Source organism: Kibdelosporangium aridum, assembly GCF_900176515.1.
Lineage (GTDB): Bacteria > Actinomycetota > Actinomycetes > Mycobacteriales > Pseudonocardiaceae > Kibdelosporangium > Kibdelosporangium aridum.
The window spans coordinates 346,030-402,507 of record NZ_FWXV01000011.1 but is presented as its reverse complement, the minus strand read 5'-3'; the positions used below and the strand labels follow the sequence as shown (position 1 = coordinate 402,507).

Genomic DNA, 56,478 nt, shown 5'->3' with positions numbered 1-56,478 from the left:
GGGCCTGCTCACCGGCCGGATCCGCAAGGGACAGGACAACAGGACCCATCGCTCGGGCCTGATGCCGGTGCATTTCGACCATGACGGCAAGCTCGAAGTGGTCGAACAGCTCATCCCCTTGGCCGAGAAGGCGGGCATGCCGCTGACGCACCTCGCGATGGCGTTCGTCATCGCGCATCCCGGGGTCACCTCGGCGATCATCGGGCCGCGCACCATGGCGCAACTCGACGACCTGCTCGCTGGTGCCGATGTCACGTTGGACGACGAGATCCTCGACCGTATTGACGAAATAGCGCCACCTGGCACCGAAGCCGGCCCGAACAACGTGGCCTACACGCCACCGGCCATCGCGAACGTGGGTCTGCGCCGTCGGCCCGTCGTCGAACGTTCCGCCGCGTAGCCGCGCGGAGCGAGTGCGAGGGTGAACCTGGCTTCGGCGTTCGATCATCAGGGCAGGGCGGCGCCCACGCGATCTCGCATGCGTACTGCGTCTTGACTGGGCGGTGCGCCGAACAGGCGCCGGTATTCCCGGCTGAACTGGGATGGGCTGTCGTATCCGACGCTGTAGCTCACGCCGGTGATGTCGTTGGGGTTGTTGGCCAGTAGCAACCTGGCTGACTGGAGCCGGATGTGCTTCTGGAACTGGATCGGGCTCATCGCGGTGACCGCGTGGAACTGCCGGTGGAAGGCGGACACGCTCATCCCGGACAGCCGTGCCACGTCTTCGACCCGGAACGGCCGGGTGTAGTTCTCCCGGATCCACCGCACGGCCCGGGAGATGTGGCTCAGGCTGGAGTCGGTGAGGCCGAGTTGCCGCACAGCATCGCCCTGCTCCCCGGTCAGCAGCCGCCACAGGATCTCCCGCTTGAACACTGGCACAAGTGCCTTGCGATCCCGTGGCCGGTCCAGTAGGCGCAGCAGCCGGACGACGGCATCGAGCAAGTCCTCCGGGGCTTGGCTGACCGCGATGCCCGGGCGGACAGTGCCGGCGGGGCGTGGCAGATCCTCGGCCTCGACCTGCAGCAGGAGTTCCGCGATGGCAGCCGGTTCCAGTGACATCCCGAAACCCAGCGTGGGTTTGTCCACAGTGGCGTCCAGGACGTGGCCCGTCACGGGGAGATCGACCGAGGCGATGAGGTATTGGCCGACGCCGTAGTCGTACACCTGATCGCCCAGCGCCAACCGTTTGCTGCCCTGGGCAACGATGGCCAGTGACGTACCGGACATCGAGGACTCCGGCGAAGAGGTGTGCTCGAAGCGGCAGATCCGCACGCCGTCGATGGCGGTGGTCAGATCGGGTCGTGCATGCCGTTGCAGCAAGTCGCGTAGCTCGTCCAAGGACATACCTGCGATTGCAGCACAAGTCCGCGGTATTTGCCGCATCGGTGTGGAATGAGGATCCTGCTTTGTTGATTCTCATTCCACACCGAGGTACCAGAGCGTGACTTGCGGGTAATCAGGCGCCCACTGTGCTCTGCGCCCATCGGGCGACGACGTTGTGGTATTCGGGAGCGTTCGGTGCGAAGTTGAACGAGTGTCCATATCCGCGCACCACAAAGGTCTGCAGTTGTGCTGCCGGTGAGTAGAACAGCTGCTCGGACCGTCGCAGGGCCTCGGACGAGCTGCAGTCGGTGGCCAGCAAGCCGCAGAACGTCGGATCGTTCGACGCCATGACCGAAAGCACTGGCACGTCGACGAGACGGGTGAACGGGGTGACGGTGCCCAGCAGTGCGGCGTCGACCAGTTCAGTGGGCGCCGCGACGTCCTTTGTGGACTCCTCGAACGTGGCGACCGCCGCGTTGAACGGTCCCGGCTTGTGCAGTGAGTCGAACCGGGTGCCTGGCATGGTGGTCAGATAGCCGAGGTCGAGTGTTTTGGCGCTGAACTTCGGGTCGAGCGCGGCCGGGACGAAGGTGGCGAAGATCGGGATGATGCCGGTGGCGTTCAAGCGGTGTGCCATTCCGGTCACGAGCACGCCGTCCACGTCGCGGTAGGTGGCCGCCTCGATGACCGCGATCGCCGAGCCGAGCGAGTGGCCTCCCAGGATCACCTTGTCGAACCGCGGCCCTTCGCTGCCCGAGCGCAGCGCCTGCACGACTTGGTGCACCGCACCGGCCTGGGCTATTGCCGTCAGCAGGACGCTCGGTGGTGTGGAACTTCGGCCGGTGCCGAGCCGGTCGATGGTCAGTGTGGCGTATCCGGCGTTGTTCATCGCACGGCGGAAGGACCTGATCTGCGGTTCGACTGAGATGTCCCAGTATGAGCGGTTGTAGAACCCGCCAGGAATCAAAACCTGAACGGTGCCCCCACTCGTGGCTGGTGTGCACAGTGTTCCGGCCATGGTGTACGGCAGCCCGGCGACAGACACCGGGAACTGCATTTCCTGACATGCCGTACTGGATGCTTGCACGTGCGGCGTGGTCACCGCTCCGGCCGCGATCACGGTGAGCATGATCGCGCATATGCGGCGGAGACGGGCACGTTTTTGTCCATTGTGGAACCAGCGCACGACAGGATGACCTTCCAGGAGAGAGTGGACGGGTTTTTCAGTCTCGGGGTACTGCTGTCATCGACAGTCTGATCGGGTAAGCCGTCGAGGTGTATTTCACTTTGACAGGCTTGTCCGGCAGCGGTTTGAGTCGCCAACGGGCGGCGATCGTGGCCAGTGTGATCGCCATTTCGGTCTGGGCGAAGGTGTAACCGATGCATTTGCGGTTGCCGGCGCTGAACGGGATGAACGCCCCGTCGGGAATGTCCTTGGCCCGTTCTGGTGACCACCGGCCGGGGTCGAAACGGTGCGGGTCGGGGAACGACCGCGGATCGAAGTGCAGCGCGTGCGGGCTGATGGTGACCTCGGTGTCCGCAGGCAGTTGGGTGCCGTCCAACTCGACAGGCAGGGTGGTGCGGCGCATCAGGATCCAGATCGGGTACATCCGCAGCACCTCGTTGATGACCTGCTGCGTGTAGGTCAGCCGGGGGAGGTCCTCGATGCCGACCGGCCGTCCAGCCAGTACCTCGTCGACTTCGTCGTGCAGCCGCTGCTCGACCTCGGGATGCCTGCCGATCTCGTGAAACAGCCACGCCAGTGCCAGGGCGCTGGTCTCGATCCCGGCGCTGAGCAGCGTGACCACCTCGTCGTAGACCTCTTGGTCGGTCATGCCCTTGCCGCTGTCGTCACGGGCCATCAGCAGCATCGACAGCAAGTCACCCTGGTCGGTGCCGGTGGCTCGCCAGTCCGCGATGACGTCGTTGACAACCGTGCGCATGTCACTGACGGCCCGATCGAACCTCCGATTGCCGCGCAGGAACAGTTTTCCCAGGAACGCGGGTGCCAGCGCGCGTTTCATGCCGTGGCTGACCACGATGGGCAGCGACTCGCGGGCCTGGTCGATCGCGGAGCGGCCCAGTTCCGTGGCGAACAGCGCCCGCCCGACGATGGTCATCGCGAGCTGCTGCATGTCGTCGTTCACTTCCCGGACCTGGCCCGGCTGCCATGATCCGGTGAACTCGTCCACCGTCTTCTGCATCGTCTGTGCGTAGTCCGCGATGCGGTCGCGATGGAACGCCGGTTGGATCAATCGTCGTTGCCGCAGATGGAAGGCGCCATTCGAGGTGACCAGGCCGTTGCCGACAAAAGGTCGGAACTTGTCGAACATCGCCCCTTTCCGGAAACTCGCTGAGTCCGTCGTGAGGATCTGGCGGGTCAGCTTCGGGCTGGTCACGAAATACGCGGGAATGGGTCCGAGGTAAATCTTCACGAGGTCGCCGTAGTCGCGCAGTGTGGAGGTGAACTCGTATCGCCGCCGTAACAATGCGGGTGTGTGACCTAGGAGCGGCAAACGGCCGGGCGCAACAGGGACCGGCATTCCTCTCTCCTCGTCGAGCGGAACGGACGGTCCACAGTAGGGGCTATTCGGTCGATCTGGACAGCACCCGATCGGGTGGCTCTGCTCACCAGACTGGGCCTATTCGATCAGCCTGCCCGAATCGGTATGCTCTCCTGTCTGTCTAGCTCGTGAAATGGATGTGCCATGACAACTCGGTCGGAATGGATCCCCCCGAACGTCGACGAGACCCAGCCGAGCGGAGCGCGCACATACGACTTCCTGCTCGGCGGTGCGCACAACTTCGAAGTCGACCGCGTGATGGCCGAGAAGGTGAAACAGGCCGTACCGGGGATCCAGGAGGCCGCGAGGATCAACCGGGCGTTCCTCGGGCGTGCCGTGCGGTTCATGATCTCTCAGGGAGTGCGCCAGTTCCTGGACGTCGGGTCGGGCATCCCGACCGTCGGCAACGTGCACGAGGTAGCGCAGCACGCCGACCCGGAGTGCCGCGTGGTGTACGTCGACCGCGAGCGGGTCGCGGTCGCCCACAGCGAGTTGATGCTCGCGGCCAACGACCGAGCCGACATCGTGCACGCCGACTTCCGTGATCCGGACAGCATTCTCAACAGTTCGCAGGTGCGGCGGCTGTTGAACTTCGACGAGCCGATCGGCTTGTTGTTCTTGCTTGTGCTGCATTGGGTTCCGGACGACTCGATCGGCCTGTTGGCCCGCTACCGTGACGCGGCGCCATCCGGTAGCTACCTGGCGATCACGCACATGACGGCCGACGCCCAGCAAGACAAGATCAGCGACGTCGCCGGGATCGTCAACCGCAGCCGGGCCGACGGCAACGTTTTCCCGCGCGCTTACGAAGAAATCGCCGCCATGTTCGGCGATTTCGAGCTCATCGAGCCCGGCCTGGTCGCCACCGGGAACTGGCGCCCCGCCGGCCCTGGCGACCTGGCCAAGGACGCTGAGATGAACCAGTTGTCCTACGCGGGCATCGCCCGAAAGCCATAGACCCCACGTCATGCACGGACCGTGCTGAGGTTCAGCCGGTCCGTGAACCGATGGTCAGCTCAATTTGCTTGCGAGTCTCGCCCTGGACAACGGTTGCGGGCGCTTTGCCGCCAGGCTTTGTCTGGCGCAGCGCGGACAGTAGATCCTCGACTGTGCGGATCTCTTGACCGGCGAACTGCACGATCACATCGCCGATGCGTAGTCCGCTGGTGGCGGCTGGGCCTGTCTGGTCGACGTTCATCACCAGTGCGCCGTGGTCGGTGCGGACGCCGAGTCGTTGCTGGATGTCCGGTGTCAGGCGCCCAAGTGACACGCCGAGGTATGGGTGTGTCGCGGTGCCGTCGGCCAACAACTGCTCAGCGACGTTCAGAACCGTCGCCGAGGGAATCGCGAAACCAAGGGACACAGCACCCGCGGTGGGTGGGATGTACGCCTCGTTGATGCCCACAACGCGGCCGAGCGAGTCGAGCAACGCTCCGCCTGAGTTGCCGGGGGAGATCGCCGCGTCGGTCTGGATGAGATCCACCAGTGACTGGGTCCGGCTGCCCGAGCCGGGGATCTCGCGGTGCAGACCGGAGATGATCCCCGCGGTCACCGAGTTCTGGAAACCGAGCGGGCTTCCGATCGCCACAGCGGGTTCGCCGGGCCGGGGGAGTGTTGTCCGGAATTCGGCAACCGGCAGGTTCTTGCGTTCGGTGCGGACCACGGCCAGGTCGGTGACCGTGTCGGTTGCCAGCACTGTGCCTGGTGAGCGCCCGCCGTCGGCGTATGCGATGAGCACTTCGCGCTGTTGACCGACAACGTGCTGGTTGGTCACCACCACATCGGGCCGCATCACCACGCCACTGCCGCCACCCTCACCGACCTGAACGGTCACCACACTCGGCGCGATCCGGTCCACCACATCTGCCAGGCCGGCGTCCGGCGCAGGCGGTGCCGGAGCGGTGGCCACTGGTTCACGCGGCGGCTGCACGGCGTCCTGTCCGGTTGTGCACGCCGACGTCGCTATGACCGCCGCCAACAGCGCAGCACTGATCCAACGTGTCTCGGTCATATCCTCCAAATACCCAGAAAACCGGCGCGCAGAGCTGATGCTGCTTCGATCCACTGTTGATGTTCAAGGTGGCGTGCTCCCCGAATGGGCGTGGAGGTCCGCCGTAACCGAGCCGGCCGTTTACGACAGCCGACGCACCGGGCCGACACGGATATCGGGCTCGGCCCACACGTCGAGGCGGATGTCCGGGGCCTGCTGAACACGTCGGACCCGAACCTCGATGCGGGTTTCGCGTGTGGTGTGTTTGGCGTCGTAGGCCGCGCGGCGTTGTGGATCGCGCAGCAGGGCGTAGGCGGCCAGGACGTCGGCCAGCCGTGCGGGTTCGGCAGTCTCGGGCCGTGTGTCGGGGTGTAGCGCGAGTACTTTGGCCCGGTAGCTAGCGGTGATCTGCGCGGCGGTGGCGTCCGGAGCTACGCCCAGTACTCGGTACGGGTCCATCTCTCTGTCCAAAAGTGACGGTCAGGCGTTGGCCTTTTCCACGTTTCTTGGCCGCCAGGGCTCGCTACCGCAGGGCGCGGTAGCGAGCGGGACGGACTCAACCATTGTCGAACACGTGTCAGCACTGGGTCGTCACTGCCGGGAGGTGCTGAGGGGAGTCGCCGGTTTCGCGTCACGAGACGCCGTGCTGGCGTTGAGGAATACTGCCCAGCCTACGTTTCACAGTCATGGGCGACTGCCATGCGGCACCGTACCCGGTGTGTCATCACCTCCTGACGTTGTCCACTGTCCTTTGTGGCTGACCAGTCGGAGGCGCGCGTTCCCGCGCACTGACGCGCGGAGGTGTCGCGCCGTCCTCGCCGGCCGAGGCGGGTGGGCAGGCCTCTGTGGGGAGGCCGCCGCTCCCGGCACGAGGGTTTCGCGGTGGTCGATGTGGTCGGCGGGTGCGCTGCACCGGGAAGCCGAAGCCGCCGGACACGATCGCGTCGAACTCCGCGTCCAGCCAGTCGCGTTCCGCGAAAACCAGTTCCGCGAACGCGGTCTGCTCGGTCTGCGTCAGCATCACGATCACTCCCAGGGCGTCCTCACCGGGGTCATCGACCGATACTTTTCTTATAGTGCGCACTGTAGATTGTGTCAAGGGGGCGCTGTAGTTATTCTCTGGGTGCGGGCCGTCAGCATGGGGAGTCAGCCGTCGTGACCTTGGACAAGCTCGATGACGCCGACCATCCGACGTACACGATCGGTCAGGCGGCCGACCTGCTCGGCGTGCGGCAAGCGTTCTTGCGAAGCCTGGACACCGCCAGCCTGCTGAGCCCACAACGGTCAGACGGCGGGCACCGGCGTTACAGCCGTCGGCAGCTGGAACGTGCGATTCGTATTCGCGTGCTGTTCGATGAAGGGCACACCTTGGCTGCCACTGCGCGGATCGTGGAGCTGGAGGACGCGCTTGCCGCGGCGCGAGCACAGATCGTCGCCCTGGAGGAGCAAATTCGGGTCCGCGACGACGAACCCGCTCACTGAGGGGATGTGCTCTGGGCAGTCGGGCGCAAGACAGTGCTCCTGACCCAATCCCTTCCGGAGCGCGGTCGATACTCACTACGCTTGGCCGCTCCAACGTTGCCTTGGGAGGTGGCGGCGATGGCTGATGCGCTTGACGTGCCTGAGGATCTTGGCAGACCTGATCCGGCCGGGGTGAACACCTCAGCGGAGTTCGTCGAAGTGATGCGCCGTCTCAAGCGGTGGACAGGCTTGGGGTACCGGCAGCTGGAGAAGCGTGCTGCCGCAGAAGGACAAGTGCTGCCACGCAGCACTTTGACCGCCGCCTTGGCACGAAGCGCGCTGCCACGTGAGGATCTGGTCGTGGCTTTCGCCCGCGCGTGCGGTTGCGACGAAGATCAAACCGCCCAATGGGTTGCTGTCCGCCGGCGCATCGCTGCGGGCGGAACGCCCGTCGAACAAGAACCAGTTGGCACGGTGTTGGCGCCGCTCCCGCTGAAGCGGCGTGCCAAATGGCCAGTGCGTATCGCGATTGTCGTGCTAGCCCTCGCCGTGGTGGCCGTGATCGGCACACGGCTCTTCGACTCCAGCGGCCCGAGCGTGGCTCAGCAGCGTCCGGACCAAGCGGTACCGGCGGGGCCTGGTTCGAGCCAGCCCCCGCCGTCCTCCTCCCCACCTCCATCCGGCATCGTTTCCGGTGCGCCGCAAGTCATCCCGCCCGATCAGGCCGAGCGAACGCCGCCGTCGACCGCTCCGGCTGCCACGGCCAAGACCACGACCGCTTCGCCTCCGGCGCCCACCACCGTGTCATCACCGCCGGTATCGCAGCCGACAACACCGCCGGAAACACCGCCTCCCCCGGCCGAGCCCGGCAGGAGAACGATCGAGCTGCCCGGCCAGCCGGTGATCCACTGTCCAATGCCGTACCTCGGCACCGGCTACGGGCCGCTCGCTCAGTGCACGCAGCCTTCGGACAGCCAGGCCCGGTCGGGCTTCTACAGCCCGATCACCGGTGAGTTCAATCCCACGACCAACTGGTCGGGCATCGTCGAGACCAAGTGGTACGACGGCTCGGTGCTGGCCACCGACGGAGTCGAAGCGTGGGCCCGCGGATACGGCTCCACGGAAACCAACTACGGCCCATGGGTGTTCGCCACCCAGTATCGGGTCGGGGAGGCCCGCTGGGGCACGATCAACCTCGTGTCAGGACGATTCCATCCTGGACCCGACGGATGGCACCCACTAGGGCCATGAAGGAAATGAAGGAGGTGTGGCGGGCCGGTACCCGCCACACCATGTGCGTCACGCGTTCGGGATGACCACCGCTGCTCCCCACCTGTATCCAGTGGGGTTGGGGCCCAATCCGACACCTGCCCGCATGTAGAGCCGTCCGGTGACCGTGCGGGGCAGGTCACCCGGGCAGCTCTGGCCCGCACCCTCGTGGCAGGACTGGAAGCCGACGATAACCCCGTTGGCCCGCTGGAAGATCACGGCGACAGCCCGGTTGTCGCTTGCGCGGTCACGAATGACGTAGTGGTTGTTGGCATTGTTGTACGTAGCGCTGGAGGCCCTGCCTGGTCCCCAGGCGGTGTAGGTGGCTAACACGTCGGCGTTCTCCTGTGCTGCCGCGCCCGACGCCGCCCCTGCGAACAGCGCAGCCGTGATGCCGCACAAGGTCAGCAGTTTCCGCATGGTTCCGCTCCATTCGGTTGGTGTGATCCGACACCGCGAGCGTCCCCGAGTGCGATTTCCCATCGCTTTCCAAGTTCGGCGTTTTACGGAACGGACGCGAGCACCGCGGCGTGCGCGCGGCGTAGCAGCGGTCCCGGTTCCAGTCCCAGCTCCTCGACCAAGGTCTGCCGGACGCGCTGGTAGACCGCCAGTGCCTCGGTCTGCCGCCCGCTGCGGTGCAACGCAGTCATCAGCAACGCGTGCACTCGCTCCCGGAACGGATGCACGCGGGCCATCTCGGTCAACTCCGAGACGACGGCGGCGTGCGCGCCCTGGTTGATCTCGGCCGCGCACAGGTCCTCCAGCCCGGCCAAATGCCGCTCGGTCAACCGGTGGATCTCGCTGTGCAGCGCCTGACAGTCACCTAACTCGCCGAACGGCCTGCCACGCCACAGTGCGTTGGCCGCCCGCAGATCCCGCAGAGCCGTCACAGGATTGGCGGCTGCGCGGTCGAGCAGCTCCTCGAAGTGGTCGCGGTCAAGCTCGCCAGGGTGGACCCGCAGCAGGTAACCGCCGTGCTCGTAACGTAATCGGCTCCGGTCGTCCAGCACCCTACGTACTCGGTGCGCGTGCAGGTGCAGCTTGTTCGCAGCGTTGCCCACCGCCCGGCCGTCCCACAAGGCGTGGATGAGCACGTCCACCGATACAGGCTCATTGGCGCCGCTGAGCAGGATGGCCAGCAGCAGGCGTGGCATGCGTGCGGTCAGCCGTACCTCATTCGACGCCGTGTAGACGCGCAGCGTCCCCAGGATCTTGAACTCCAAGGTCACTTCCCCCTCGAATCCGCGTGCGCACCAGCGCATCGCAGCATCCGGGGGAGCGGAAGGTGTCCCGCCTGGACGGGACAGACCGGGACAGTGCCATGACGAGGGGCATGTTCAGGCTGGATCCCCGGCGGAAGACCGGCAACCGTCAACGGCCCCGAAGGGTGCCGTCGAGTGCTCGGTCAGCCAGTTCTCGGCGTCCAAGGCCGCGGCGCAACCGCTGCCCGCGGCGGTGATTGCCTGGCGGTATCGATGGTCGACGAGGTCACCGCAGGCGAAGACGCCACTGAGGTTTGTCTCGCTGGTCCGATCTTTCACGAGCACATAGCCTGCTGGATCCAGGTCGACGAGATCGCGGACCAGTTCGCTGCGCGGGACATGACCGATAGCGACGAATACTCCTTCGCATTCGAGGTCGGCAACGCTGCCGTCGACGTGGTTTCGCATTCGGAGGCCAGTGACCTGTGTGTCACCTAGGATGTCGTCGACGGTGGTGTTCCACACGAACGTGATCTGAGGGTGGTCGAGGGCGCGTTCAGCCATGATGGTGCTGGCCCGCAGCTGGTCTCGTCGATGGATGACGGTGACTTCGGTGGCGAACCTGGTGAGGTAGATAGCTTCTTCCATGGCCGAGTCGCCGCCGCCGACAACGGCCACTCGTTGGCCGCGGAAGAAGAAGCCATCGCATGTGGCGCATGTTGACACCCCGCGTCCGAGCAGGCGGGTCTCGTTGTCGAGACCGAGCATCTTGTAGCGGGATCCCATTGCCAGGATCAGCGTGCGTGACTCGATGGTGCCCTCGCTTCCCGACACCGAGAAGCCGCGGTCTGTCCGGTCAATGCTGGTTGCTTCGTCCGCGGTGAGCACAGCGCCGAAGCGTTCGGCTTGCGCGCGCATGGCAGTCATGAGGTCGGGACCCTGTATCCCTGACGGGAACCCGGGAAAGTTCTCCACATCGGTGGTTTGCATCAGCGCTCCACCGGACGGGATCCCCTCGAACACAAAGGGATCCAGACCAGCCCTGGCCGTGTACACGGCAGCCGTGTAGCCGGCCGGTCCCGATCCGATGATGGTCACGTCACGCATCAGCGTGCGGGGCCGGTGTGCTGAGCGACGCGGCGACCTCGGGCGCGAGACCGGCCAGCGACTCGGTCCCCAGTTCGCCGTGCTTGAGGCCCAAGGTCTTGAGGAACTTCTGCTGGCCCATCGTCAGGCCGATGAAGTAGCCCAGTTCGACGAGCTGCGGCTCGGTGAAGTGCTTGTGCAGCTCGGCCCAGACCTCGTCGTCCGCCATGGCCGGGTCCCAGGCGATGGCTTCGGCCCAGCGAAGGGCTGCCTTCTCGCGGTCACCGAGCACTGTCGACTTCCGGAACTCGATGACCTCGTCGAACTCGCGTTCGGTCAACCCTGCCTCCGCGCCGAGATGGGATCGCTGACCCGCGCAGTAACCGCACTCGAGGGTCTTGGCGATGAAGACCCGCGCCAGTTCTTTGATGCTGTGGTCGAGAACGCCCTGCCGGAAGACGAGCTGCCAGGACCTGGTGAAGGTGCGCAGCACGTCGGGGACGTGCGCGCGGATGGCCTGGCTCTCCAGGCGCGGGGTCCCGTACTTGCGGGACTGCTCGAGCGCCTCGGCCATCTCCGGGTCGGTGACCGATTCCGGCGGCACGTAGCTGATGCGGGGCATGATGGTCCCTCCTGTCCCTAGGTGTATGGCAATCGATTGCCACACGTTAGGATGAGGACATTGGCAATCGATTGTCAAGGAGTGGGTATGCCGAGACCAACCCTCGCCGACGTCGCCCGGGCGGCCGGCGTGCATCCGGGCACGGCGTCCCGCGCGCTCAATCCCGACTTGCCGGATCGCATCACCGCGGCGACCGCGAAACGCGTCCGCGAGGCAGCGCAGCGGCTTGGCTACGTGGTCGATTCCATGGGACGCAGCCTGCGAACAGGGCGAAGCCGCACGGTCGGTGTGCTTGTCCCCGACCTGACCAACCCGGTGTTCCCCGGAATGATCCGTGGCATCGAGGACGAGCTGCGCGCGCACGACTACGCGGCCCTCCTGGCGAACACCGACAACGAAGTCACTCGCGAAGCCGAGCTCATCGCAACCCTGAAGGCCCGGCAGTGCGACGCCTTCATCGTCGCCTCCGCCCTGCGCGACGATCCGGTTGTCCGCGAGCTCGTGACGGCAGGCGACAGGGTAGTGCTGATCAACCGTCTCCTCGACGACACAACCGCATCAGCGGTCCTGAGCGACGACCAGTCAGGCGTCGCCGCCGCAGTGACTCACCTGCATGACTTGGGGCACAAGGCGATCGGTCACCTCGCGGGTCCACGGAACCTGTCGATCACCCAGGCACGGCGCGACGCCTACAGCCACAGCATGACGTCCCTTGGGTTGCGCCACCCCCGCAATTACTTCGTGCACGCTTCGGCGTACACCGCAGCCGCCGGACACGACGCGGCGCTACGGCTCATCGAGCGCTCGGACGTCACCGCGATTGTCGCCGGCAACGACATGCTCGCCGTTGGCTGCTACACGGCCCTGGAGCAGTTGGGGCTTTCTTGTCCCAAGCACATCTCGGTGGTCGGCTACAACGACATGCCGTTGGCAGAGCACCTACGCCCAGCCCTGACCACAGTGCGCATGCCGCAGTACGACATGGGCGTCGAGGCGGCTCGACTGATCATGAACATTCTCGGTGCTTCGGAGGAGGTCTCGCCCGAAACCATCTTTGTGCCAACGGAACTTGTGTCGCGCAGCTCAACGGCTCCTCCGGCAGCCCGGCCACGTGCTATTTCCCAGCGGTCATGACGGCGCCGCGGTGATCTTGGTTGTGAGCAGGTCGCCGTAGCCCTTCACGCGCTGGAAACCGAAGGTGTTGACGTCGAACAGGTGCTGGACCTCTTCGACGGTGAACGCCTCGACGTAGCCGAGGAACAGGTGGCCGGCGTTGTGGACGACAGTGCCGAGCCGGGAGCTAGGCCCTGCCCGCTGAGGCGTGGAACACGGCCGCGGCCTCGGTGCGTGATCCGACCGACAGTTTGCTCAGGATATTGGCCACGTGGAACTTGACTGTGGATTCGCTGATGTTCAGTGCCCGCGCGATGGTCCGGTTGCGCTGCCCCAAAGCCAGTCGTTCCAGCACGTCCAGCTCGCGTCCGCCGAGCCCGGTGAGCGGACTGACCGCCGCGGGCGTCAGCGGCATGGTCACCTTGATCGTCAAACCCCAGCCGGGAACGGCGTCCACATCGACGTCCCCGCCCTGAATGCGGACACGGGCGGCGATGTCCCCGATGTCAACGTGCTCGCCAAGCACGCCAGGCCCATCGTCCCGAACGGTCGCTACGAGCTCAGCGTCCGACACCCGCCACCGCACGCGGATCCTGCGTACGTCGTCCTGTCCCAACACGGCGAGTACGACGGCACGAACGGCAACCCGTGCGGAATTGGCCAGTTCGAACCCGAGCAGCACATCGTCCTTGGGCGGATCCAGTTCGAGCGATACCTGGCTGTGCCCCAACAACGGCCGCAACGCGTCCGCGAGGTGGTGAAAGGCCCGTCCCAGCGGCTCTTCCCCGCCACCGAACCGGCGCCGCTGGGCGTCCGCGCGCAGCTCGTCGAGCGCGTTCAGCACCAGGTCGATGGTCGTGGAACGTGCTGCGGCATCGTCGATCTGCTTGCTGCGCAACACACCCAGCAGTCCTGTCAGGACCGCCGAGTGCGCTTCGCTCATCTCACCGACGGCTGCTTCCCGCGCTTGGACGACGGCACGCGACCGAGTGATGATCGCGGGCTCCGCGTTCACGGTGAGCTGGTGGTGGTGCGTGACGACCAGATCCCACAGCTGTTGGACCAGGGCGAGTGCGTCGGCGTCGAGCGGACCGGAGTCCGGCCGCACCAGCACGAGCAGCGCCCCGCCCGGCACGCAGTCACTGGTGCACGCCAGCACAGGATGATCGTCGCCTGCCAATCTGGCGGTGCCCAGCCAAGGTTGGCCAGCACTGACGTAAGCGAGTAGGGCGAACAACTCGGTGCCCGTCGCCTGTGGGCTGGTGTTGCCGACGCTCTTGATCGCAGCAGTCGGGCAGTGGGTGCCCATCTGGATGGCCGCGCGATGCGGGATCGTCTCGGCCAGCACGTCGGACAGCTGCTGCAGCGCCTCGTCTGGCGCGGACCGCACGATCCGCAGCGCCATTCCGAGCTTGGACATGCCGTCGACTGTACTTTCGACCAGGTGGAGACCGTCCAGATGAATGGCGCGACCTCGCCAGAATCGGTCGACCATGGCGTTATGGCTACCAGACGAAACCTCTTACAGGCGGCTGTTGTCACGGCCGCTCTCATCCCGGCCGGAACTGCGAACGCCGCCGATCGATCCTCGATCGAAGCGCGCTTGAAAGCGTACTTCCGAGACAAGAGCAATCGCGATGTCGACGCGACGATGGCGCATTTCTCCCGTTCGAGCATGGCGTACGGTGACGCGGCCGTCGGTGCCTTGTCGGTCACCTGGGAGGAGCAACGCAGCAGGTTCGCCGAGTTCATGCCCAACTGGCCGGCCACGTCGGTGTCACAGCCGCTGCGGATCGTCGGCTACGGCGACAGTGCGATCGTCTTCTTCTACAATTCACCGGGGATGTTCGGACCGGTCGAGATCCGGGCGGTCGCGGCGGTCAATTACCGGAACAGTAAAATTGTCCGCTGGGTCGATTACTGGGACGGCAGGCACTTCGGCATCGAGAACTTCGAAGCAATACGGCGGCCGGAGTTTCCGCCTGACTTCAGGGAGTCGCTCGGCGGAAAGGCGTCGCGATTGGCCGAACGAGTGGCTCGCGGCCTTGCCGACGCGCTGCGCACCCGGAACATCGCGGCAGCCGTCGGATTCTTCGACCTGCACGGGGTGATCGAGGATCTGCCGTCGCACATCCAGGTCGTCGGCCACCGCAGCATCGAGGCTTTCCTGACCACGGCGTCGCTGCCCTACATGGGCGCGGGCACACGGGTCAGGCACGTCGTCAACGGCGGCTACGAGTGGAGCGCCGACGGTCCCGTCAAGCTCGGCATCACCGCGCTGGAAACCAACCGGGACGGCAAGATCACGCGGATGACCTCGGTCTGGGACGGATCCCGGATTTCGCGTGACGCCTTGATCACGCTGGCAGGTGCCACGGTCGAGGAGTAGGGGCCCGTCGTTAGCGTCGTCCTCAGCAGACGGGTCTGAAGTAGACGCTCCAAGCTTCAAGACCCGGGCGCATGCTTGCCGGGTGGCCGCTGGATCGGCGGCAAGGGGCAGCAGGAGGAGCACGTGACCATCAGGACGCACCAGGTCGGTAGCCAGGGCTTGACGACGTCAGTCGAAGGGCTGGGCACCATGGGGATGACCGCGATGTACGGAACCCCGGACGACGCCGAGTCGATCGCCACGATCCACCGGGCGATCGAACTCGGGGTCACGCTGTTCGACACGGCGGACATGTACGGCCCGTTCACCGGCGAGGAACTGCTCGGCCGCGCGGTCGCGTCCCACCGGGACAAGGTCGTGCTCGCTACCAAGTTCGGTGGCGTGACGCTGGATGACACCGGCAAGATCGTCGGCGGTCCGAACGGCCGTCCCGATTACGTGCGGCGGGCGGTGGAAGGCTCGCTGCGCAGGCTCGGCACCGATCGCATCGACTTGTACTACCAGCACCGCGTCGACCCGGCCGTGCCAGTGGCCGAGACGTTCGGTGCCCTGGGCGAACTGGTCGCCGAAGGCAAGGTTCGGTACCTGGGCATCAGTGAAGCGTCCGCCGAGAACATTCGCGCGGCCCATGCGGCGGCACCGCTTTCGGCCGTGCAGACGGAGTACTCGTTGTTCACGCGGACCGTGGAGACCAACGGGGTGCTCGACACGGTGCGGGAGTTGGGTATCGGGTTCGTGGCGTACGCACCACTGGGCCGCGGCTTCCTGACTGGCGAGCTGCGGTCACTCGACGGGCTCCCGGAAGGTGACTGGCGCCGAACCGCGCCCCGCTTCAAGGGCGAGAACTTCGCGCACAACCTCGCTCTGGCCGACCGGGTGCGAGCGATCGCCGAGCAGCACGCCGCCACCCCAGGGCAATTGGCGTTGGCGTGGGTGCTTTCCCAAGGTGTGACCGCGATTCCTGGCACGAAACGGCGCGCCTACCTTGAGGAGAACGTCGCCGCTGCCGAGTTCACTGTGGACTCGGATACGCTGGCCGCACTCAGCGCGGTGATCCCGGCCGACGAGGTGGCGGGCGAGAGGTACGTCGCGGCCGCGATGAGTGCCATTCAGGAGTAGGAGCGATGACGCACAACGACGTGGGCAGTTTTCTCCGGGCCCGGCGTGAAGCGCTGCGCCCGGCCGACGTCGGCCTTGTTCCCGGCGGTCGCCGCCGTACCCCTGGGCTGCGACGAGCCGAGGTGGCGTTGCTGGCCAACATCTCGGTCGACTACTACGAACGGCTGGAGCAGTCCCGCAATGCGCACCCCTCGCCTGCCATGCTGGCGAGCCTGGCCACGGCACTGCGTCTGTCGGTCGATGAGCGCGATCACCTCTACCGGCTCGCCGGCTACTCGCCGCCGCTCGCGGGCGAGACGGGCGGGTACGTCGACCCTGCGATGATGTTCCTGCTCGACGCCTTGACCACCGTGCCTGCCCATGTCATCGACGACCTCACCACCGTGCTCGCCCAGAACAGGCTGAGCCATGCGCTGATCGGGCCGTGGGAACTTGGCGATGAGCGCGCGGGGAACGTCACGTGGCGGTGGTTCACCGATCCGCAGTCGCGAGCGCTCAACGTGCCCGAGGAGCACGAAGCGATCGGCCGCGGCTACGCGGCTGACTTGCGGGTGACGGCCGCGCGCCGTGGCAAGGACGCCAAGGTCGACAGCCTCATCGCGGACCTCCTCGCGGCAAGCGACGAGTTCGGCCGGTACTGGGACGAGATGACGGTCGAGCCGCTTCGCTCCACCCGCAAGATACTGGTCCACCCGCACGCGGGGCCGCTGGACGTGCAGTGCGACTTCGTCCTCAGCGGTACCGGACACCGGCTGGTGATCTTCCGGCCACAACCAGGATCGACCACCGCAGCGAACTTCGAATTCCTCCAGGTGCTTGGCGCGCAGACATTCGACAGCTGACAGTTCTGCGAAGTTGTCCACATCGGACAGACCGCAATGGGTGGAAGGGCGCTGCCGCGTCTTGGTGTGAGCTGTGTACTTGTTCGTGGCGAGGTCTCGCGTGGCAGTGTTCAGAGGCGGATTTGGCTCAGGAGACTCTCTGTCGTCTTGTTCAGCGCGTCCCCGGTGACCACGCCGTCGGGGTTCACGAACAGGGACGCGTCGCCGTTTCCGTCGACGGGGACGCGTCCCACGGCGACCTCGCCGCCGGGCGTCAGTTTGGCCTTGCCGGGCTCGGGCGGGTTCGCCACGAAGTCACCCAGTTGCGCGATGGGCATGCCGCTGTCCCCCGCGATCTGCGGCGCCATCAGGTTGATCGACAGTGGTCCGGGCGTGACAACGAGCCAGGTGTGGATGGTCTTACCGTCGACCTCGTAGTCGCACTCGAACGACACGCCAGCCGCGGCGTCCAATCCGGTCATGCCCTGATCTCGTTGCGCTGCAAGAGGGTCAGCGGCTGGAGTGGTGGTCTTCGAGGCCTGGACCTCGACCTTGCCCGGCCGCACCGCCGGACCGCCGGGCAACGCGGCGGACACATCGAACGGTATCGGACACGCGGCCGGCGATGCCCCGGCTGAAGTGGCGGTCTTGCGCGCGCTGTCAAGGGTGATCCCGTTGTCTCCTGACGTACATCCGGCTATCGCCAACGCGCACGCGATCAGGACCCCGCCGAGCATTCCTTGGCTGTCGACCATGCGCGGCAGCTTACCGGTCCGGCCGCCGTGCCAGGCTGGGCGAGGCCCGCGAGATCCGGTCGAGGATCTCGGCGAGGGTATCCGGGCTGGTGGCGAAGTTGAGCCGGACGAACGACGAGGTGTCCACTGTGGTGCCTTCGCTGAACTCCGCTCCGTCGCTCAGCATCACTTTCGCTTCGCGCAACAGCCGGGCTGCCGGTAGGTCGACGTCTGGCAGGTCGAACCACGCCAAGTAGGTGCTCTCTGGTGCGTGATAACGACTGCCCGCCGGGATCCAGTCGTTGATGGTCGTCCGATTGTGCTCGAGTGTCTTCATCAGGCCGTCGAGCCATCCGTCACTCTCGTTCCACGCCGCCACCGTCGCGACCCGGCTGAGGATGCTCGGCGTACCGAAGTAGTCCAGCGGTGCTGCGTCCAATGTGGACTTGACACTGTCTGGGCCGACGTGCATGACGGCGCACCGCAATGCGGCGATGTTGAAAGCCTTCGTCGCGGAAGTGGCCGTGATGGTCCGCTGTGCGATGCCGTCACCGAGTGCCGCGAAGGGGATGTGCTTGTTCTCAGGGTAAACAAGATCGGCGTGGATCTCGTCGGACAGGACGATGAGGTCGAGTTGCTCAGCCACTTCGGCGAGCACGAGTAGTTCGTCACGGCGGAACACCCGGCCAGTCGGATTGTGTGGATTGACCAACAGCATCAACCGGCATCCCGCGGTTCGCAGCCGCTCAGCCAGGTTGTCGGGGGAGAAGCTCCAACCGTTGTCACCGTAGAGCATCGGGATGGGCGCCATGCGACGACCAGAACGTTCGATGCTGGCAAGGAACGGCGGGTAGTTCGGTACGTGCAGCGCGATTCCGTCGCCTGGCTTGGTCGCGTGTTCGATCACGACCTGCAGCACCTGGATCAGGTCGGTGAACACCCGGGTCCGGCCTGGCGCCGGCTGCCATCCGTGGTGGCTGCTCATCCTCTGCTCGAACGCCGTGATGACGGGGTCTTCGCCACGCCAGAACGGATAACCGAAGTCTTCTCGCTCGGTGCATTCGACAATCCGCGCACGCACCGGGCCCGGGATGCCGAAGTCCATGTCGGCCACCCATGCCCCGATGGTCTCCGCGGGCACCGAGCCCCATTTGACTCCCCAGCCTGATCGCAGCCGGGCAGGGGAGATCCGGGAGAAGGCAGAGTCGGCAGTCATCGTTGGGTTCCGGCGAGAACACAGTCGCGGGTGATCTCCAGATGGCCGTGGTGCTGTGCCAGTTCCTCGTACACGTGCAACAGGGCGCCACCCTGATCGAGTTCGCGCTGTGGGCCCTGAAAATCCGCTGCGGGCTGGTGCCGTAACGGTTCGCGTGGAGCCGATGCCATGACATCACGATGGAACTGCATCTTCACCTGTAAGGCGCGTTCGATCAGCGGCTGGACGGGACCGGCAGCGGCGAACTCGGCAACCCGGTCGCGCGGCACGTCCCGGCCCGCCACCAGCTCACCTCCCCAGTAGGCCACCACCCCGAGACAGTGGTTCAGCAGCGCATAAGGGCTGTTCGCGCCGGGCAGGTCCGGCTTGCGATTGGCCAGTTCGTCGCCGAGGTCCGTGACGATGGCGATCATGCCGTCCAACGCGCGGTCGACGAAGTAGAGGTACTGCTCACGAGTGATCATCTTTGTCACCTTCTTAGTAGGTGACAACCTTGCACATGCAAGTTTCTTCCGTCAAGATGACGCGGTGACTTTCGTGTTCGTCAGCGGTGACCTCGCGCTTGACTTCGCGGGAACGTTGAAGTGGCGCCGGGAGGCTCCCGAGGAGCTGCTCGTGGCGCCCGCTGACGCGGCACAGTGGGCAGTCGAGGCGGGCATCCTCACTGTCGGGCCGGAAATCACACCGGACGAGCTTGTCCACTTGCGACACGTGCGTGAAACGATCTACCGGCTCGCCGTGGCGACCCTGTCCGGCGAACGGTGGCGAAAGGCAGACCTGGACGCCATCAACGAACTCGCCAACGGTCCGCTGCCGGCTTACACGCTGTCCGCTACTGGGCTTGCGCGCACCGGAAACGCGGCCGTGATCGCCTGCGTTGCCGCCCGGGCCGCTGCTGAGCTGCTGGCGGACAGCGGGAACCTCGTCCTGCGGGAATGCGGACGGCAGTTGTGCACCCGGTTGTTCATCGACCGGTCCAGGACCGTGAACCGACGTTGGTGTGGCATGGAGGAGTGCGGGAACCGGATCAAGGCGGCGCAGTACCGCGCCCGCAAGTCCGCTGGCTAGCTCCGACTGGTCGCTACGCCGCTGACCGAGCTCGCGAAGTTGAACCCGGCCTACCCTTGTCGGACGCCGTGATCGTCGACGGCAACCTGATGCTGGATCTTCACGACGCTTCGGATTGTACGGCGGCGTTGTTCGGCGAGAGCTGATGGCACATGTCACGCAATCGGGTTCGAAGCCGCTCGACGTCGACTGCGAACTCCTCGTCCGGGGCGGGCTGCCCGGTCCACCGCTGGACGAACTCGCAGCAGATGTCGAGCACCTGATGGGCGAGATCGACCACGTTGCTCGGTGCGCTCTGGTGCTCCGGCTTGGTCAGCAGGTCGGCTACGTGCCCTGCCAGCGTTTCGACGTGGTTCGTGACGTCTCGCTGGTCCATGGCGGGCAGCAGGTACGGCCAGTAGGTCACGAGTTTGAGCCAGAGCAAGGTGGACAGCAGTGAGTGGTCCGCCCGACCTGGCTGTGGCGGATTTCGGTTGTCGTGTTGGTCGATCGCCCCCGGCTGCACGCCCAGCAGGTACCCATGACCGTGAAGTCTCCAAACGTGTCGCTAGCCGTGTGTGTACGCGGAAGATCGGACCCAATTCCGGCAGTGTTACTGGCGGGTAGACCGGCCCCATGCGCAGCTCACGGATCGGACTCCGACGCGCGTCCACCGTCGGGCGGGCGAGCCGCTGAGAAAATCTATGGTGGCTGGGGTAGACATTCGATGATCGATGTGTGTAGTCTTCTCCTCGTACCAGAGAGACAAAGTCGAGCAGGCGCGGGAGATAACGTAACTACCCGCGAGTGAGACGAAGACGGTCATCGAGCGGTGGTTTGGTCAACACCCGGTGGCCGGGCAGTACCAGGGTCGGCAGTTCGAAGGTAGTAGTGGCCCTGAAGAGGTAGTGCAAGACGTGGGCGGAGATGGTGCGCTCACGAAGTTGGTGAAGTAGCAGTAAAGACGGTCAGGTGTGCCGGAGCCGGGCAGTTGACGGCTCCGGCCACTGACCAGTGGCGCGTCAGGCGTTCTGGGGCCGATCTTGGTAAGGGGTTCCAGGCGGTGGCCGTCACAGGAGTACGCAGTAGAGGAAACACCCGAGAAAGAAGGGAAGGGTCGCATCAGCTGATCGCCCGCCGCGGCTGTCGTTTTTCGCCGCGCGGGTACCGCAGTCCCACTCGATTGGTAGGTGGTTCTCGGTTACTGACAAGCGATCCCCGCGATATCCGGCTATTCGACGGACGCGGGTACTGGAAACCGATCTCGCGATCGGTCGACAATGATGAAACCCAACCTTTGGGCCCCGGCGCGTCGCGCGCCGGGGCCCTTCGTGATGTGGAGGTGCGATGATCCCTGATCCGCGTGACACGCCTGCGTCAGACGCGGGCGACAAGTTCGACGATGAGCATTACCCCGCCTACACCATGGGGCGGGCCGCGGAGATGCTGGGTACCACGCAGGGTTTCCTGCGGAGTCTGGACGAGGCAAAGCTGATCGAGCCGCAGCGCTCAAGCGGCGGGCATCGACGTTATTCGCGTTACCAGTTGCGGCTGGCCGCCCGGGTGAGGGAACTGGTCGATCAGGGCACCGCTCTGGCCGCCGCCTGCCGGATCGTCACTCTGGAAGACCAACTCCACGAAGCGCAGCAGCTCAACGCCGAACTGCGCCAACAGGACTGACAAACCGCGGCTCACGCGGGTGTCACCGCCCGGTCAGCAGACCATGATCTGCGCATCGCCAGATGATGCGGCACAGTGATCGGATGGGTGTCTCCCGCCGTGAGGGCGCTGTGCTCATCGGGATTGTCATCGTCGCGCTGGTGTGGTCGGCGATCGGCGCCCGTAGTCTCGGCACATGGGCGCTCGAAGTGGTGTGGATCGTCATCGGTGCGCCGCTGGTGATCCTCAACCGCACCCGGTTTCCCTTGACACGCCTGGTGTTGTGGCTTCTTGTGTGCCACGCCATCGTCCTCTGCTACGGCGGGCACTACACGTACGCGCAGACGCCACTCGGTAACTGGTTTCAGGACCTGCTCGACACCCAGCGCAACAACTACGACCGCTTCGCCCACTTCGTGCAGGGCTTCGTACCGGCGATCCTGGTGCGTGAACTGCTGTTGCGGCTGACGCCGTTACGGCCGGGCGGTTGGACGTTCACCCTCACAGCCGCGGTGTGCCTGTCAATCGCGGCGTGCTTCGAGTTCGTGGAGTGGGCGGCGGCCATCGTCCTTGATGCCGCGGCCGACGACTTCCTTGGCACACAAGGCGACGTATGGGATACCCACTGGGACATGTTCCTGTGCTTGTGCGGCGCGCTTGTCGCGCAGTTGCTGCTGCGCCGCGTCCACGACCGCCAGCTCGCGGATATGCGCCGGCCAGGAGCCCGCGACCGGAACACCGGGTGAGGATTGGGCGCGGTGATGTGTCAGGTCTTCGGCTTCCAGGACGATGGCATGACTGAGATGTGCGCCGCGTCGGTTGGCTTACCCGGTTGGTTCCACTTCGCTGTCTGGGACAATGCAGCTGCAGCGACGCCCCGTTTGGGTGTGGCGGGCGTCGTGATCTGGTTCATGCGGGCAGAAGACCCGCTCGGCGAGCGAGTGCCTGGCCACGCGCGCCTGCCTGGTCCAGCAGCGAGGTGATGTACAGATCGTTCACGCGGGTGAACTTGCCGTTCTCGACAAGCAGTTCGCCGTCGACCATGACGTGCCGGGCGTCCCGGCCACGGGAGGTGTGCACGAAGGTGCTCAATACGTCGTGCACGGGCATGGAGTGCAGCGTGTGCAGGTCGAACACTGCGATGTCCGCGGCCATTCCGGGTGCGAGCGTGCCGATCCGGTCCTCGGCGCGCACCGCACGGGCACCGGCCGAGGTTCCCATCGAGACGATCTTCTCCAGCGAGATCGACGAGGGGGAGAGGTGGACCTGGTTCTGCAGCAGGCGGGTCCACTTCAGCTGCTCGACCATGTCGTTGCTGAGGTCGACCATGGGACCGTCGGTGCCGACCGATACGTGGACACCGTTGGACAGCATGCGTGCGACCGGCGTGATGCCACCGCCGCGCGCGGCCTCGGAACTGGGCGTGTGGGCGACTGTGCTGCCTGATGCGGCGATGAGGTCGAGGTCGTTGTCGCGCGGATGGATGGTGTGCGCGAGGATCCAGCGGTCGTCGAGGACTCCCAGGCGGTGCAGGAACTGCAGATCGGTACGGCCGGTCTCCAACACGAACTTGAGGTAGCCGCTGTCGCGGGACATCGTGCCGCCCGCGATGTGCGACGAGACGAAGGTGTCCTTGGCGACTGCCAGCGCGTGGCCGCCGATCACCATCTCCTCGGAGCAGGTTCCCATGTGGACCCAGTGGGCGGTGGCCTCGAGCACGAACCCGACCTGGACGCGGCCATCGGCGTAACCGTCCCACTTCGCGAAGGACTCCTGTGCCGAGGCGTACCCGTCGGACGCGTCGTGCGGCCGGATGACCTTCCCGAAGAACTGCCTGATCCCGGTATCCGCGACGGGCTGGAGGATCGCCTCTTCCTCGGCGAGTGTCGTCTCGTTGACCTGGTGGTTGACCGAAGTTGTCGTACCGCCGCGCAGCATGTCGAGCGACGCGACCTCGCTGGCCAGCCGCAGGTCGTCCACGGTCACGTGCGACTTCATCGGGAAGAGGCAGTCGGAGATCCACTGCTCGAGCAGCATTCCGCCACCAAGGCCCCGTCCGTAGACGTACCAGTCGTGCTGGTGCGTGTTGATCAGCCCTGGCAGCACCAGACATCCGGTGACATCGATCGTGCGGTCGGCAGGCCGCCCGTCTGTGGCCCCGATCGAGGCGATGGTGGTGCCGTCGACGAGAACGTCCGTGTCAGGGAGCAGCTTTCCTTCGGTGAAAACAGCACCACCGGTGAACAACGTCCTCATGTGACACTCCTGATGATCTTGGCGGACCGGACGAACCACAGTGGGATCAACGCTGCCAGCGGGACAATCGTGAACTGCCACAACGCGGCCTGCGTCCAGCCAAGTACGTCCACGAGTTCGGCGAAGACATACCCGGAGACCGCTGCGGGCACGTAGTAGGTGGTCACGAACAATCCTGCGGCGCGGCCGACATGTTCGGGCCGGACAGACCGTTGGATTGTGCTGTTGCAGTTGGTGAACAACGATCCGAGGCCGAATGTGGCCATGATGAACGAGGTGACGTAGTGCCACGTCGGCGTGTCCGCGCCGTTGAACACAAACCACGCGGACACGGCCAGCCCAGCGTACGTCACGAGAAGTACCTTGCGCGGGTCGAACCGGTCGGCCAGCCATCCCGACAACAGCGAGGTGGCGGCGCCCGCTCCGATCAGGCTGGTGGCCAGCGCGGTCTGCCCCGGAGTGACGTGCAGCTCGGTCCGCAGGTAGGTCGGGTACAGCCCAAGGAACCCGTACACCGTCAGCCCACCCGCGGCTGTGGCGACGGCCAGCAGCCTTGTGTTGCGGTTGTACGGCGACGCCGGAAGGTAGTCGTAGTTCACGGTTTCCCGTTGTGCCGCACCGGCAACGGCCTCGGTGAGCCGACGTCCGACGAACAGTCCGATGAGGACGGCGAGCAGCAGCCCGACGGAACCGAAAGCGATGAACGGCGCGTGCCATGTGCCGTACGAGCCGGCCAGGCTGGTTCCGATGATCGGACCGAAGAACACCCCGGCACCGAACGCGAACCCGAACAGCCCCAGCATCAGCGACCTGCGCACGAAGAAGAACGCGCCGATCGCGGCGTACAGCGCGGTCGCCTGCATCCCCTCGCCGAATCCCGACACCAGCCGGTAGACCGCCATGTCGGCGAATCCGGTCGCGGCCGGTGTCAGCAGCGTTCCGACGGAGTAGATGACGATACTGATGACCAGCAGCGTCTTGCGCGACACGCGATCCGCGAGATACCCCGCAGGCAGGCCCGCGCCTGCCATGCCGAGCGTGAACCCGGTCGCCAGCAGGCCGCCTTCCGACAGCGAGAAGCCGTACGTGGTGCGGATATCGGGCAGCAGCGGGTAGAAGACCTGCCGGTCCATCGCGTTGATCATGAATGACACGGCCAGCAACGTGAATCCGGCGATGACCACGAGTGGCGGGACGGGTGTCGCCGGTCGAGCGGTGACGGATGAGGGTTCGGTGCTGGCCATCCTGACCTCCTGCTGCCGAATGCGAACGATTGCATAAGGTAGGACGGCAAGCGGGTGCCGTCAACACCTTTGAGTCGACGCGGCTGCGCTGCCTGCCGATCGCCATCCATTCAGCCAGCTCGGTGAAGAAGTCTCCTTTATCAGGCAATCTTGAGTCATGTAGTCACATCTCATGACTATTATGCCGATGTTCGGCCGTTCCGGCTTGACGGGCGGGTGTCGCCACGTGCACAGTGCATTCGATTGCATTCCTGTGCTTCGAGCGAGGGGTATGACGAATGGTGAACCCGCACGAGACCACGATCGGCTGGATCGGCGCAGGCCGGATGGGAGCCGCGCTGGTGAAACGCCTCATCGACGCGGGGTACGACGTGGCGATCCACAACCGGACGCGCGCCAAGGCCGAGAACCTGGGCGCGACGGTGGTGGATCGTCCGGCTGATCTCGCTGACCGCGATGTCGTGTTCACAATGGTCTCCGCGTCCGCCGATCTGGAGCAGGTGACGTCCGGGAAGGACGGTCTGTTCACTGATCAGGGCAAGGCTCCGGGGATCCTCGTCGATTCGTCCACTGTGTCCACTGCGGCTTCGGCGGCGGTGCGCGTGGCGGCGGCCAAGCGGGGGACCACGTTGCTGGCCGCGCCGGTGAGCGGCAACCCGAAGGTCGTGAGCTCCGGCAAGCTGACCCTCGCGGTGTCCGGTCCCCGGGATGCCTTCGACACCGTCCAGCCATTGCTGGAGCGCCTCGGCCGCGCGGTGACCTACGTCGGCGAGGACGAAGTGGCCAGGCTAGTGAAGATCTGCCACAACGTCTTCCTCGGCGTGGTGATCCAGTCGATGGCCGAGATCACTGTGCTGGCCGAGAAAGGGGGTGTCAGCAGGGCGGCGTTCCTGGAGTTTCTCAACCAGTCGGTGATGGGTTCGGTGTTCAGCCAGTACAAGACACCGGCACTGGTCAATCTGGACTTCACCCCGACGTTCACGATGCCTTTGCTGCTCAAGGACTTCGACCTCGGATTGGCCGCCGCGCGTGAGCTGGAGACGCCGATGCCGGTCGCGGCGGCCACTGCGCAGCTGGTCGCCTCGGCGGCCGGAGCGGGCTTGGTGGACCAGGACTTCGCGGTTCTGGTGCAGGAGCAGGCTCGCCGCAGCGGCCTGACGCTCGAGCCCGAGAACGCGGACGTGACCGACGGCCTGGACTCGTGAGGAGGGACGAACGCGTGTCCGGTGTGCTTGAACCGATCCTGCCAGCCGGTGGTCGCGGCCCGCTCCTGCGCACTCAGTCTGTGCATCCGGCAGCACGGAGATCAGTTACGGATCGTCGCTTGTCCTGGGCCGGCGGCCGCCCAACTGGCAAGGAGATTCATGGCTCGCCGCGACGGTGATTCGGCCTCGGTCGTGTAGATGTACAGGGTCGTGTCGGGATCGCCAGGCAGCGCAAGGGTTTCGTATTCGACGGTCAGGTCCCCGACGATGGGGTGACGCAGTCGCTTCGAGCCGTGGGTGCGCTGGTGGACCCGGTGCTGCTCCCACCACTGGTCGAACTCGCGGCTGTGTTCGCGCAACTCGGCCACGAGATCGGCTGTGGCGCGGTCATCGGAGTCGCGGCCGACCTCGAATCGGAGGCTCTCCACCGCGGCACGGGCCTGGTCCTGCCAGTCCACGAACAGTGATCGCGCGTCCTGGCTGAGCAACATCCAGCGGGCGTAGTTTCGTTGCCTCGGCGGCAGCTGGTCGAAGTCGGCGAACAATGCCTTGGCCATTCGGTTTGCGGCCAGGATGTCGGTACGGCGGCCAAGGACGAGTGCGGGTTCGCCGTCGAGGGAATCGAGAAGTTGATAGAGCCCGGGACGCACTCGTTGGACGTCACGCGCCCGTCGAGGGGCGGAAGCCGTCGTCAGCCCGAAGAGGTCTTCGAGGTGTGCACGTCCCGCGGCGTCGAGTCCGAGAGCGCGGCCGATCGCCTCGACCACGGCAGCGGAAGGTGTGATGCGCCGGCCTTGCTCGAGACGGGCGTAGTAGTCCGTCGACACTCCAGCCAGCAGCGCGACTTCTTCACGGCGCAGGCCGGGCACGCGGCGCACCCTGCCGTCGGGCGGCAGGCCCGCTCGTGCCGGGTCGATCTGGCTACGGGCTCGTCGCAGGAAATCAGCGAGCTCGCGGTTGGTTTTTGCCACGGAAAGCATTGTCGCCGACATCGTCCGGTTGTGAGTGGACCTGTGCGTCCTAGGTTGCCCAGTCCGAGGCCGCGCAGGGCGCGAGATGGGCGTCCACAGCGGCTTTTCGTGCGCCAGCCTTGAGTCATGCCAGTACCGGATATCGCCCGGTGCTCTCCCGCAATTCCTGACTTGAGGATGACAATGAGTTTCCCAACGGATCGACCCGCGACCTGGTTCGTCACCGGTACTTCCCGCGGCCTGGGCCTTGAGTTGGTCAAGCAGCTGATCGAGCGCGGCGACAACGTCGCCGCGACGACACGCTCAACCGAACGGTTGCGCTCGGCACTCGGCGACGGCATCGACACTTCACGGCTGCTGCCGCTCGCTGTCGACCTGCGCGACGACGAGTCTGTCGCACAGGCCGTGCATCAGACGGTCGAGCGCTTCGGCGGCCTTGACGTCGTCGTCAACAACGCTGGCTACGGCTTTCTGGCCGCGGTGGAGGAGACCACAGATCGAGACGTGCGCGCCATGCTGGACGTCCAGGTCGTCGGTGTGTGGAACATGTTGCGTGCCGCCGTGCCGGTTCTGCGCAGGCAGAACAGCGGCCACATCGTCAACGTGTCGTCGATCCTCGGGCTGACCGCCGTCCCGGGGTGGGCGCTCTACTGCGCGGGCAAGTTCGCGCTGGAAGGCCTCAGTGAGGCGCTCGCCGCCGAGGTCGCCAGCTTCGGCGTCAAGGTCACCATCGTCGAACCCGGCTATTTCCGCACCGACTTCCTCACCAAGGACTCGCTCGCGTTGCCCGCCGCCACCACGGATGCTTACCCGGCCATCCGTGAGATGACCTCGAACCACCTGAGCCTGCAGGGCAACCAGCTCGGTGACCCGGTCAAGGGCGCGGCGGCGATCATCGGCCAGGTCGTCAGCGGGGCCGGCCCGCTGCGTCAGCTGCTCGGCTCGGACGCGCATTCCTACGCCACCGCCAAAGTCGATGCCCTGCGCGCGAACCTCGACGCCACAACGCAGACCGCCGCCGCCACCGACTTCCGCACGGCCTGAAGTTCCGCCGGGGTTCGTGGTTGACAAGTCACTGATCCGCCCCTTGGGCCGTGGGCAGTTGGCTAGGGCGTTAGCATGCGCGGCCATGACACGTCGTTGGGTTGTCTCGATCAGCACCTTGTCCTTTTTAGCCGTCGGCTGCGCGGCGAATGAAAACCCACCCGCTGCGCAGCCGCCCGCGGCCAACAGCAGCTCCACATCCCTCACGACCTCCAATACAGGACAGCAATCGGCACCGATCACGGCAGCGTGTCCGTTGCTGTCCAACGACGACCTCACTCGACTGCTCAACAACGGCAAGGACGCCAAACTCACTCCCACTGAGCGCAAGCCCGAGGACGACGACGGCAACAAGATCTACCGGTGCGCCTACACCCGGGGTGGCAACACCGCACTCGAACTCATCGCCAGGGAGTTCCCGGCGACCAATGGCCGCAGTGCGGCTTCCGCGATCGACTCGATGAGCCAGGCTGCGAAGTCCAAACCCACTCCGGTGAGCGGAGTCGGTGAGACGGCGGTGTTCTACGAGACTTCCGACGGCACTGGTGTGCTGCTCGCCGGTGCCAAGCACTCCGGCGACAACGTTCGGCTGATCGCGTTGACCGGGCCGAAAGTCCTGCCGCAGCAGAAGCTCACCGAAGTCGCGGCCGCCGTCATGGCTCGTTTGTGACGCTGCACGTCCGATCGATGAACAGCGCCACGCGGTCACGTCACCCTCCGGTGCCTGCCTGCGCCGGTTGCGTTGTCTCGTCGACAACCGGCGGCTTGAGGAAGCTGGTGGCCCAGGCGACCGGGATCGTGAGCACTGCGATGACCAGGCCGGTGATCACCGCGGCGGCGGCGGTGAAACTGCCGACGGCCACGCCACCGGCGAACGATCCCACGGCGATGCCGACGTTGGCCGCGGAAGCGGGTAGCGACTGCGCCAGTGCGCCGCCAGGGCCAGCCAAGCTGATCACGCGGTACTGCAGCGACGGCACCATGCCGAAGGCGAACAACCCCCACGCCAACATCACCAGCGCCACCAGGAACGGGACGGTCCCGACGAAGTAGAGCGCCAGCAGGCAGACCGCGACGCCGACGCTCGCGACGACCAGGGTGCGTGCGGCGTTCTGGTCGGCGAACTTGCCGCCACCGAACGACCCCGCCGCCGTGGCCACGCCGTAGGCCAGCAGGAACACGCTCAGCAGCGCGCCGGAGACACCGGTGACGCTCTGCAAGAACGGCACGATGTAGGTGAATGCCGCGTACAGTGCCGCGAACACGAGGAAGTTCAGCACCAGAACAGCGATCACGCGCGGGGCGAAGGCGTATTTCGCTTGGTTGCCCGCGCTTTCGCCGATGCTTGGCGTCGATGGAACCAGTGCCAGCGTGGCGATCAGCGTGATCACGGCGAGTACGACGATGGCGGTGAACGAGCCACGCCAGCCAAGTGCTTGGCCGACCAACGTGCCCAGCGGCACGCCCAGTGCGGCCGACACCGCGACACCGGAGACGATCAGCGCGATCGCCCTGCCGATGCGCTCCGGCGGGACGACTGCGATGCCCGCTGCGAACGCGGCGGCGATGAACAGGCCCTGCAGCGCGCCGGTGAAAACCCGTGCCGCGAGGAACACGCCGTAGCTCGTGGTCAGCACCGCGACCAGATTGCCCATGATGAACAGGACAAGCGTGCCGACGAGGACGGTGCGCTTGTTCAGCCTGATGGTCAGCGCCGTCAGGATCGGGCCGCCGATGGCCAGGCCCAGCGCGTAGACGGTCACCAGCGTGCCTGCCGCGGGAATGGAGACGTGCAGGTTGGCGGCGATCAGGTCCAGCACGCCGACGACGAGCAGTTCGGCACTGCCCAGAACGAACATTCCCGAGAACAGCGTGGCCAGTGCCAGGTTCGTCCTGGCAGCGCTCAGCGCCATCTGTGGTGTGCTCATGTCCAGCTTCCTTGTCACGCGGAATGGTCTTAAGTGGACGGTGATCAGCTCGCGAGTACGGGCGCGACACCGAATGCCGGCACCAGGCTCGGGTCGTGGAACGCGGTGATCCGGGCGATCCGGTCGCCCACCAGGGTCAGGACCTCGATGCCGTGGGCCTCGTATCGCCCATCGGGTGTGCGCTCGTAGGCGACGAAGGCGGGCTGGCTGTTGGCACGCGTGGGCACCAACCGCCACTGGTCCTTGCTGCGCAGCACGCGGCTGGCCAGGAAACCGACCACGGCCTGCCTGCCGGTGAACCAGGTCGGGATCGGCGGCATCTCCAACTCGGCATCGGCCCGCAACAAGCCCACCAGCGCGTCGGGATCGGCGTGGGTGAACGCGTCGACGTAGCCGTCGAGCAGCGTCCGCTGGGTTTCCCCGTCCGGCTCGGCCAGTTCGTCCTCGACGGGTCCGGCCTCAGCCAGCCGGGTGCGGGCCCGGCGCAGTGCGCTGTCGACAGCGGCGCTCGTCGTGTCCAGCATCTCGGCGACCTCGGAGGTCTGGAACGCCAGCACATCGCGCAACGTCAGCACGGCCCGCTGCCGGGCAGGCAGCAACTGAAGGGCTGCGATGAAGGCGAGCCGCACTCCAGTTCTGCCGGCCACGATGGTCGCCGGATCGTCGGCCCCCAACAGCCTGTCGGGCGCCGGCTGGAGCCACGGCACCGTCGGTTCACCGGGCGCCACAGCCACCCGGTGATCGTCCGAAGGGGCACCCAACCCGGAGGGAAGTGGCCGCCGGGAGCGCCTTTCCAATGCCGTCAGGCAAGCCATGGTGGCGATCTTGTACAGCCATCGCCGTACCGAGGAGCGGCCTTCGAACCGGTCGAACGCACGCCATGCTCGCAAGTAGGTGTCCTGCACCAGATCCTCGGCATCGTGGATCGAGCCGAGAATCCGGTAGCAGTGCGCGAGCAGCTCCGGTCGCAACGGCTCAGTCAGTGCGGCGAATTCGGCATCCGACGGCATCGCGTCTCCAGTGGATTCGGTGACGTTCACGGTGGACAGCGGTCAGCTGATCGGACGCATCCCGGCTGCCACCGCTGCGGCGTGGTGGTCTGATTCGGTCGAGATCAAGACCAGCCGAGGCAGGAAAACCCGTCGCACCCGGCGGCGACCGTGATGTGATGCCCGTCACGGGTCGGCACGTCAACGGGCGGACACGGGTGAGGCGGGATGCTAATTCGTGTGACAGGGAGTGCCTGATGGGTGATGGTTGTCGGGATGGATGACGATCTTGCTGTGCTGCGGCGTGCCCGCATGCGATGGAACACGCCACTGTCGGTGGCCCATGCCGATGTGCTGCTGGATCGGCTGCACCTTGACGCCGGTGCGCAGGTGGTCGATCTGGGTAGCGGGTGGGGCGAGCTGCTGATGCGTGCGGCGGAGCGGACGCACGGCGTACGGGGCTTGGGCGTGGATACCGACCCAGTGGCGTTGGAGCGTGGACGGCTGCTGGCGCGGGAGCGTGGCCTGGCAGAACGGATCGAGCTCGTCCAGGCTGACGTCTCGACCTGGTCCGGGACTGCCGAGCGTGCCCTGTGTATCGGTTCCTCGCATGCGTTCGGCGGTACCCGGGCTGCGCTGGAGGCCTTGGCGTCACTTGTGCCGTCTGGTGGACGAGCGTTGTTCGGCGATGGCTTCTGGCAGGCATCGCCCAAGCCTGCCGCTGTGGAGATCTTCGGTGACCAGATCCTCACGCTGCCCGAACTGGTGGACAGCAGTCGCTCGGCGGGCTGGCGGGTCCTCCACCTGAGCACCGCGGACCAGAGGGAGTGGGACGAGTTCGAGTCCTCGTCACGGGCCGGCTGGCAGGAATGGTTGCTGGCCAACGGCTCCGATCCACGGGCTGGGGAAGTGGGCGAATGGCTCGACACCCGCGAACGTCAGTACATTCAGGACTACCGAGGTGTTCTCGGCTTCGCCTACCTGGTCTTGGCGCACTGATCGCCCAGCAACCGGAGATTCACTCGACGTAGATGTCCGTGGTGGTCGCCCCCGTCAGATCGGTTCCGGTGAGCTCAGCGGACCGGATGACCGCGTGGCTCAGGTCGGCTCCGCTGACATCGACGTCGGCGAATGAGCCGCGGCCGATGGAGACACGCTGCGCACGGGCGTCTTTCAGCGACGCACCAGTCAGATCACACCGCCAGAGTTCGGCTTTGACGAGGACGGCCTCGCTCAGATCGGCCGCGGTCAGGTCACAGTCGAACAGCCGGGCGCCGGCGAGGTCGGCGCCGGTCAGGATGGCGCGGTCGAGACGGCAGCCGGACAACGTCGCCTCGAACAGGGTGACGCCGCGCAGCACGGCCCCCGTCAGCTCCACATTGGACAGCTCGGCCTGGGACAGGTTGGCGTCCGAGAGATCCGCCCCGGACAGGTCGACATCGCTCAGCCGGAGCGGACGGCCGGCGGCCGGGTCGTCGAGCCAAGCCGCGTGCTCGGCGAGTTCACGTTCGATCATTGTGCGCGGATCCGTTCCACTCCCGGCGGAAGGAACCGGATCTCGGCGTGCGTCCGTGTCCCCAGCTGCTGGGTGACCAGTGTCCGCACCGCCGCTTGATCCCTCATGCTCATTCCCCGCAGGTCGCCGAGACAGGGCCGTCCGGCCAGCGCCTCACCGGCGATCAGGTTCGCCGTCGAGTCGACCGTCGAGCTCGGCCCGATTCCCTTGACGCTCCACGCTACGCCGGCGCCGTCCAGCACATCCGTGCCGGGTGCCGTCGACCGGGAGACCGGACCGGTCAGCACGCCGGATTCCTCCGCGGCGATCGCCTGGCGCGCCTCGGACACCCGGTACGTGCCGATGTCGGGGTCGTAGGCGATCTCCTTGTGCCGCGGGTTCGCGTTCAGCCAGTCCAGGTCGTCCTGGCTGATCCGGCGGCGATGGGTGCCTGCCGCCAGCTCCCGATCGACCCTGGCGATGCCTTCCTGGATCTCGGCCTGCCTGGCCTGTTCGGCCCGTGCGGCCCGGTTGGCCTCAAGACGCTCACGTGCGGTGGGCGGTCGGCCCGGGCCCAGCTGGCGTTCCGGCGGAATCGTGGTCGGCTCGCCCGCGGGCAACTGGCGCGGTGCGGCAGAGCTGACGTCGTCGGCGTTCTGCAGTACCTCGTCTGTCTGCTGGGTGATCTGCTGGACCACCACGCGCTCGCCGTCGTCCAGTTCGCTCTCGACCGAACGCACCGCCGCCCGCCAGTTCGTGTACGACGTGCGGAAACCGTTGACGATCTGCCCCATGCTGATCGCCAGGCGCGCGAAACCGTACATCGCCGTCGCGCTGTGCACGATGTCGACGTAACGCAGGAATTCCCGGCCGGAGTCGCCGAAGCGCTCGATGATCTCGCCACGGTGCTCGTTGATCACTGTCGTGATCGTGCCGAGCACGAACGCGGCTCGGTCGGCCCACAGCAGCACGCGTGCCGCCATGCTCGCCTCGACACCAAGGCCGACAAGGGCACCCGTGCCCAGTGTCAGCCCGATCCCGGCGATCTCGGCGATCTTGGTCAGCGTCTCGGTGTCGTTCTGGTGGGAGACCTGTACGAGGAACAGCGCGGGCCGGTAGACGACCTCACCGCCGAGGTCGTAGAACTTCACGCCGACGATTTCGTTCTCCGGCAGCACTATACCGCCGATGAACGCCTCTCGCGGCACCGTCGAGACCTCGTCGGCGAACATCCGCGTGCCCAGTACCCGGACGGGTTGCTTGACCCAGACCTGACCGCCGTCCCGGCGTTCGGCCATGATCGGCGCGTCGTCGAGCACGGTGATGCCGGACGACCGGAACGGGAAGACCTTGCCGTTGAGCATCTGCTCCTGTGCCTGAGCTGGATCCGCACCCTGGGACTTGACCCGGAGAATCCGGTCGCTCTGCGTCCGCTCGTCGTCGCTCAGGTTGCCCTCGGACAGCTCGTCGTACATCCGGTCGAGCAAGCGCCTGCCGCTTTCCGACCCGGCGATCGCCACCAACTGGTCGTTGCTCGCCGCCAGCATCAGCTCGAGGGACACGTCGTCGCGGTTGTGCCATCCCAGTTCGCCGAGTACAGCCTGGACAAACTGGTGTTCCCCGCGTACCGCTCGGGCCAGCAGCGCTCTGCCGAGATCGTCCTCGGCGAGGTTGCCCCAGCTCGTGTGCTCGTCGATCAGGTCGCTCTCGGCTGACCGTTGCACGCTCAGATGCGCCGCGACAGCACGGTTTCCGGCCGTGCGCTGCAGCCACAGCATGTGGTCGGCACCAAATCGTGGCCCTGGTGGGGCCGAGGAGTCACCCACCGGCTCCGACTCGTGGGACAACCGTTTGGCCTGCCGCTCCCGTCCAGGCACAGCCCCACGATTCCACGTGTCACAGCGTTATCGCGGGCGTGGGCGAAACACGGCCCAAAAGGGCGGCCCTGGTGGGCGTCGCTGTGAGAGGTCACCAGTCGGCCACCTACAGCAGTTTGTCCTGTGTGATGGGCAGGTCACGATGGGTGGCCGCAAGGATGATGGCAAAGTGGGCCAATGCGCTCGCGGACATGCGATGGTTTGGCGCGTATCGCCACCCCTGACTCCTGCCCTTAGAGACTTTCGCCGTAGTGCTCAGGCTTCGTGGAAGGTCACGTGCAGCCGGCTGAGGCTGCGGGAGGTCACGGTGGGCTGGTAGTGCAGTTCGTGGTCCACTGTGTACTCGGGAAACGTGCGGGCCAGTTCTTCGAAGGCGATCTCGGCTTCCACACGGGCGAGTGCGGCGCCGAGGCACGTGTGTATTCCGTGGCCGAAGGCCAAGTGCCGGTTTGGTGAGCGGGTGATGTCCACGTGGTCGGGATGCTCGAAGAAAGCGGGGTCCCGATTGGCGCCGTACTGCACGAGCAGGACGCGGTCGCCCTGTGCGATCCGGCGGCCGCCGAGGTCGAGCGGATGTTTGGCCCATCGCGCCTGGGCGCGAACCGGGCAGTCGAACCGTAGTATCTCGTCCGGCGCTGTGCGGGCGAGCTGCGGATGTTCGCCCAGCAGCCGCCATTGGCCGGGAAACTGGTCGAACGCGACGATTCCGTTGGCGAGCAGGTTCGTCGTCGTCTCATGGCCTGCGAACAGCACCGCGATCACGTGCGCGACGATGTCGTTGTCGGAGCGGGGTTCGGTGCGGCCGGCGGCGTGAATCATGCCGGTGATCAAGTCTTCTCGGGGATCACGGCGACGGCGTTGGACGAGTGGGCGGATGAGCTCGACCAGGTCGTGCATCGCGCGCTCGCCGTTGCTCATCCTCGCTGGATCGTTGCGCTGTCCGAAGATCACGGCCGCCAGCTCCTGCGAGCAGTTGCGGACGACCTCTCGTTCCTCTGCGGGAACTCCAAGGTATTCCGCGATCACGGCGAGGGGGAGCGTGAACGCGAAGCGAGCCAGGAAGTCAGCGCTGGGTTCGTCACGCAGGCCGGGGATCAGCGACCGCGTCAACTGGCGGATACGCGGCCGCAGCCGCTCGATGCTGCGTGGTGTGAATGCCTTCTGCACCAGGCCACGCATATGGGTGTGCTCCGGCGGATCCTTCCACACGAAGAACTTCGACAGGACGCTGAACAGGTCGGACGACGTCTTGAGATCTTTGCCGAACGGTCCCGCGAAACGATCGGAGGACAGTCTCGAATGATCACGGAAACCGGTGAGCACTTCCGCGTATCCGGTGACGACCCAGCCGTTCCAGCGCTTGTTCCAGTACACCGGATGGACGTCGCGCATCCGCCGGTAGAAGTCAGACGGCCGGTCGACAGCCTCCGCGCACATCAGGTCGTCGAGATCAGCGGTCTCCGGCACGGGTAGTCCCAGGTCAGCCACTGCCGAACTCCAGGTGGAGTAATCACGTCTGCTTCGTGCTCACGTAATTCTACTGCGAGGTCAGATCTGAGTCGTACAACGACGTTCGCCGGGAGTGCGCCGAGGACCGCCAAGGGATGGAGTTGATATTGCGGGAAGATGGCGCGCGTGACAGTTCTTGAGGAGGGGACTTCGATGGCGTGGCTTGACCGTGATCGAACGCCGGTGCGGTTCGCGATAGTGACGTCGGTGACGAGCGGAGTCATACTGGCAGCCATCGTGAGGATATTCCGAACCGGTGTTCCTGAAGGAACCGTCCTGATGTGGTTCGCGCTTGCGACCGGTGGCGTCGCGGCATTCTCCTGGGGCGCGTTATCGATGATCCGTCGTGCGCGGAAACGTTCGAGAAGGGCCTTTCTGCTCACGTCGGCGTTCAGTCAGAAGTACTACGTCGCGGATTTCGTTCAACGCGTGCAGAGCGAGCTCGACAGCGAAGGCATCGACCTTGTGCTCAAGGTGCCGGACCGGGACTACGACGCGAGTGCGCAGTCCCACCACCTGGGCAGACTCCAGGACAGGCGACGTGAGTACGTGGGTGGGATCATCTTCGCCGGCGAGGTGCAGCGGCTGCGCGACGACCTGCTGGCGTTCTGCCGCGATTCCCGGTTACCGGTCGTCTTCACCGATATCGAACCTTTCGACAAGGCGGCCGACTATCCGCACAACAGCGCGTACATCGGATACGACACGGGCGAACTCGGTGAACTGGCCGGTCAGTGGCTGGCAAGGCGCCTTCGTGAAAAGCGGCGACCGCGTGTCCTCATCATCGCCAGCAGCGAACACAGCAACCGGCAGGAGCGATGCGAGAAAATCCTGCGTAAGAAATTGTCGGACGTGATGATCACGACCGACGATCGATGCGGTTTTGTACGTTCTCGCGCATATGACGCTGTACGCGCTCATGTCAGGCAAATGGACTCACACGAGTGCCTCGACGCGATCTTCTGTACCAACGACGAGATGGCTTTGGGCGCCGTCGACGCCCTGTCGAGGTCCTCCCCAGTCACCCGGGACACTGTCGTGATCGGTGTCGACGGAGTCCTGGAAGCGAAAGCGCTGATCGACACCGCGGACAGTCCGCTGCGCGCCACTGTCGTCCAAGACACCCATCGCCTGGCGGGGTGCGTGGTGGACCTGCTGGTCAAGATGCATCGTGGTCGTACGGTGCCGACGCGCACGATTCTGAACGGCGAGATCTACGAGGCGAGTTGACGATCGGGTCCGAAGTGGACTGACGTCGGCCCGAACCAGCGCGGAGTGTGAGGAATCGCTGCCAAAGCCGGTGAACGAGTGGGAGGTTCGTACCTCTTTTCCGTCCAGAACCGCACCTAGGGTCACTGGGGCAGGAAGACACTCGTGGCCGACCGAAAGCGAATACCCATGCCTGATCAGTCACGCGTCGCGATCGTCACCGGAGCCGCTCGGGATTTCGAGACGGACGACAGCATGGTCGGGCTGATGCAGCCGCGGCCGCTCACCATCGCACATATCGTGGAGCGTGCTGAGCGGCTCTATGCGCACAAGCGCGTTGTGACGGCTGGCGCCGAGCGGCTTACGTACGCTGAGGTGACCGATCACATCCGGCGCCTCGCAACGGTTCTGGACTCCCTCGACGTCCCGGCCAGCGCCCGTGTCGCCACGTTCGCGAGCAACAGCCGACGCCACCTCGAGCTGTATTTCGCGGTGCCGGCCACCAAGCGGGTGCTGCACTCGATCAACATCCGGCTCTCATCGGAGCACCTTGAGTACATCGTCAACCATGCCGAGGACGACGTCATATTCGTTGATCGTGGGTTGCTCCCGCGGATCTGGCCGGGCGTCGACCGGCTGCCCCGGGTGCGGTACTGGGTAATGCTGCCGGACGGCACCGACACGGCGATCCCGCCAGACCCCCGCATCTTGGACTACGACGAGCTGATGGCCGGAGCCGAGCCGTTCGTGGGCTCGTTCGAGGACACGTTCACGCTCGCGGAGGAGAACCTGGCTTCTGGCCTGTGCTACACGTCCGGGACGACCGGACCTCCCAAGGGCGTGCTCTACAGCCACCGATCGACGATCCTGCATTGCCTGGGAACGCTCGCGGCCGGTTTCATCGGCCTCAGCGAGAGTGACGTGGTGATGCCGATCGTGCCCATGTTCCACGCAAACGCTTGGGGTCTTCCCTATGGCGCGATGATGGCGGGTGCCTCATTGGTCCTTCCTGGCGCATCCGCTGATCCGGCTCACCTGCTGCGGTTGATGCAGGACGAGCGGGTGACTGTCGCCGGTGCCGTTCCCACGGTGTGGACGAGCCTGGTTCCCGAGTTGGGGGCTTACGACTTGAGCGCCACTCGGTTCCTGCTCGGCGGCGGCTCTGCGATTGCCCCGGCGCTGTCCGAGACCTATCGCGCAGCGCTCGGCGTACCCATCACCCATTCATGGGGGATGACGGAGATCAGCCCTGTCGGGACCATCGGCGGGATCCGCACCCAGCACGGGGACGCGACCGCGGCGCAGCAGGTGGCCGTGCGGGCCGCCCAGGGCCAGCCCTTGCCGCTCGTGAACGTGCGGATCGTCGATGTCGAGACAGGCCGGCAGTTGCCGCACGACGGCGACGCTGTCGGTGAGTTGCAGGTCGCGGGTCCTTGGGTGGCGGGTGGCTACTTCCGGGTGGACGCGGGGGAGAGCTTCACCGACGACGGCTGGCTGCGCACCGGCGACCTGGCCACCATCGATGCCGACGGCTACCTGCGACTCGTGGACCGGATGAAGGACCTGATCAAGTCCGGAGGTGAGTGGATCTCGTCGGTCGAGCTCGAGACCGCCATCGTCTCGCATCCCGATGTCGTCGAAGTCGCCGTGATCGCCCGTCCGGACCCGCGGTGGATGGAGCGCCCTGTCGCCTACGTCGTCCTGCGCGACGGCAGCGCCGCCACGGCCGAAGAACTCTTGCGGCACATCACGCCGATGGTCGCCAAGTGGTGGCTGCCCGACGAATTCGTCTTCATGTCCACACTGCCCAAGACGGGCACCGGCAAGCTGTCGAAGAGCGCCCTGCGGGATTTGATGCGCATCGCCTGAGTCGCGATCACGGCGCGACCGCTTTGAGCCGGTACAGCCGAAGTCCGAGTTGCAGTTCCAGGTCGTTCTCATGGCGCCAGTCGAAGCCGAGGACTTCGCTGGCGCGGTCCAGTCGCTTGAGCAGCGTGTTGACGTGCACGTGCAACGCCCGGGCGGTCGCCGCGACGTTGGCGCGGTGGACGTAGTAGGCACCGAGGGTTTCGACGAGGTCAGTACCGCGGCGCTGGTCATAGTCAATGAGCGGTCCTATGGAGTCGGCGATGAAACGGTCGAGTTCGCGGACCCGTTCGGTGTCGAAGATCATGGCGTAGAGGGCGTATCGACCCGTTGTGGCGCCCACATCGGTGTGCCCGATAGCTCGCATCACAGCGCCGCAGCGACTGGCCAGGGAGAACGCGCGTGACCAGTCGTGATTGACCGCCCGCTCCCCGACGACAGCGACGGGGCCACCCAGCGCGCGACGCAGTCGACTATGGACCTCCTCGACGGTCTGGTCGTCGTCGACGCTGTGCACGATCATCGTGGCCCGGCCCAGATGTTCACCTGCCAGCCCGGAGCAGTCTCGGGCGATGTCGTGCAGGTGACGCGCGAGAGCGGTCGACGACAACGTGGGGGAGTCCGCGACGAGGACCAGATCCAGGCGGTCGGCGTCGATGTTGCGCGCGCGGGTGCGGGCGCGCTGCGCGGGGCTGATCCCGGGGCTGCCGACCATGAGCTCGGTCAGGAGTTCTCCGCTCAGTCGCTCGCTTGCCTCGGCAACGGCGCGCTCCTTGAGGATGAGCAACCCCAGGATGTGAGTGGCTCGCTCAAGGGTGCGCAGGTCCATGTCGTCCGAGGCGCCGTGATGGGCGGTTGCCTTTCGGCTCCACGCCAGAGCACCGAGATAGCTGTCGCCTGCCTGGATCGGAGCCACACTGTGGGTGACTCCGACGGTGTCGACCGAGGTCGTGCAGCGGCCGGAGCGGTGTGCATTGCTTACAGTATCGGCCAGATCGTATTCCGAAGGAGTCCGAAATGGACTCGACGCTGAATCGCGGCGCACGAGAATGGTACCGGTCCGGTCGAGCAGCGTGACCCTTCCGCCCAGTTGATCGGCGAGAAGCTGCGCGACATCGTCCGGTGTCCCGCCATGCAGCACAACACCGGTCAGGGCTCCGTGAATCGCTTGCGCTCGCTCCACGACCGCCACGTGTTCCTCGATCTTCCGGTACGCGATCCGCAGCTCCCGCAGGGCATTCCGGCTCGCCTCGTAAAGCCGGGCATTGTCGAGGGCGACCGCGGCGTGATCGGCGAACGCGCTCAGCAGCGCGATTTCACCGGCGTGGAAGGAACGCTCCGAGCGGTTCGCGGCGAACAGGGCTCCCACCACTTCACCTCGGATCACCAGGGGCACACCGAGAAGCGCGACCAGTTCCTCGGTGACGGCCAGGCGGTCGAAGTCCGGATCGTGGTCGATGAGGGTCGAGGCGGTGTAGTCGCGTACCCAGTGCGGGCTTCCGGTGGCCAGCACCTTGCCACCAAGCCCCACATTGGCCGGTATGCACGCGGTGAGGAAAGCGGGGGAGATCGTTCCCTCCGTTGCTCTGGCCGACAGTCTGCCGTCCGCGACCAACGAGAGGTACGCGAAGTCCGTGCCGATCAGATCGTGGGCGTGGTGGACGATCGACTGCAGTACGTCATCGAGCTCGCCCAGCGCGGTGAGCGACTTGGCTGTCGCGTACAACGACGCCAGTTCGCGCTGGCGGCGCACGAGCGCGTGCGACTCTGCATCGCCTCCGGGGTCACTGGCCACAGTGCCATCCCTCCTGGAGCGTCAGGTGGGAGAAAGCCCCACCGAATCGGTGCGAGGCGTGTGTGATGCAGACCTCAGCCACAGGGTAACTGCGCCCTAACATGGCCGTCATCACTTGCCTGTCCTATCGACGAAGGCGGCACGTATGGCAACCCCACTCGCCCAACCCGACGAACAGTCCGGCGCCGCCGTGTCCCCGGCTCGACGTCGAGGTTTCCGCAAGCTGCTGACCGTGGGGCTGATCGGCAGCTCGATCGAGTGGTACGACTTCTTCCTCTACGGCACCGCGGCCGCACTGGTGTTCCCCCGGGTGTTCTTCCCGGAATCCTCGGCGCTGACCGGAACCCTGCTCGCCTTCAGCACGTTCTGGGCCGGCTTTGTGGCGCGTCCGATCGGCGGGGTGCTCGCCGGGCACTTCGGTGACAAATACGGGCGCAAGCCGGTCGTCGTCACGTGCCTGGCGCTCATGGGTGCTGCCACCTTCCTGATCGGCTGCCTGCCCAGCGCATCGGCCGTGGGCGCGCTGGCCCCGATTCTGTTGGTGACGCTGCGTTTCCTGCAGGGGCTCGCGGCCGGCGGCCAGTGGGGCGGCATCATGCTCCTGCTCACCGAGTCCGCCAGTCCCAAGCGGCGCGGCTTCGCCGGAACCTTCGGGCAGACCAGCGTTTTCGTCGCCGTGATCATCTCGAACCTGATCTTCGTCGCGGCCAGCGGCCTGATGCCCGACGACGCCTTCCTCAGCTGGGGCTGGCGGATCCCCTTCCTGGTCAGCATCGTGATGTTCCTCGTCGTCCTCTACATCCAGTCCAAAGTGGAGGACACGCCGGAGTTTCGCGAGCTGCAGCGGGAGGTGTCGAGGCCGGAGCGCGCGGTGGTCCGGGCCCCGCTGGTGAACGTCGTCAGGAGCAAGTGGGGCACGATCCTGCTCGGCTGCGGGATCCTCTCAGCCACCAACAGTCTTTTCTACGTCAGCATTTCCGGCCTGTTGAACTACGGCACCACCTCGCTCGGACTCGACCGTGACCCGCTGCTCGCGGTCGTGCTGCTCAGCTCCGTTGCCATGCTCGTGGTTCTCCCTTGGGCCGGTCACATGTCCGACAAGGTGGGGCGCCGGCCGCTGATCCTCATCGGTGGTCTGGGCGTTGCCGTCTGGGCCTTCCCGTACTTCCAGTTCGTCGACACCGCGTCGCTGCCGCTGATCTTCGTCGCGGTGGTGGTGGGTTTCACCTTCCAGTGCCTCACCTACGGCCCGATCGCCAGCTTCCTCGGCGAGCTCTTCGCGCCCAACGTCCGCTACTCGGGCGCATCGCTGTCCTACCAGCTGTCCGCGATCATCGTCAGCGGTGGCACGCCGTTCCTCATGACAGCACTGATCGCGCAGACCGGGAGCACGATTCCGGTCGCGATCTACATCATGGCCATGGGGCTGATCACCTTCGCCAGCGCGTGGTTCCTCCCTGAGACCAACACCGCCGAGATCCGCGAGGATCCGCAAGCGATCCCGGGAACGCAGCTCTACCGCTGACTTCGTGCCTTCGAGATCCAGAGAAGAGGCTGGCGTGAACAGCACACCACCAAGGGCTCGTCGGCTTGCCGTGCTGGCGGCCATGGTTCTGTTGGCGGGCACGACCTTTGGGCCTGAACTCGCCACCGCGACGACGTCCACCGTGCCAGCGTGCGCCGAGCTGGATCAAATGAAGATCCCGGCATCGGTCATGAGCCTGCCGACCACCGGCGGTCGCGTTCAGTCGGCCTCCGTCAAGACCAGCGTTGTCAGCGGCAAGACGATCGAGTACTGCCTTCTCGACGCCGACATCTTTCCCATGGATCCCACCGCGCCCGCTATCAAGATGCGCGTTGCCTTGCCGCACGGCTGGAATCGCAAGGCGATGATGTTCGGTGGCGGCGGCTACAACGGAACCATTCCCGACCTTACGATGAACATGCCGTTCGGTCCCAGGGATCAGCCGGTGCCCTTGGCCCGGCGATACGTGACATTCGCCAGCGACTCCGGCCACCAACACGGCCCCGGAACCGTTCCGTCGTTGGACGGGTCGTTCGGTATGAACGACGAGGCCTTGCACAACTTCGCTGCCGGTGACGCGCTCAAGAAGACACGCGACGCGAGCATGTTCCTCATCCGGCACGCCTACGGGAAGAACCCTGCCGAGGTCTACTTCTCGGGAGGCTCGACAGGTGGCCGTGAAGCCCTCATCGTCGCTCAGCGGTGGCCACAGGCGTTCGACGGCGTGATCTCCGCCTATCCCGCCTGGAACAACCTCAGTGAGGTCCTGGACCTGGGGTACCTGGCCCATGTCCTGTCCCGCCCCGGCGCTTTCCCTGGACCGGTGAAACAGACGCTCCTCTACGACAGCGTGATCAACGCGTGTGACGGTCTGGACGGTGTGAAGGACAAGGTCATCTCGAACCCGCGCGGATGTCACTTCGACCCTCACGTACTTCGCTGCACGGGCGGTGCCGATACCGGCCCGGACTGCCTGTCGGATCCTCAGATCAGGGCCGTGACCGCCATGTCCACGACGTTCAGGTGGCCGTACCGGATCGCCAGTGGCGAGACCGGATACCCAGGTTTCCCGTTCCTCTCGGGGGCCGACATGAGGACCCCGTTCCTCGGGTTCGGCACAACCGCGCCAGCCAATCCCATGCCGGCGACGAGCGGCTACGGCATGCAGTACTGGGAACAGTGGGTCAAGTACTTCCTGACTCGAGACCCCGGCTACAACTCGCTCGACCTGGATCCGAAGCGTCCCGGGAAGTGGCTCGACCGAATCAGCCACCTGTCCACGATCCAGGATCGCAACAACGTGGATCTCCGCCCGTTCGCCCGCGCGGGCGGCAAGCTGATCCTGCTCCACGGCGCCGCGGACGAGCTGGTCTCCCACCGCTCGACGAACGACTACTACCAGCGGGTGCGCGACTTGCTCGGTCCTGAGCCGACCCACGCCTTCATGCGGTACTACCTCGTGCCAGGTGCCAACCACGCGAACTTCGGCACGCCGGCGTTCGCCGCAGGCTGGGACTCGCTCTCGGCACTCGAGCGCTGGGTCGGTGCAGGACAGCCGCCCGCGAATCCGATCGTGGCCGACACGACTCACAACCGCGCTCGTCCACTGTGCGAATATCCGGCCTGGCCCAGGTATCGCGCCGGCGATCCGGACGCCGCCCAGAGCTTTGTCTGCACACGCTGACATAACGAGGCTCACCGGTGTCGAGAACGTGGCGCTGGCTCCGTCCCAGGGACACGAGCGGCCACAGTGGCTGCTTGACTAGCCAGTACTAGCCGGATCAGGAAGGACTGCCCCATGGCCGTCGCCGATGACCTCGACCGCGCCACCGACTCGACGTGGGACTGGGTTGCTGAGCAAACCCGCACGTACCTCGCCTCGGGCGGCACCGAGGGACACGAATCGAACGGCGTGTACACACTCGTGCTCGCCACAACCGGACGCAAGACGGGCACGCCACGTCGCACCTGCTTGATCTACGGCACCTCAGGCGATGACTTCGTCGTTGTCGCCTCCAAGGGCGGCGCCGACGAGGATCCCGCGTGGTTCAAGAACCTTCAGGCGGACCCCAGCGTCGGAGTACAGGTCGGCACTCGCCGGTTCACCGCCCGCGCTCGTGTCGCGTCCGCAGCCGAACGCGAGCCCCTCTGGGCCCAGATGGTGGGCATTTTCCCGTTGTACGAGGAGTACGCGCAGAAGACCGACCGGGTGATCCCGATCGTCTTGCTCACCCCGCAAGACTGAAACTCTGGGCGCCGGCGAGATCATGCTCGTGCCCTACGACGCTTTCAGCCGTGCTTGAAACCGTTGCACGCCAAGATGATCCTCCACCATGCTGGTGGTGTGAAAGCCCAAGCATCGAGGGGGAACATGCGTAAAGCAATCATGCGTGGCGTGACCACGACCGCGGTCGTCGGTTCGATGCTCGCTCTGTCACCGCAGATCGCGTTGGCCGGCGGCAACTCCTGCTACAGCCCCACGGCCACCGCCTGCAACCTGAACGCATCCGGGTTCCCCGGCAACGACCTGCACGTCGACGCCGACGTACATGGCTCTGGAACTGGGAAATGGGGCGTCGTGATCAACGGACGCCTCGCGTGCGGCGAGACCTTGTTCGACGCCGCGGCCCCACCGCAGAGTTGGACCTGCAAGTTCATGCCCGCCGGGAATGTCCACGCCTACGTCATCGGCCCTCAGGGCCCGGTCAGCCTCACCGTTCGCTGGTAGGACTCTGCTCATTCGCCATCCCGACCTCGCTCCCGCTGCGGAGCGAGGTCGGGATCGTATGAGCAAAGTGGACGGTCATCGCGGCTCTGCCCGGAGCGCTCGATCGAGCGCATCCCGCCGGTAGCCACGGATTCGCGTGCTCAGTTCGGCATCGGGTGCGAGGTTCTCGCCGCCGTGAATGCCTCCCGGATAGACGTGCAACTCGACGGGAACGCCCGCCCAGGACAGCCTGCGCGCGAAGTCGACCGCCTCGTCCCGCAGCAGATCCAAGTCGCCGACGTCGATGTAGGTCGAGGGCAGACCGGTGAGGTCGCGTGTGCGGGCCGGTGCGGCGTACGGCGAGATCCGATCGGTGCCGAAGTCCTGGCCGAGCCATGCCTGCCAGCTCTGGATGTTCGCCTCCCGGCTCCATGCGCCGAATCCGGTGTTGGCAATGGCAGAAGGAGTCGACGACAGGTCGTCCAGCATGGGGGACAAGAGCATCTGATAGGCGATGGCCGGCCCGCCTCGGTCGCGCGCCAGCAATGCCACCGCCGCGGCCAGACAACCGCCCGCGCTGGTGCCGTAGAGAGCGATCCGGGCCGGGTCGATGCCAAGCTCGCGGTGTCTGCCCACGAGCCCGACGAGTCCCGTGTAGCAGTCGTCGAGCGCTGCGGGGTAAGGATTCTCGGGTGCGAGTCGGTACTCGACCGCAACGACGACGTGGCCGGTCGCGTTGGCGAGTTTGACGGTCTTCGCATGATCGCTGGCGACGCTGCCTGCCACCATGCCTCCACCGTGGACGTAGTAGACGCAGGGCGCCGACCGCGTCGTCCCTCGGGGCCGATACATGCGCAGCAATACCGGCTCGCCTTGGGTTTCGATTGACAGGTCGTGCACGTCGATGCCGTCGGGGGTGAGCGGTTCGGCTCGCAGCGCGGTCAACTCGGCCTGCCTGCGACGCCGCTCGGGAATGTCAGTGATACCGCTCAGGCCGTCGGGCCCGACCAGTTGCAGGTATTGATCGAGGCGTGCTCGGATCTGCGGGTCGATACGCTCACTGATGTCTGCCATTCCGAGCGCACGATCTCAGGATTGGGCCACGGAAGCCGGCGTCGTGGGTGCGGCGAGCAGATCTCCCAGCCCGCCACGGGCGTCCTCGATGACGAGCGCCTCAGCCGTCGCCGAGTCGCCCACCCGCAACGCACGGACAAGCGCACGATGGCTCCCGTAACGATCCAGGCCGAACTTGTCGTTCTTGCTGATCCGTTCGATCATCCTGGCCCGCCGTTCCGGCAAGGAGAACACCCGCGTCTGGCTGAGCAAGCGGACGAGAACCGGGTTGTGCGCGCACGCCTCGACGACCTCGTTGAAGCGTTGCATGGCGTCGAGCAACCGGTCCAGGTGCCGCGACACCTCCTGTCCGGCCTTCTGACGTTGCTTGATGACGATCAGCAAGTCGTCGGCTTCGTCGAGAACGGCGTCGAGCTCGTCCAGTTGTGCCGGGGACGCGTGCCGGGCGGCGAAGCGGGCCACCATCCCGCGTAGGGCCACCTCGACCTCGGCGAGGTCCTGTAGCGCGGCGTCGCGGAACGCCGCCACCTGTACCGTCCGCGGTCCGGTCCGTTCGAGCAGACCGTCCTGCTCGAGGCGCCGGATGGCCTCGCGTACCGGCGTCGGGCTCACCGACAGCCGCTCGGCGAGCCCGCGTTCGGTGACCTTCTGCCCCGGTCGTAGCTCGCCGGTCGAGATCGCGTCGCGGATGGCCCGGTAGGCGCGGTCTGCCAGCGTGTCGGCCGTCAGGCCCTTCAACGTCTCGCTCGCCATGGCATCACTCTAGTCACCATTGCAAAGAGCATACGCAACTCTTGACCATCTTGCTATAGCAAAAGTACCTTGGCGACCGCCGCACCAGCGGTGATGACAGGGAAGGTGCCGAATGACGACGACGTCGAGCACACAGCGCATGCGAACGGGGCGGATCACGTTCTTCGTATCCCTGGCGGTCTTCGCGCAGGAGTCGACGTGGAACCTTTACGACGCGCAGGTTCCGCCGTTGCTCCGCGAGCACATCGGCAGTGCCGCGCTTGTCGGTCTGCTGATGGGGATGGACAACCTGCTCGGCATCTTCATCCAACCGTGGATGGGCAACCGGTCGGACAACACTCGTACGTCATGGGGGAGGCGCATCCCCTACCTCGTCGTCGGAATGCCCTTGGCAGCGCTGCTGTTCCTCACCATCCCGCACGTCGCGGCCTCGTTGCCGCTGCTGATCGTGGTGATGTTCAGCTACGCGCTGGTCGCGAACTCCTTCAAGCCGATCGCCGAATCCCTGCTCCCGGACTTCATCCCGCCGCAGCGCCGAAGCCGGGCCAACGCGGTGGTCAAGATCGCTTCGAGTCTCACGGTCATGGTCGCGGCGCTGATCAGCATCTTCCTGATCGACGACTATCCGAGGTTGTCCTTCGCGATTCCCGCGATCCTGATGGTGGCGTCCATGGTCGTGCTCGCCGCGAAGGTGCGGGACAACCAGTCGTCGGCCTACCAGACCGCACTCGATGAGGAACGCGAACAGCAGGACATGCGGGTGCGGGACACGGTGCGCGACATCGTGAAAGACGCTGACCGCAGCAGGTTGCTGCTCATCGTGTCCATCCTCCTGTTCGGGGGCGCGTGGGCTGCCTCGCGGGCGTTGATGACGCCGTACGGCATGGAGGTGCTGGACATGTCCCGCGGTGAAGCGGGCGGGCTGACCCTGCCCAGCGGAGTGGCCTTCATCGTGGCCGCCTACCCGGTGGCGAGGCTCGCCGAGCGCTTCGGCCGCCTGCGGGTGATGATGGTCGGGATGACGGTGTTCGCTGCCGGCATGGTGCTCGGCACCGTCGTGCAGACGCCCACTGGCGCTGTCGTCGGCCTTTGCGTTGCGGCAGCGGGTGCGTCCTCGTTCCTGGTCAACGCGGTAGTCATCCTGTGGAACCTCGCCCCGTCCGACCGCGTGGTCGGGACCTACACCGGGCTCTACACCGTCGGATGGGTCAGTGGCGGCTTCCTCGGACCGGCAGCGGTCGGCGGCATGGTCGACCTGACGGGCTGGCCCCTGCTGCTGCTCGACGTCGCGATCGTCGCGATGCTCGCCGTGCTGGTGGTCGCGCGCGTCAATGCTTTGCAGCGACGGTTTTCCTCCGGTCGCGTGCTGTGAGCGAGAAAGACGTGCCTCGCGTCCTGATCACCACGGACTACCTGCGTCCCGGTGACGACGTCGACCTGTTCTTGAGACGGTCAGGGCTGGAAACCGTGCACCTGCCCATGGTTGGTCGGCGTGACCCCGCTCAACTCGTGGCAGCCCTCGCCGGGATCGACGCGGCGCTGGTCGCCAACGAACCGCTGACAGGAGGCGTTCTTGCCCGTGCACCACGGTTGCGCGCCATCGTGCGGACAGGCGTGGGCTACGACTCGATCGACGTCGCCGCTGCAACTCGGTTCGGCATCACGGTGAGCAACCTGCCCGGTATCAACGCCAACGCTGTGGCGGAGTACACCGTCGGTCTGCTGCTCGCGGGAGCCCGACGTCTCGTGCAGTCCGCGCAAGGCGTGGCACAAGGGAATTGGCCACGCGAGGACGGACACGAACTGCGCGGCTCAACGCTCGGACTCATCGGCTACGGGGCATCAGCACGGGCAGTGGTGCCATTGGCACGCGCGTTCGGCATGAGCGTCGTCTGCACCACCAACGTGCCGACCCAGTTGCGGAGCGATCCCGAGGTCCGGTTTGTAGCTCTGCCTGAGCTTCTGGCCACCTCCGACTACGTCTCGGTGCACACCGCGCTCACCGAACGGACCCGCGGCCTGCTGGATGAATCGGCGTTCAAGCGGATGAAGCCGACGGCACTGCTGATCAACACCGCACGTGGCCCCATCGTCGACGAGGACGCGCTCGTCGCGGCCGTGCGCGCGGGGGAGATCGCGGGCGCCGCGCTAGACGTCGTGTGCGAGGAGCCGCTTGCGCCCAGCAGCCCGCTACGCGGCGTGGACGGCATCGTCATCTACTCCCACATGGCAGGGCAAACGGCAGAAGCACGCGCCGCCGCAGGCCGCCGAGGAGCGGAGGAAGTCGTGGCAGCACTGGAAGGCCGGCCACAGTTCCCGGTCAACTGACACGCAGAGAAGAGGAATATGCACAGCCAACGGGTCGAGTCGGTCCGGATCCTGTCGCCGAGCGGCATGCTCGGTGCCGGTTGGGACCACGCGACGATCGAGCGCGGCATCGCACTGGGTGCCGACGTCATCAGCCTTGACGCCGGGTCCACGGATTCCGGCCCCTACTACCTCGGGTCGGCGACGCCCAAGACGACGGCCAAGGCAGTGGCGCGCGACCTGCGTAGCCTGCTGACGGCCGCCTCCGCCGCGGGTATCCCTGTGATTATCGGCTCCTGCGGCACGAGCGGAACCGACAGCGGCGTCGACTGGGTTGCTGCCATCGCCGCCGAGGTGATGGCCGAGGAGGGCCTGGACCTCAAGGTCGCGAGGATCTACAGCGAGCAGAACGCGACCGACTTGAAGGAACACCTCGACGCGGGCCGGATCCACCCACTGCCACCGCTGGGGGAGTTGCGGGCGGAGACACTCGAGAGCTGCACCCACATCGTCGGAGCGATGGGCCACGAGCCGATCGTCGAGGCACTCCGCGCCGGCGCCCAGGTCGTGCTCGCCGGCCGCGCCACCGACACCGCGGTGGCGGCCGCCTACCCGCTGATGAAGGGGATGCCCGCCGGGCCGACGTGGCACGCCGCCAAGATCGTCGAGTGCGGTGGCCAGTGCACCAGCAACCCGCGCGCGGGCGGGGTTCTCGCCACCATCGACGCCGACGGCTTCACCATCGAACCGCTCGACCCCACCGTGTCGTGCACGCCGATCTCGGTCGCCGCCCACATGCTTTACGAGACCGCGAACCCGTTCGAGATGCGGGAGCCCGCTGGCACCCTCAACGTTCGCGACGCGCGGTACACCGCGGTCGACGACCGGATCGTCCGCGTCGAGGGTTCGACGTTCCACAACGCCGACCAGTACACGATCAAGCTGGAAGGCGCCCGGATCACCGGCTACGAGACCATGTCGTTCTCGGCGGTGCGAGACCCGATCGTCCTCGCGGACATCGACGCCTGGGCGGACCTGATGCGCACGATGATCAGGCAACGGGTGGGCCAGACGTTGGGGCTGGCGGACGACGAGTACGCCTTCGATCTCCGTCTCTACGGCCACAACGCAGTGCTGGACGACCTCGAGCCGGAAAGCGGGCCGCCGCGCGAAGTAGGCGTCATGTTGCTCGTAAACGCGCCCGACCAGGCGACCGCCACGGCGGTCGCGAAGGTCGCCAACCCGCTGATGCTGCACCTGCCGACACCGGAAATGGCCTACCTGCCGAGCTTCGCGTTCGCGTCCTCACCCGCCGAGGTCGAACGCGGTGCGGCGTATGAGTTCGTGCTGAACCACGTCGTTGACTGCGCCAGTCCCACCAGCCTGTTCCGGACCGAGATGGGGGAGAAGACCCGTGCATGAGACCACCCTCGCGGATCTCGCCATCGAGGTCCGCTCGAAGAACGCCGGTCCGTTCTGGGTCACCATGGAACTCTTCATGCGTGATGCCGAGGGCTACCGGATCGCTGCGGACGAGTCCTTCCTGAACGAGCGCGTGATCGCGGATCTCTACCGGGTGGAGGAGAAACGGTCCAGATGTTCCGGATCCCCTCGCTCAACGTCGTGAAGATCTCCTTTCCCCGCCCGGTCAGCCAGGGCTCGCTGCGGGACCGCGACATCCACGCGGGACAGCACCACGTCCCGCTCGCGCGGATGCCGGTTGTTGGCCGTCGCGGGAAGACCTCGTGATCCGTGTCGCTGACCTGCCCGCCACACACCCCGGCCGACGGCTGCTGACCAAACGCACACCCTTCTTCGTCGCACCGAGCGAGCCGCGTTGCAGCTACTGCGTCTACGTACCCACGGGTTGGACTCCTGAGACCAGACTGTCCGTCGTGGTGGCCGTGCACGGCACCGGCCGCAATGTCGGAGAACTGCGCGAGGGTTTCATTCCCTTCGCCCAGCGCCACAACGTCATCGTCGTGACACCACTGTTCCCTGTCGGCATCGGCGACCCGGACGACGTGCACAACTACAAGTTCATGGACGCTCGTGGCATCCGGTTCGACCTGGTGTTGCTCGACATCCTGGAACAGGTCCGGTTGCGGTGGAACGCCGACGTCGACCCCGTGCTGCTGTGCGGGCACTCCGGCGGTGGCCAGTTCGCGCACCGCTTCCTCTACCTCCATCCGGACCGGGTCGCCGCCGTCGCGGTCAGCGCACCCGGCAGCGTGACCCTGCTCGACGACTCGCTTGCCTGGCCGGAAGGCATTGGCGACACCCGGCAGCGGTTCGCGATCACGGTGGATCTTGAAGCGGTCGCTCGGGTGCCGGTGCTGCTCGTCGTCGGAGGCGATGACGACGGGCGGGCCGACCTGGCCGCCATGGGCCATCCCGGGCACAGCCGTCCGGAGCGCCTCGACCGGCTGGCCGAAAGCCTGAACCTGCAAGGCATAGCGGTCAAGAAGGTCGTGGTCCCCGGGGTGGGCCACAGCGCCGCGGGGACACGACCGCAGATCGTGGACTTCTTCACCAACCTGCTGGCCGACAACGCCTGACGCACTCCGCCACGTCTACTGTGGACAACAAGGACTCCTGAAGGGTGGGATCGATGCTTTCAACGCATCAATGCATCGGATACTGATCGTGGACCACGGACATCTTGCGGTCCCACACTCATGGTTGCCCATCGCCCGGCGACGAGACGAGGGATCATGAGAAGGATCTCCAGACGCGCGGCATTGACCTTGGCCGCGGGCACGGTCGGCGCACCAATCGCGGGACCAGCCGTTGCCGCGCAGGAACCGCTCGCGACGCCCCGCCGTTCCATGCTCGTACGAGCCCATCTCATCACTGCTGTCACGCCACGGGACAACTGGCGCGTGGTCGCGGTGGCGATCCGGACTACCGGTCGCATCGACCTTCGCGGTGGCACGATTCCGCCGTCCGCGTTTCAGGTCACCGCCACCGTCGGCGGGACGAGAGCACCCCGGACCGTGACCCGGGTCTATCCGAACATCGCGCCTGACGTGGCTGATCGAGGCCGGCCAGGCGAATATCTGATCGTCGAGCTGGACCAGGCGGATGCCAACGCCCGTGCCTCCAACGCGGACCCGTTCCAGCTTGACCGGGCGTACGACATCCGTCAAGTGGCCGACATCGCGACTCCACGCGGCGACATTGTCCTTGCGGCGAGCCCACTCGCGGTCCGCAACGACGATGTCATCAACCCTGTTGTCGACGACTTCACCGCGGGCTCGTTCACCGATTCCGCTGGGTTCCGGTTGGCCTTCAGGTCTTTTCACCCTGGGAACTCCGGCCGGTACCCGCTTGTGATCACTTTGCACGGCGGTGGTGAGGTTGCCGACAACAACATGATCCAGCTGACGGGCAACCGGGTCGCGGTGACGTTCGCCAAGCCGGAACGGCAGCGCAAGCACCCGGCATTCGTGCTGTCACCCCAGATCCCGTTGCCCCGTCCGATGGAAGGTCCCGACGGCACCGACTGGACCGACGCACGGGTCCAGGCGGCGACCGTCGAGCTCATCGACACATTCGTCGCCTCGTATCCGGTCGACACCAGCCGGATCTATCTCGTCGGGCTGTCCTCCGGTGGCCGCGGGATCTTCAGCCTGTTGTCGAAGTACCCGGGCAAATTCGCCGCGGCCATGCCGACAGCAGGATGGGGTGAAGTGTCTGCAATGGACAAAATCACCGGCGTTCCACTGTGGGCGGACCACTCCGTCGACGACCCCGTCGTGCCCTACCGGGAAGGCCGGTTCGGCAAACCTGGCACCTGGACGCTGATGAACGCCCTCGAGTCCGCAGGTGCCAAGGTGACCCGCGGCGAGTGGGCCAACAACCTGCCGAAGGCACAGTTCGAAGCACGGTCCCGGACGTTGCTGGCGCAAGCCCGCGCGGCAGGCAGCCATGTGCTGTTCACCAGCTACTCGGCGGGGACCACGCCCGTCAATCCACACCTCTCTTGGGCACAGACCTACGAGAACGATGTGGTCATCGACTGGCTGTTCGCCCAGGCGCGCCGTTGATCTTCGCCGCAGGGACACGGCGCGGACCTCGCCCACCCCGGATCGGCCAGTGCTTGACGGTCGAGGTCCGTACGGGCACAGTTAGGCGAACGTTCGCTCTCATTGGGGGTCGTCCGTGTACGTGTCGCTCAAGGATGTCGCGGCTCGTGCGGGCGTGAGCTTTCAGACGGCGAGCAAGGTGCTCAACGGTCACTCCCGGGTGGCATCACCGAGCACGCGGGAGCGCATTCTGCGTGCCGCTGCTGATCTTGGTTACGTGCCCAACGCGATGGCCCGTGGGCTGGTCCGGCAGGCATCGGTCACCATCGGCGTGCTCGCGGATGACTTCTCCGATCAGGCGGTCTCGCAGTTCGTATTGGCTGCGCAGCGTGCTGCGGCCAGCCGCGGTCATGGTGCGCTCATCAGCAGCGTGCACGCCGACATCGATGCTGAGCTGGCCGTTCGCAAGCTGTTGGAGTATCGGGTCGACGGGATTCTGGTGGCGGCGCCGTCGCTGGAGGACGAGCCAAGTCTCGGTGCCGCGCTGCGTGGTCCGTTGCCCGTGGTGAGTATCAACCGGATCCACGGCGGCGGGGTGCCGTTGATCGGGTCTGATCACGCGATGACCGGGACCCTGGCGGCCGAGCACCTGCTCGGCCTTGGCCACCAACGGATCGGCACGGTCATCGGTCCGCGGGGACGGCAGGTGGTGCAGCGCCGGATGCGTGGGTTCCGGGAGGCGCTGCGTGCGGCGGGCCAACCGCTGCCCGAACGGCGGATCGTCGAGGCGGATTGGACCTATGACGGTGGTTGGTCGGCGACACATCGTCTGCTGGACAGCGATCCGACGATCACGGCTGTCTTCGTGCACAACGACGTCATGGCCATGGGCGTGCTCAAGGCGTTGCACGAGCGCGGCCTGCGGTTGCCTGCCGACTGTTCCGTCGTGGGCTGCGATGACTTGTCCTTCGCCGGCTACCTCGTACCAGCGCTGACCACCGTGCGCATCCCGTTCGAGGAGACCGGTGAACGGGCGGCGACCCTGCTGCTGGACCGCATCGGCGGGAAGCGCATTCCCGCACGTGACCTGTTGCCTGTCGAACTTGTCGTCCGTGAGTCCACCTCGTCCCCTTAGGACGGTGAAATGAACGGTCCGCTTTTACCGCCATCAGCGTTCACCCGGCGCGACCTGCTCAGAGCGACTTTGCTGGGAGCCTTCACGACCGCAGGCTGTTCCTCTGTCGGCGCAGGCCTGCTCAACGCACCGCCCGACGCCGCATCGGTGTCGTACTGGAACCTCTTCGGCGGTGGTGACGGCGACCGCATGCGCCAGATGGAAGACGGGTACCGCAAGGCGAATCCCCACATCGAACTGCGGTCCGTCACGCTCTCATGGGGCAATCCGTACTACACGAAGCTTGCGCTTTCCACGGTCGGCGACCGCCCTCCCGACGTCGGGGCGGCGCACCTGAGCCGGATAAAGACCCTGGTGCAGGGGAACCTGCTGCAGCAGTTGCATCCCGAAGACCTGGAACGGCACGGCATGACGGCCGAGAAGTTCACCCGGCGGGCGTGGGAGGCCGGTCTGGTCGACGGGAAGATCTACGCGATCCCGATCGACACGCACCCGTTCGTGCTGTTCTACAACACGAAGATCTGCGAGCAGGCCGGCCTGCTCGACGCCGAGGGAAACCTTGAACCGATCGAGGGCCCGGACGCGTTCCAGGACGCCTTGAGCAAGGTCAAGCAAGTCACGGGACGGTACGGCGCGACGCACGGCATCACGTCCCCTTCCTCGGCGCCGTGGCGGCTTTTCCAGACCCTGTATGCCCAACTGGGCGGCGAGGTGCTGGCCGACGACGGCACCCGGATCGTGCTGGACGATGCCAAGGCCAAACAGGTGCTCGACTACCTGCGGGTGCTTACCGTCGAGAAAGGACTCATGCCCGGCAGTATCGACTACCAGGGTGCGATCGCGCTGTTCGCAGGCGGTGCGGCCGGATTCCACCTCAACGGTGGGTGGGAGGTCTCTTCCTTCCAGGAGGCCGGGATGCCGTTCAGCATGACGTTGGTGCCCAACGTCTTTGGCGGTCCGTACGCGGTGCAGGCCGACTCGCACACCCTCGTGCTACCGGTGCGGCCCGACCAGGATCGTGCCGCGCTCGACCGCGCGCTTGGCTTCGTCCGGTCGATGCTCGACCAGAGCCTCACGTGGGCGCAGGGCGGTCATGTGCCGACGTGGCAACCGGTCGCCACCAGTGAGGCATACCAGAAGCTCACGCCGCAGTCCCAGTACGCGGCGGCCGCCGCCTCCGCCGTCTACGACCCGCCCGGCTGGTACTCCGGTTCGGGGTCGAACTTCGAGACCGTCATGGGCTCGGCCGTCGGCGCCGTCGAGGCGGGCGACATGTCGCCTGTGGACGCTGTCGCACAGATCCGCTCGAAGCTGGCCGTTCTGGCTGCCACCGCGTCACCGGTGTGACCCGCAACGAGGAGGTTGGCCGTGGCCAGCACCGAAACCACCGGCCCAGCCGGAACAGTCACACCGGCGAGGACCGAACCGCGCACCACTGGCCCGACGCGTCCGCCGAGGGGCGCGAAGCGCGAGAACCGGTTGTCCGGGCACGGGTGGCCGGCGCTGTTGTTCCTCGCCCCGTTCCTCGGGCTGTACCTGCTTTTCATCGTCGGGCCGGCCATCTACGGCCTGGTGATGAGCTTTTTCCACACCAGCATGGTCGCTCCGGGCCTCGGCGAGTTCGCCGGCTTCGCCAACTACGCCGAAGCCCTTTCCAGCAGCGACTTCTGGTCGGCGCTGTGGCACACGATCTGGTTCACGATCCTCACCACGCCGCCGCTCATCGTGCTGGCGCTGGTGTTCGCACTGCTCGCCGAGCGGGCTCGCCGGGCGCGGTGGTTCTTCCGCCTGGCGTTCTTCCTGCCCTACATCCTGCCGTCGGCGGTCGTCGCGCTCATCTGGATCTGGATGTACACGCCGGAGCTCGGCTTGCTCAGCCAGGCGGTGACGTCGTTGGGCTTCGCCGAACCGGACTGGCTCGGCGATCCGGACTTCGCGATGGTGTC

The 56,478-nt window shown here is 66.0% G+C and carries 55 protein-coding genes and 1 pseudogene (2 of these 56 cut by a window edge); 30 read left to right on the top strand and 26 right to left on the bottom strand.

All coding sequences use genetic code 11. The features are described from left to right. Positions 1–400: the end of an aldo/keto reductase gene (locus B9C43_RS44540; RefSeq protein WP_033383885.1), read on the top strand. It extends 629 nt beyond the left edge of the window; the window shows 400 of its 1,029 coding nt (coding positions 630–1,029); its start codon lies off the left edge, out of view; the stop codon is at positions 398–400. Between the two features lie 47 nt (positions 401–447). On the opposite strand, the gene B9C43_RS44535 is transcribed toward B9C43_RS44540, so the two are convergent. The 3 genes from B9C43_RS44535 to B9C43_RS44525 all read right to left on the bottom strand — a co-directional run bounded on the left by B9C43_RS44535 (position 448) and on the right by B9C43_RS44525 (position 3,866). Further along, positions 448–1,344 carry an AraC family transcriptional regulator gene (locus B9C43_RS44535; protein WP_084433395.1) on the bottom strand — a complete coding sequence of 299 codons (897 nt, stop codon included), beginning with the start codon at positions 1,342–1,344 and terminating at the stop codon, positions 448–450. Positions 1,345–1,456: 112 nt separating this feature from the next. Beyond that, positions 1,457–2,452: an alpha/beta hydrolase gene (locus tag B9C43_RS44530; protein WP_084433394.1), complete on the bottom strand. Its 996-nt coding sequence runs from the start codon at positions 2,450–2,452 to the stop codon at positions 1,457–1,459. A gap of 94 nt (positions 2,453–2,546) precedes the next feature. Further along, complete coding sequence (locus B9C43_RS44525; RefSeq protein ID WP_033383881.1) at positions 2,547–3,866, bottom strand: cytochrome P450; 1,320 nt, start codon at positions 3,864–3,866, stop codon at positions 2,547–2,549. 165 nt (positions 3,867–4,031) lie between these two features. On the opposite strand from B9C43_RS44525, the gene B9C43_RS44520 reads away from it, so the two are divergent. Then, the gene (locus B9C43_RS44520; RefSeq protein ID WP_084433393.1) at positions 4,032–4,844 is read left to right on the top strand and encodes an SAM-dependent methyltransferase; all 813 of its coding nucleotides are present in this window, start codon (positions 4,032–4,034) and stop codon (positions 4,842–4,844) included. Positions 4,845–4,875: 31 nt separating this feature from the next. Here the strand turns inward: B9C43_RS44520 and B9C43_RS44515 are convergent, their stop codons facing one another. The 3 genes from B9C43_RS44515 to B9C43_RS44505 form a co-directional block, all read right to left on the bottom strand. Further along, on the bottom strand, positions 4,876–5,898 hold the full coding sequence (locus B9C43_RS44515) for a S1C family serine protease (RefSeq protein WP_084433392.1): 1,023 nt from the start codon (positions 5,896–5,898) through the stop codon (positions 4,876–4,878). A 120-nt stretch (positions 5,899–6,018) separates the two neighbouring features. Next, a complete protein-coding gene (locus tag B9C43_RS44510) occupies positions 6,019–6,336 on the bottom strand; it encodes a J domain-containing protein (protein WP_084433391.1) in 318 nt (105 codons plus the stop codon). 265 nt (positions 6,337–6,601) lie between these two features. After that, positions 6,602–6,901, bottom strand: coding sequence for a hypothetical protein (locus tag B9C43_RS44505; RefSeq protein WP_143447034.1), 300 nt, complete (start codon positions 6,899–6,901; stop codon positions 6,602–6,604). A gap of 131 nt (positions 6,902–7,032) precedes the next feature. Here B9C43_RS44505 and B9C43_RS44500 point away from each other — a divergent pair, with 131 nt between their 5' ends. After that, positions 7,033–7,359 (top strand): MerR family transcriptional regulator, encoded by a 327-nt coding sequence (locus B9C43_RS44500; protein WP_033383872.1) that lies wholly within the window; start codon positions 7,033–7,035, stop codon positions 7,357–7,359. Positions 7,360–7,476: 117 nt separating this feature from the next. Next, positions 7,477–8,589 (top strand): helix-turn-helix domain-containing protein, encoded by a 1,113-nt coding sequence (locus tag B9C43_RS44495; protein ID WP_084433389.1) that lies wholly within the window; start codon positions 7,477–7,479, stop codon positions 8,587–8,589. A 48-nt stretch (positions 8,590–8,637) separates the two neighbouring features. On the opposite strand, the gene B9C43_RS44490 is transcribed toward B9C43_RS44495, so the two are convergent. The 4 genes from B9C43_RS44490 to B9C43_RS44475 form a co-directional block, all read right to left on the bottom strand. Continuing rightward, complete coding sequence (locus B9C43_RS44490) at positions 8,638–9,027, bottom strand: hypothetical protein (protein ID WP_084433388.1); 390 nt, start codon at positions 9,025–9,027, stop codon at positions 8,638–8,640. A gap of 83 nt (positions 9,028–9,110) precedes the next feature. Beyond that, positions 9,111–9,830, bottom strand: coding sequence for an AfsR/SARP family transcriptional regulator (locus B9C43_RS44485; protein ID WP_160097144.1), 720 nt, complete (start codon positions 9,828–9,830; stop codon positions 9,111–9,113). Positions 9,831–9,944: 114 nt separating this feature from the next. Beyond that, a complete protein-coding gene (gene trxB / locus B9C43_RS44480; protein WP_084433386.1) occupies positions 9,945–10,916 on the bottom strand; it encodes a thioredoxin-disulfide reductase in 972 nt (323 codons plus the stop codon). Further along, positions 10,909–11,517, bottom strand: a complete 609-nt coding sequence (locus B9C43_RS44475) for a carboxymuconolactone decarboxylase family protein (protein WP_051895617.1) — start codon at positions 11,515–11,517, stop codon at positions 10,909–10,911. Before B9C43_RS44475 ends, trxB begins: the two co-directional genes overlap by 8 nt. An 87-nt stretch (positions 11,518–11,604) precedes the next feature. On the opposite strand from B9C43_RS44475, the gene B9C43_RS44470 reads away from it, so the two are divergent. Continuing rightward, entirely contained in the window at positions 11,605–12,651 is a 1,047-nt protein-coding gene (locus B9C43_RS44470) for a LacI family DNA-binding transcriptional regulator (RefSeq protein ID WP_160097142.1), read from the top strand. Between the two features lie 166 nt (positions 12,652–12,817). Here the strand turns inward: B9C43_RS44470 and B9C43_RS44465 are convergent, their stop codons facing one another. Next, on the bottom strand, positions 12,818–14,050 hold the full coding sequence (locus B9C43_RS44465) for a helix-turn-helix transcriptional regulator (protein ID WP_143447033.1): 1,233 nt from the start codon (positions 14,048–14,050) through the stop codon (positions 12,818–12,820). 81 nt (positions 14,051–14,131) lie between these two features. On the opposite strand from B9C43_RS44465, the gene B9C43_RS44460 reads away from it, so the two are divergent. The 3 genes from B9C43_RS44460 (at position 14,132) to B9C43_RS44450 (ending at position 16,980) form a co-directional block, all read left to right on the top strand. Then, the gene (locus B9C43_RS44460) at positions 14,132–15,019 is read left to right on the top strand and encodes a hypothetical protein (protein WP_084433383.1); all 888 of its coding nucleotides are present in this window, start codon (positions 14,132–14,134) and stop codon (positions 15,017–15,019) included. Positions 15,020–15,148: 129 nt separating this feature from the next. Continuing rightward, positions 15,149–16,138, top strand: a complete 990-nt coding sequence (locus B9C43_RS44455) for an aldo/keto reductase (protein ID WP_407657164.1) — start codon at positions 15,149–15,151, stop codon at positions 16,136–16,138. 5 nt (positions 16,139–16,143) lie between these two features. Next, a complete protein-coding gene (locus B9C43_RS44450) occupies positions 16,144–16,980 on the top strand; it encodes a helix-turn-helix transcriptional regulator (RefSeq protein ID WP_084433382.1) in 837 nt (278 codons plus the stop codon). A gap of 110 nt (positions 16,981–17,090) precedes the next feature. On the opposite strand, the gene B9C43_RS44445 is transcribed toward B9C43_RS44450, so the two are convergent. Genes B9C43_RS44445 through B9C43_RS44435 form a run of 3 tightly spaced genes read right to left on the bottom strand, consistent with a single transcriptional unit; the run spans position 17,091 to position 19,373 of the window. Continuing rightward, a complete protein-coding gene (locus tag B9C43_RS44445; RefSeq protein ID WP_084433381.1) occupies positions 17,091–17,714 on the bottom strand; it encodes a hypothetical protein in 624 nt (207 codons plus the stop codon). Positions 17,715–17,724: 10 nt separating this feature from the next. Beyond that, positions 17,725–18,909 carry a MalY/PatB family protein gene (locus B9C43_RS44440; protein ID WP_084433380.1) on the bottom strand — a complete coding sequence of 395 codons (1,185 nt, stop codon included), beginning with the start codon at positions 18,907–18,909 and terminating at the stop codon, positions 17,725–17,727. Continuing rightward, positions 18,906–19,373, bottom strand: coding sequence for a mycothiol transferase (locus tag B9C43_RS44435; protein WP_084433379.1), 468 nt, complete (start codon positions 19,371–19,373; stop codon positions 18,906–18,908). Before B9C43_RS44435 ends, B9C43_RS44440 begins: the two co-directional genes overlap by 4 nt. A gap of 64 nt (positions 19,374–19,437) precedes the next feature. On the opposite strand from B9C43_RS44435, the gene B9C43_RS44430 reads away from it, so the two are divergent. Continuing rightward, positions 19,438–19,977: a CGNR zinc finger domain-containing protein gene (locus tag B9C43_RS44430; RefSeq protein WP_160097140.1), complete on the top strand. Its 540-nt coding sequence runs from the start codon at positions 19,438–19,440 to the stop codon at positions 19,975–19,977. 100 nt (positions 19,978–20,077) lie between these two features. On the opposite strand, the gene B9C43_RS44425 is transcribed toward B9C43_RS44430, so the two are convergent. Next, positions 20,078–20,482 (bottom strand): hypothetical protein, encoded by a 405-nt coding sequence (locus B9C43_RS44425; RefSeq protein WP_084433377.1) that lies wholly within the window; start codon positions 20,480–20,482, stop codon positions 20,078–20,080. Positions 20,483–21,303: 821 nt separating this feature from the next. Here B9C43_RS44425 and B9C43_RS44420 point away from each other — a divergent pair. Both B9C43_RS44420 and B9C43_RS44415 read left to right on the top strand, forming a co-directional pair. Then, positions 21,304–21,636, top strand: coding sequence for a MerR family transcriptional regulator (locus B9C43_RS44420; RefSeq protein WP_033383841.1), 333 nt, complete (start codon positions 21,304–21,306; stop codon positions 21,634–21,636). A gap of 83 nt (positions 21,637–21,719) precedes the next feature. Continuing rightward, positions 21,720–22,361, top strand: coding sequence for a DUF2238 domain-containing protein (locus tag B9C43_RS44415; protein WP_235039217.1), 642 nt, complete (start codon positions 21,720–21,722; stop codon positions 22,359–22,361). Positions 22,362–22,524: 163 nt separating this feature from the next. On the opposite strand, the gene B9C43_RS44410 is transcribed toward B9C43_RS44415, so the two are convergent. After that, on the bottom strand, positions 22,525–23,871 hold the full coding sequence (locus B9C43_RS44410; protein ID WP_084433375.1) for an amidohydrolase family protein: 1,347 nt from the start codon (positions 23,869–23,871) through the stop codon (positions 22,525–22,527). After that, on the bottom strand, positions 23,868–25,115 hold the full coding sequence (locus tag B9C43_RS44405; RefSeq protein WP_084433374.1) for an MFS transporter: 1,248 nt from the start codon (positions 25,113–25,115) through the stop codon (positions 23,868–23,870). Before B9C43_RS44405 ends, B9C43_RS44410 begins: the two co-directional genes overlap by 4 nt. 278 nt (positions 25,116–25,393) lie before the next feature. Between B9C43_RS44405 and B9C43_RS44400 the strand changes: the two genes are divergently transcribed. Beyond that, positions 25,394–26,320, top strand: coding sequence for an NAD(P)-dependent oxidoreductase (locus B9C43_RS44400; protein ID WP_084433373.1), 927 nt, complete (start codon positions 25,394–25,396; stop codon positions 26,318–26,320). Positions 26,321–26,421: 101 nt separating this feature from the next. On the opposite strand, the gene B9C43_RS44395 is transcribed toward B9C43_RS44400, so the two are convergent. After that, complete coding sequence (locus tag B9C43_RS44395) at positions 26,422–27,291, bottom strand: helix-turn-helix domain-containing protein (RefSeq protein ID WP_033383847.1); 870 nt, start codon at positions 27,289–27,291, stop codon at positions 26,422–26,424. Positions 27,292–27,474: 183 nt separating this feature from the next. Between B9C43_RS44395 and B9C43_RS44390 the strand changes: the two genes are divergently transcribed. Then, on the top strand, positions 27,475–28,335 hold the full coding sequence (locus B9C43_RS44390) for an SDR family NAD(P)-dependent oxidoreductase (RefSeq protein ID WP_084433372.1): 861 nt from the start codon (positions 27,475–27,477) through the stop codon (positions 28,333–28,335). Positions 28,336–28,420: 85 nt separating this feature from the next. Beyond that, positions 28,421–29,005 carry a hypothetical protein gene (locus B9C43_RS44385; RefSeq protein ID WP_143447032.1) on the top strand — a complete coding sequence of 195 codons (585 nt, stop codon included), beginning with the start codon at positions 28,421–28,423 and terminating at the stop codon, positions 29,003–29,005. A gap of 40 nt (positions 29,006–29,045) precedes the next feature. Here B9C43_RS44385 and B9C43_RS44380 read toward each other — a convergent pair whose 3' ends face one another. Both B9C43_RS44380 and B9C43_RS44375 read right to left on the bottom strand, forming a co-directional pair. Beyond that, positions 29,046–30,263 carry an MFS transporter gene (locus tag B9C43_RS44380; protein WP_084433370.1) on the bottom strand — a complete coding sequence of 406 codons (1,218 nt, stop codon included), beginning with the start codon at positions 30,261–30,263 and terminating at the stop codon, positions 29,046–29,048. Between the two features lie 44 nt (positions 30,264–30,307). Beyond that, on the bottom strand, positions 30,308–31,303 hold the full coding sequence (locus B9C43_RS44375) for a sigma-70 family RNA polymerase sigma factor (RefSeq protein ID WP_235039216.1): 996 nt from the start codon (positions 31,301–31,303) through the stop codon (positions 30,308–30,310). A gap of 225 nt (positions 31,304–31,528) precedes the next feature. On the opposite strand from B9C43_RS44375, the gene B9C43_RS44370 reads away from it, so the two are divergent. Beyond that, positions 31,529–32,251, top strand: coding sequence for an SAM-dependent methyltransferase (locus tag B9C43_RS44370; RefSeq protein WP_033383827.1), 723 nt, complete (start codon positions 31,529–31,531; stop codon positions 32,249–32,251). 19 nt (positions 32,252–32,270) lie between these two features. On the opposite strand, the gene B9C43_RS44365 is transcribed toward B9C43_RS44370, so the two are convergent. The 3 genes from B9C43_RS44365 to B9C43_RS44355 all read right to left on the bottom strand — a co-directional run bounded on the left by B9C43_RS44365 (position 32,271) and on the right by B9C43_RS44355 (position 36,112). Further along, the gene (locus B9C43_RS44365; RefSeq protein WP_084433368.1) at positions 32,271–32,768 is read right to left on the bottom strand and encodes a pentapeptide repeat-containing protein; all 498 of its coding nucleotides are present in this window, start codon (positions 32,766–32,768) and stop codon (positions 32,271–32,273) included. Continuing rightward, on the bottom strand, positions 32,765–34,624 hold the full coding sequence (locus B9C43_RS44360) for a hypothetical protein (RefSeq protein WP_143447031.1): 1,860 nt from the start codon (positions 34,622–34,624) through the stop codon (positions 32,765–32,767). The genes B9C43_RS44365 and B9C43_RS44360 overlap by 4 nt, the downstream gene beginning before the upstream one ends. Before the next feature lie 255 nt (positions 34,625–34,879). Next, the gene (locus B9C43_RS44355) at positions 34,880–36,112 is read right to left on the bottom strand and encodes a cytochrome P450 (RefSeq protein ID WP_143447030.1); all 1,233 of its coding nucleotides are present in this window, start codon (positions 36,110–36,112) and stop codon (positions 34,880–34,882) included. A 300-nt stretch (positions 36,113–36,412) separates the two neighbouring features. Between B9C43_RS44355 and B9C43_RS44350 the strand changes: the two genes are divergently transcribed. Then, positions 36,413–37,363 carry a sugar ABC transporter substrate-binding protein gene (locus tag B9C43_RS44350; protein ID WP_235039215.1) on the top strand — a complete coding sequence of 317 codons (951 nt, stop codon included), beginning with the start codon at positions 36,413–36,415 and terminating at the stop codon, positions 37,361–37,363. A gap of 168 nt (positions 37,364–37,531) precedes the next feature. Next, positions 37,532–39,211, top strand: coding sequence for a long-chain fatty acid--CoA ligase (locus B9C43_RS44345; protein ID WP_235039214.1), 1,680 nt, complete (start codon positions 37,532–37,534; stop codon positions 39,209–39,211). 7 nt (positions 39,212–39,218) lie between these two features. On the opposite strand, the gene B9C43_RS44340 is transcribed toward B9C43_RS44345, so the two are convergent. Then, a complete protein-coding gene (locus B9C43_RS44340) occupies positions 39,219–41,003 on the bottom strand; it encodes a helix-turn-helix domain-containing protein (protein WP_084433364.1) in 1,785 nt (594 codons plus the stop codon). Between the two features lie 145 nt (positions 41,004–41,148). On the opposite strand from B9C43_RS44340, the gene B9C43_RS44335 reads away from it, so the two are divergent. The 4 genes from B9C43_RS44335 (at position 41,149) to B9C43_RS44320 (ending at position 45,256) form a co-directional block, all read left to right on the top strand. Continuing rightward, on the top strand, positions 41,149–42,528 hold the full coding sequence (locus B9C43_RS44335) for an MFS transporter (RefSeq protein ID WP_084433363.1): 1,380 nt from the start codon (positions 41,149–41,151) through the stop codon (positions 42,526–42,528). A gap of 82 nt (positions 42,529–42,610) precedes the next feature. Then, complete coding sequence (locus B9C43_RS44330; protein WP_084433497.1) at positions 42,611–44,212, top strand: tannase/feruloyl esterase family alpha/beta hydrolase; 1,602 nt, start codon at positions 42,611–42,613, stop codon at positions 44,210–44,212. A gap of 114 nt (positions 44,213–44,326) precedes the next feature. Next, complete coding sequence (locus B9C43_RS44325) at positions 44,327–44,773, top strand: nitroreductase family deazaflavin-dependent oxidoreductase (protein WP_084433362.1); 447 nt, start codon at positions 44,327–44,329, stop codon at positions 44,771–44,773. A gap of 126 nt (positions 44,774–44,899) precedes the next feature. Beyond that, the gene (locus B9C43_RS44320; RefSeq protein ID WP_143447029.1) at positions 44,900–45,256 is read left to right on the top strand and encodes a hypothetical protein; all 357 of its coding nucleotides are present in this window, start codon (positions 44,900–44,902) and stop codon (positions 45,254–45,256) included. A 75-nt stretch (positions 45,257–45,331) separates the two neighbouring features. Here the strand turns inward: B9C43_RS44320 and B9C43_RS44315 are convergent, their stop codons facing one another. Further along, positions 45,332–46,309 carry an alpha/beta hydrolase gene (locus B9C43_RS44315; protein WP_084433361.1) on the bottom strand — a complete coding sequence of 326 codons (978 nt, stop codon included), beginning with the start codon at positions 46,307–46,309 and terminating at the stop codon, positions 45,332–45,334. 15 nt (positions 46,310–46,324) lie between these two features. After that, positions 46,325–47,062 (bottom strand): GntR family transcriptional regulator, encoded by a 738-nt coding sequence (locus B9C43_RS44310; RefSeq protein WP_084433360.1) that lies wholly within the window; start codon positions 47,060–47,062, stop codon positions 46,325–46,327. A 112-nt stretch (positions 47,063–47,174) separates the two neighbouring features. Between B9C43_RS44310 and B9C43_RS44305 the strand changes: the two genes are divergently transcribed. The 9 genes and pseudogenes from B9C43_RS44305 to B9C43_RS44265 all read left to right on the top strand — a co-directional run. Beyond that, complete coding sequence (locus B9C43_RS44305; RefSeq protein ID WP_084433359.1) at positions 47,175–48,434, top strand: MFS transporter; 1,260 nt, start codon at positions 47,175–47,177, stop codon at positions 48,432–48,434. Continuing rightward, complete coding sequence (locus B9C43_RS44300) at positions 48,431–49,390, top strand: phosphoglycerate dehydrogenase (RefSeq protein ID WP_235039212.1); 960 nt, start codon at positions 48,431–48,433, stop codon at positions 49,388–49,390. Before B9C43_RS44305 ends, B9C43_RS44300 begins: the two co-directional genes overlap by 4 nt. A gap of 18 nt (positions 49,391–49,408) precedes the next feature. Continuing rightward, the gene (locus B9C43_RS44295; RefSeq protein ID WP_084433358.1) at positions 49,409–50,791 is read left to right on the top strand and encodes an acyclic terpene utilization AtuA family protein; all 1,383 of its coding nucleotides are present in this window, start codon (positions 49,409–49,411) and stop codon (positions 50,789–50,791) included. A gap of 64 nt (positions 50,792–50,855) precedes the next feature. After that, positions 50,856–51,118 (top strand): annotated as a pseudogene (locus tag B9C43_RS60280) (DUF4387 family protein). Beyond that, positions 51,115–51,927 carry an alpha/beta hydrolase family protein gene (locus B9C43_RS44285; protein ID WP_084433357.1) on the top strand — a complete coding sequence of 271 codons (813 nt, stop codon included), beginning with the start codon at positions 51,115–51,117 and terminating at the stop codon, positions 51,925–51,927. Before B9C43_RS60280 ends, B9C43_RS44285 begins: the two are co-directional and overlap by 4 nt. 156 nt (positions 51,928–52,083) lie before the next feature. Beyond that, on the top strand, positions 52,084–53,418 hold the full coding sequence (locus B9C43_RS44280) for a PHB depolymerase family esterase (RefSeq protein ID WP_084433356.1): 1,335 nt from the start codon (positions 52,084–52,086) through the stop codon (positions 53,416–53,418). Between the two features lie 115 nt (positions 53,419–53,533). Beyond that, the gene (locus B9C43_RS44275) at positions 53,534–54,532 is read left to right on the top strand and encodes a LacI family DNA-binding transcriptional regulator (RefSeq protein WP_033383793.1); all 999 of its coding nucleotides are present in this window, start codon (positions 53,534–53,536) and stop codon (positions 54,530–54,532) included. A gap of 9 nt (positions 54,533–54,541) precedes the next feature. After that, complete coding sequence (locus B9C43_RS44270) at positions 54,542–55,879, top strand: extracellular solute-binding protein (protein WP_084433355.1); 1,338 nt, start codon at positions 54,542–54,544, stop codon at positions 55,877–55,879. A gap of 21 nt (positions 55,880–55,900) precedes the next feature. Then, positions 55,901–56,478, top strand: partial view of a carbohydrate ABC transporter permease gene (locus B9C43_RS44265; protein WP_200825971.1) — the 5' portion only. 406 nt of this gene lie beyond the right edge of the window; only the first 578 of its 984 coding nucleotides appear in the window; the start codon lies at positions 55,901–55,903; its stop codon lies beyond the right edge, outside the window.

Bases quoted from the DNA above. Each gene is read 5' to 3' on its own strand.
- B9C43_RS44380 (WP_084433370.1), bottom strand. From the start codon at position 30,263: ATGAGCACACCACAGATGGCGCTGAGCGCTGCCAGGACGAACCTGGCA.
- B9C43_RS44450 (WP_084433382.1), top strand. From the start codon at position 16,144: ATGACGCACAACGACGTGGGCAGTTTTCTCCGGGCCCGGCGTGAAGCG.
- B9C43_RS44475 (WP_051895617.1), bottom strand. From the start codon at position 11,517: ATGCCCCGCATCAGCTACGTGCCGCCGGAATCGGTCACCGACCCGGAG.
- B9C43_RS44435 (WP_084433379.1), bottom strand. From the start codon at position 19,373: ATGATCACTCGTGAGCAGTACCTCTACTTCGTCGACCGCGCGTTGGAC.
- B9C43_RS44315 (WP_084433361.1), bottom strand. From the start codon at position 46,309: ATGGCAGACATCAGTGAGCGTATCGACCCGCAGATCCGAGCACGCCTC.
- trxB (WP_084433386.1), bottom strand. From the start codon at position 10,916: ATGCGTGACGTGACCATCATCGGATCGGGACCGGCCGGCTACACGGCT.
- B9C43_RS44530 (WP_084433394.1), bottom strand. From the start codon at position 2,452: ATGCTCACCGTGATCGCGGCCGGAGCGGTGACCACGCCGCACGTGCAA.
- B9C43_RS44405 (WP_084433374.1), bottom strand. From the start codon at position 25,115: ATGGCCAGCACCGAACCCTCATCCGTCACCGCTCGACCGGCGACACCC.
- B9C43_RS44350 (WP_235039215.1), top strand. From the start codon at position 36,413: ATGTGGTTCGCGCTTGCGACCGGTGGCGTCGCGGCATTCTCCTGGGGC.
- B9C43_RS44345 (WP_235039214.1), top strand. From the start codon at position 37,532: ATGCCTGATCAGTCACGCGTCGCGATCGTCACCGGAGCCGCTCGGGAT.
- B9C43_RS44365 (WP_084433368.1), bottom strand. From the start codon at position 32,768: ATGATCGAACGTGAACTCGCCGAGCACGCGGCTTGGCTCGACGACCCG.
- B9C43_RS44490 (WP_084433388.1), bottom strand. From the start codon at position 9,027: ATGCGGAAACTGCTGACCTTGTGCGGCATCACGGCTGCGCTGTTCGCA.
- B9C43_RS44330 (WP_084433497.1), top strand. From the start codon at position 42,611: ATGGTTCTGTTGGCGGGCACGACCTTTGGGCCTGAACTCGCCACCGCG.
- B9C43_RS44520 (WP_084433393.1), top strand. From the start codon at position 4,032: ATGACAACTCGGTCGGAATGGATCCCCCCGAACGTCGACGAGACCCAG.
- B9C43_RS44420 (WP_033383841.1), top strand. From the start codon at position 21,304: ATGATCCCTGATCCGCGTGACACGCCTGCGTCAGACGCGGGCGACAAG.
- B9C43_RS44515 (WP_084433392.1), bottom strand. From the start codon at position 5,898: ATGACCGAGACACGTTGGATCAGTGCTGCGCTGTTGGCGGCGGTCATA.
- B9C43_RS44280 (WP_084433356.1), top strand. From the start codon at position 52,084: ATGAGAAGGATCTCCAGACGCGCGGCATTGACCTTGGCCGCGGGCACG.
- B9C43_RS44370 (WP_033383827.1), top strand. From the start codon at position 31,529: ATGGATGACGATCTTGCTGTGCTGCGGCGTGCCCGCATGCGATGGAAC.
- B9C43_RS44470 (WP_160097142.1), top strand. From the start codon at position 11,605: ATGCCGAGACCAACCCTCGCCGACGTCGCCCGGGCGGCCGGCGTGCAT.
- B9C43_RS44295 (WP_084433358.1), top strand. From the start codon at position 49,409: ATGCACAGCCAACGGGTCGAGTCGGTCCGGATCCTGTCGCCGAGCGGC.
- B9C43_RS44465 (WP_143447033.1), bottom strand. From the start codon at position 14,050: ATGTCCAAGCTCGGAATGGCGCTGCGGATCGTGCGGTCCGCGCCAGAC.
- B9C43_RS44440 (WP_084433380.1), bottom strand. From the start codon at position 18,909: ATGACTGCCGACTCTGCCTTCTCCCGGATCTCCCCTGCCCGGCTGCGA.
- B9C43_RS44535 (WP_084433395.1), bottom strand. From the start codon at position 1,344: ATGTCCTTGGACGAGCTACGCGACTTGCTGCAACGGCATGCACGACCC.
- B9C43_RS44460 (WP_084433383.1), top strand. From the start codon at position 14,132: ATGGCTACCAGACGAAACCTCTTACAGGCGGCTGTTGTCACGGCCGCT.
- B9C43_RS44335 (WP_084433363.1), top strand. From the start codon at position 41,149: ATGGCAACCCCACTCGCCCAACCCGACGAACAGTCCGGCGCCGCCGTG.
- B9C43_RS44510 (WP_084433391.1), bottom strand. From the start codon at position 6,336: ATGGACCCGTACCGAGTACTGGGCGTAGCTCCGGACGCCACCGCCGCG.
- B9C43_RS44270 (WP_084433355.1), top strand. From the start codon at position 54,542: ATGAACGGTCCGCTTTTACCGCCATCAGCGTTCACCCGGCGCGACCTG.
- B9C43_RS44320 (WP_143447029.1), top strand. From the start codon at position 44,900: ATGCGTAAAGCAATCATGCGTGGCGTGACCACGACCGCGGTCGTCGGT.
- B9C43_RS44445 (WP_084433381.1), bottom strand. From the start codon at position 17,714: ATGGTCGACAGCCAAGGAATGCTCGGCGGGGTCCTGATCGCGTGCGCG.
- B9C43_RS44415 (WP_235039217.1), top strand. From the start codon at position 21,720: ATGGGTGTCTCCCGCCGTGAGGGCGCTGTGCTCATCGGGATTGTCATC.
- B9C43_RS44400 (WP_084433373.1), top strand. From the start codon at position 25,394: ATGGTGAACCCGCACGAGACCACGATCGGCTGGATCGGCGCAGGCCGG.
- B9C43_RS44495 (WP_084433389.1), top strand. From the start codon at position 7,477: ATGGCTGATGCGCTTGACGTGCCTGAGGATCTTGGCAGACCTGATCCG.
- B9C43_RS44385 (WP_143447032.1), top strand. From the start codon at position 28,421: ATGACACGTCGTTGGGTTGTCTCGATCAGCACCTTGTCCTTTTTAGCC.
- B9C43_RS44525 (WP_033383881.1), bottom strand. From the start codon at position 3,866: ATGCCGGTCCCTGTTGCGCCCGGCCGTTTGCCGCTCCTAGGTCACACA.
- B9C43_RS44410 (WP_084433375.1), bottom strand. From the start codon at position 23,871: ATGAGGACGTTGTTCACCGGTGGTGCTGTTTTCACCGAAGGAAAGCTG.
- B9C43_RS44305 (WP_084433359.1), top strand. From the start codon at position 47,175: ATGACGACGACGTCGAGCACACAGCGCATGCGAACGGGGCGGATCACG.
- B9C43_RS44310 (WP_084433360.1), bottom strand. From the start codon at position 47,062: ATGGCGAGCGAGACGTTGAAGGGCCTGACGGCCGACACGCTGGCAGAC.
- B9C43_RS44390 (WP_084433372.1), top strand. From the start codon at position 27,475: ATGAGTTTCCCAACGGATCGACCCGCGACCTGGTTCGTCACCGGTACT.
- B9C43_RS44325 (WP_084433362.1), top strand. From the start codon at position 44,327: ATGGCCGTCGCCGATGACCTCGACCGCGCCACCGACTCGACGTGGGAC.